Below are 47,763 nucleotides of genomic sequence, written 5' to 3' on the forward strand. Positions count from 1 at the left end.
ACAGGCTCAATTAACTCCGCCCCCTGGTTTCTGATATTGCCCACCGCACGGGTGACCGGATGCCAGATAAATTCCTCGGCCGGTATCGCACCATCAGCGGCAATATCACTGGCTTCGCTACCACTAATATCCTGGCGCATCCACTCCCTGGCTGCGTCTGGCGTTAACACCAGCGGTCGACGATCATGAATATCCACCAGCCCTTTATCCGCCGCTGCGGTGACAATCAAAAAGCCTTCCGCTTCATCGCCGCGCTCAAAGGGCGTGCTGCCGATGGCGGCCATAAAGATTGGCTGACCATTAGCACGATGAATAAAATAAGGCTGTTTTTTATCGCCTTCTTTTTTCCATTCAAACCAGCCGTCCGCAAAGCAGATCGCCCGGCCATGCAGCCAGAGCGGTTTAAACATTCTGCTGGTGGCGGCGGTTTCGACACGGGCATTAATAAGCGGCGCTTTGCTCCACCAGCCGGGCGCGTACGACCACAGCACAGGATCGAGATAGAGCTTTTCGTCGCGCTCGCTCATCAGTAAAACCTTTGTTCCCGGCGCGACGTTATAACGACCTATAGGTTGTGGATCGAAGGCAATGTCGCGCTCCGTTTCCTCCACCAGAAAGGCGAGGTACTCTTCCCGGCTCTGTGCCTGGGCAAATCTTCCGCACATAAACATCTCCGGTGATAACAATATGCCCGGCGGCGCTGGCTTGCCGGGGCTGATTAAATACAAAACAAACACCCCGGCTCAGGGCCGGGGCGTTTATTTTTAAATATCAGTGTGCGCCTCAGAACCAGTGGTATTTTGACGAGAGCGTCATAACCAGTGCGGCAGCGGCAAGCAAATTAAGAAGAACGGCAGTTCTGCTGGAAATATTCATCTTCGCATCCTTCACGTGACAACGTGGATGTTGGTAATACAGTAAGGCCAAAACAACTTCCCTGAGTGTAGTGAGGACTGACGATTTTGCCTCGTCAAATAGTCTTATTTTTTGTCGGAAAAGAATTTTCGGACAAGTTTGATGACTATCAATCTTCAGAGGCGTCAGATTCGTCTTATCTGTTATCATCACCGGCGCCTGAAATTACATAAAACGGAGAACAGACGTGACCATTTTTGACACCCTGCTGGCGTACAGTCTTGCCGCCACTTTACTGACGCTGACCCCCGGTCTGGATACGGCGCTAATTCTGCGCACGGCCTCCGTCGAGGGAAAAAGAGCGGCGTTTAACGCGGCTATGGGTATTAACGTAGGTTGTTTTATCTGGGGAGCGATGGTGGCCTTTGGCCTCGGCGCCCTGATTGCGGTGTCGGAACTGGCGTACAACATCCTTAAGTATTGCGGCGCAGCCTATCTCTGCTGGCTGGGGATCTCTATGTTGCTGCGTCCGGGTAGCGGTTTACCCGTCAGCGAAAGTGGCAAAACCACGCAAAACTGGTTTGTGAAAGGGATGCTGGGGAATGTGCTGAATCCGAAGATGGGTGTGTTTTACGTCTCGTTCCTGCCGCAGTTTATTCCCCACGGACAGCCGCTGATTGCCTGGACCTTCGGGCTGGTGGCGATCCATGTAATGATCGGTATGAGCTGGTCAACAACGCTGATCCTGGCAACGCGTCCGCTGGCGAGCTTCCTGAAGCGCGAAAAGGTTTCCCGCTGGATGGATCGCAGCACAGGCACGCTGTTTATTCTGTTTGCCACTAAGCTGGCGCTGAGCAAACGCTAAGCAAAAACGGGCGCGCGATGCGCCCGTTCCTGCCATTATGCTGCGCTATCACGCAGCTTGAACACCTGCACCATCTCCAGCAGCCTGTGCGCCTGATCCTGCATGGCGTGCGCCGCGGCAGAAGACTCCTGCGACAGCGTGGCGTTCTGCTGCGTGGCGGTGTCCATATGCGTCATCGCGATATGTACCTGGTCGATCCCCACGCTCTGCTCATTGCTGGCAATTGAAATGGTGTCCACCAGTTGGCTAACGCGCTCGACGCTGCGCACGATCTCCTGCATTGCGCTACCGGCGTTATTCACCAGTTTATTGCCGTCGCTGATCCGGTTTACCGAGCGTTCGATCAGCTCACCGATCTCTCTGGCGGCAGTAGCAGAGCGCTGCGCCAGGGCGCGCACTTCGCTCGCCACCACCGCAAAACCCCGCCCCTGATTGCCAGCCCGCGCCGCTTCCACTGCCGCATTGAGCGCCAGAATGTTCGTCTGGAAGGCGATGCTGTCAATCACGCCGATAATGCTGCTGATCTCGCTGGCGAGCAGATTAATATCGCGCATGGTATCCACCACTTTCTCCACCACGTTACCGCCCTGGCCTGCGGTGACGCAGGCTTCGCGGGTCAGGGTGCTGGCGATGCGCGAGTTCTCGGTGTTGTTTTTCACCACCGAAGTCAGCTGTTCCATCGACGCCACGGTCTGCTCCAGCGCGCTGGCCTGCGCTTCATTGCGGGCCGACAGCTCCAGGCTACCGGTGGCGATCTGCTTCGAGGCGCTGGCGATAGTCTCGGTGCCATTGCGTACGCCGTTGACGATACCGGTCAGGTTATCGTTCATCTCCCGCAGGGCGCGCATCAGAAGGGCGGTTTCATCGCGTCCGCTGACGGCGATAGTGGTTTGCAAATCGCCGGCGGCCACGCGGCGCGCCACGGATACGGCCTGCGCCAGCGGACGGGTAATGCTGCGTACCAGCCACCAGGTGATCATCAGACCGGCTATCAGCGTCAGGGCCATCGCCAGCAACAACAGATATTTCGTTTGCTGATACAGCGCCATGTTGCGATCGTGCGTCTGCTGGCGGATGCGATCTGCCTGTTTGAGCGTGGCGGCTACCGTCTCGTCGATCATGCGCGTTGGTTCCCGATCAATGCCGGACACCAGCTTATCCACCCGCTGCGCACTGGAAGGATCCTGAATATCGTACTGGGTCAGCGCAGCGAGATAATGCGCCTCAAGCTCGCTATGCAGCTGGCGGGTTCGTTCCACCAGCCCGGTATCCAGCCCGATTTGCGGCAGCAGGGTAGCCAGTTCCGTCAGCAGCGCCTGGGTTTTCTGGCTCTGGGCAACAAATGCATTTTTATATTTATTGAAGCTGTCCTGTCCCTGGCCGCCGCGCAGCAGCGTATTTTTCCACTCCTGAACCTGAATTTTAAACTGTACCTGTGCATTTCGCGCCGTATCGATACTTTGCGTCACACGTTTTTCCGTCGCCATAATGTGCTGATTCTGCGTCAGCCCGTCGGCGTTAATCACTAATCCTCTGCTGCCGATAAACAGCGTCGCCAGCAGCAGTACCGCAGCCAGTAAACCGAGCCGCTGCCCGATAGTAAGGTGGTTAAGTTTCATTGTATCTGTAGTTCCTGAGGTCAAGGGTGCCATCGGGATGACGAGCACACAGGTATCGACCCGGCGGCGACGGGCTTTAATGGCGGGAGTGCGGTAAAAAGCAGCAAAGTGGCGTTAATTGATTGATGTGCAATAGCTATATAATTTTATGACATATTTATGACAGGCGGCAAAATAGCCAAAAGCCGCCTGTTTAACCCGTTACAGGGAGTTGCGCAGCGACGCCACGTCAAGAGGACTGGCTTCGGTGAGCCATGCGGGGATTGCCTCTGGCGGCACCGGGCGCGAGAAAAAGTAGCCCTGCGCTTCGTCGCAGCCATAGGACTGCAACAGCATGGCGGTCTCTTTATCTTCCACACCCTCAGCCAGCACCAGATAATTCAGATCCTTGAGCATCATAATCACGTGACGGGCGATAATGCGGCTGCCGGGATCGGTGGTCAGCTGGCTAATCAGCGAACGGTCGAGCTTGATAATATCAATGGGAATACGGCGTAAATAACTGATATTACTGTAGCCTGCGCCAAAGTCGTCGAGCAGGATCTTAAAGCCCTTCATTTTCAGCCGATCCAGTTCACAGAGCGCCTGCTCGCTCTCCAGCACTTTTTCTGTTTCCAGGCATTCAATGCGAATATCCTGCGCCACGAGGCCTGCCTCAAGGATCTGCTGCTCCAGCGTATCGGCAAAACCGGGGCAGGAAAAATCGCTGACCGTTACGTTGATGGATACCGGAAGCAGAATGCCCGCCTCCCGCCAGCGACTGAGCTGGGCGATCACGGTGCGGATCACCCAATGGGTAATATCGTTCATCAGCGTGGTTTTCTCCGCCAGCGCCACAATGGTGGCAGGGGAAATATTGCCCAGCACAGGATGCTGCCAGCGCAGCAGCGCCTCGCATCCTTCGGTGAAACCGGTGTGCAGGGATATTTTCGGCTGATAAACCAGATAAAACTGATCCGGCGCTTTGATGGCCTCGCTCAAATCGTAAAGCAATTTAAAATCGCTGTTGCGCTTCTCATCGAACGCGCGGTCAAAGGGCAGGACAGGAATATGCTGGCGAATCGCTTCATGCAGTGCGCTGATCGCCTGGCGCAATATCTCTTTCGGATCCTCAATGCCGGGCCGGAAATTCACGTAGCCGGTGAAGATTTTCAGGCGAATGTCGATGTCGCCGCGAATTTTCGCCTCAATGTCCGGCAGGTTTTCCGCTTTTTTGATCAATGTTTTTGCGTATTCGCTGTCTATTAACAGCGCAAAGCGTCCCGGCGCGAAAGCATATAACGGCGTGGTGGCCGGTAATTTTAAACGCAGGCGTAACAGTGGCCCGAAGCCGCGCAGCATTTTCTCCACCGCGCTCAGCCCAAGATAGCGTGAAAGCTCGTAGGCCTGTGGCATATCAATGCAGTCAAACAGGATCAGCGTAGAGGGACGATGGGCGGTTTCCAGCCCAATACGCTCCATCTCTTTCAGTAAAAACTGCCGGTTGGGCAGGCCGGTTAACGCATCCACACGCCCTAAAGAGTACCAGGCTTCCAGATAGGTGCAGGCCAGCGAAGCGATGCGCAGGAAATTTTCCGTTTGCTGCGCATCAGGTTCAAGCGGCGTCGGATGGCTGACGCACAGCGTGCCCAGCACAAAACCCTCTTTGGTCTGTAATGGCGCGGCGGCATAAAAAATAACGTGACCGTTCAGCGAAAGTTCATGATCGCGAAAGCGTTCGTCAAGACGCGTATCGTTACAGATGATGGCATTGCAACTTTTCACTGAATGCTGGCACATGGAATCAACAATCGGCATTTTCAGCGGAATAGCCGGATTGTTTTTCACAAATTTAATGTACTGATGCTGATCATCAAAAATAGTAACAAAACAGCCATCAACGCCCATGATTTCACTGGCGAGACAGGCAAATTCGCCCAGCGCAGCATCACGGGCGCTGTCCTGTTCCTTAAGTAACGCCAGGGCCGCCAGTCGTTTGGTTTCATTTTTATTCAGGCCGGTGAACATAAGGCGCTCCTGCTCAGAACGGTGCTGAGTCTGGGGAAGAATTTTTACAGGAAAGAGTTATTTTTAGCGTACGGCTGGGATCACCACCAGCCGAACTGGGATCCGGCAACGGCGGCAATAGCAATAATCAGCATAATAATGGTGGTTTTTCTCACGTGATTCTCCCGAAAGGCGCTGCTGGCCGGACAATAAACAGAATGGCAATCAGTATTTTCTTATACGATAACGGATTACTGCGGCGCGTTAAATGAGACTTTCATTATCAGCGTGAAAAACCCGGCCCGGTGGCATCCTAAGGGGAGGGTGACAGAACGGCCTTCGCCAGGGTAAACTTCGTTTTAGGATTTATCTTAAACATCTTTAACGAAGCACGAGAGCAGCATGTACTTGTTAAAACCGGGCAGCCAGGCCTTAATCATTGGCGCGCAGACCCCCGTCGGTCGTCGTAATATTGGTAAATCGGTAGAGCTGTTTGGCCTCTGCCAGCCGGGTGAGCGTTTTCTCAACCCCGTGAACGGGGTGATGACGCAGATGCCAGATAACGCGCCGCGCGCGCTGTGGCTGGTGATCGGCGATGTCTTTACCTTTGATGGCCAGCATGGTTTCGCCTTTGTCCGCGCCGAACACCTGATGCCGCTGCTGCCGGATGCCATGCCTCAGGAAGCCGACGCCCGGGTTATGTATTAAGCACATAGCACCTCTCACTTTTAAGGTGTTGTGATAGCGATAAAAGATCATTATTCTGATGTTCCTTATGTTACCCATAAATTGCACAACATAGGGAACCCCCATGGACCACCTGCCTGTCAAAGAAACGCTGCGTATCGCTCTCGTCGGTGATTACAATCAGGACGTTATCGCCCACCGGGCTATTCCACTGGCGATTGATGATGCCGCCGCCGTACAAAACATCACTGCTGATTATGACTGGCTGGCCACGACCGACATCACCAGCGCCGAGGACTTGGTTGGCTACGATGCCATCTGGGTGGTGCCTGCCAGCCCCTATAAAAATCCTGAAGGCGCATTTATCGCCATTCGCTACGCCCGCGAAAACAGCATCCCGTTCCTCGGCACCTGCGGCGGTTTTCAGCATGCGATGATCGAGTACGCGCGTAATGTGCTGGGCTGGGAAGATGCCGCGCACGCGGAAACCGACACCGAGGGCCGGATGGTGATATCCGCCTTACAGTGTTCGCTGGTGGAGGAAACCGGAGTGATTGAACTGCGTCCGCACACGCTGATCGGCAAAGCCTATGGCCGCGACAGTATTGAGGAAGGCTATCATTGCCGCTTCGGGATCTCACCCGAATTTGCCGATGCCCTCAGCAGCAGCGATTTTCGCGTCACCGGCTGGGACGAAGAGGGCGAGATCCGCGCGGTAGAGCTGACCAGCCATCCGTTCTTCGTTGCCACCCTGTTCCAGCATGAACGCGGCGCGCTGGCCGGACGCCCGGTGCCGCTGGTGCACGCCATGCTGCGCGCGGCCAGCAACTAACTTTCCTGATAGTCGCGGGGTCAGCCAGCGTTGATCTCGCGATCCTGTCCGGCAAAAGCGCCGAATACCGCCATCGCCACCGCTAGCAGCGCACAGGCGAGCAGCGGAATATGCCAGTCGCCGCTGGCATCATGAATTTTCCCCATCAGCGGCGGCCCGCAGGCGGCCAGCAGATAACCTACCGATTGCGCCATACCGGATAAAGCCGCAGCCTGATGCGCCGAGCTGGCGCGCAGACCGATAAACGTCAGGCCGAGGATCATGGTTGCGCCGGATCCGAAACCAAAGATCACCGTCCACAGCACCGCTTGCGCCGGGAACAGCCACAGCCCGACGGCGCTGAAGGCGCACAGCAGCGAGACGATAGCGGCGATGCCGCGTTGATCGCGCAGACGATGCAGCACCAGCGGGATCAGAATACCCGGCGCGGCGGTCGCCAGTTGCAACAGACCATGCAGGGATCCCGCCTGCGCCTCGCTGTAGCCGTGGCTGATCAAAATCGCGGGCAGCCAGCCAATAATCACATAATAAATCAGCGAGTTAATGCCGAGGAACAACGTGACCTGCCAGGCAAGGCGCGAGCGCCAGATACCGCGATCGTGCAGGCCGGGCGTGCTGCTGAGTGTGGCTGGCGCGGTGGCGCGCAACTGCGGCAACCACAGAGCAAGGGCGAGCAGCGGAAACGCCATCAGCGCCAGCAGTGCGCCGCGCCAGCCGAAACCATGCAGTGCAATGGGTACCACCAGCGCCGAGCCGAGCGCCGCCGCCGCGCCCATGGTCAGGGAATAGGCGCCGGTCATTTTCGCCACCTGACCGGCGAAATCACGTTTGATGATCCCCGGCAGCAGCACGTTACCCAGCGCAATGCCGCAGCCGATCACCGCCGTGCCGGTAAACAGCAGCGCCGCTGAGGGCAGGGAGCGCACGGCGATACCGGCGCAAATCAATACCATCGCCACCAGCAGACTGCGCTCCATGCCCAGACGGCGCGCGATGCCCGCCGCCAGCGGGGACACCAGCGCAAAGGCCAGCAGCGGCAGCGTCGTGAGCATGCCGGTCTGCGCGGTGGTGAGGCCGTAGTCGTCACGAATAGCCCCCAGCAACGGGGCCGCGCCGGTGAAAGTGACGCGTAACGTGGTGGCAATCAACAGGATCCCGGTAAACAGCAGCAATCCCTGCCTTGTGCGAAGTGAAATAGCGGTAGTCATTATATTCTCTGTTTTCTGGCTTATTGAGCCGCGTCAGTCTAATCCCAGAACGTCCACCCGCCAAATCTGGCAGCGCATCATGCCGATGATTTTCTGCTTGTCAGACCATTCTTAAGGTGTGGTTATTCCGGGTTTATGCTGCCGGAAAGGAAATTATAAGAGGATCCTTTCGTGCAGGCGTTTTTCATAACTTTTTTCGATATGTAATGCACTTTTTGATATTTGTCTGTGCGGGGAGAGCTGTGTGAATTTAGCAGCAATTTCAATAACAACGGATCACCATTAGCATGGCAATTTTCGCACAGACCAAAAAAACCGTCGCGCTGACCACGCTGGCGCTGCTGACCACGTTCTCCTTTGCGGCGCATGCCGATAAACTGGCCGACATCAAAGCCGCGGGCGTTGTAAAAGTCGCCACTTTTGATGCTAACCCGCCGTTTGGCGCTATCGATGCAAAAACCCACGACATCGTGGGCTACGATGTGGATTTCGCCAAAGCGCTTGCTAAAAGCCTCGGCGTGAAGCTGGAACTGGTGGCCACCAACCCCGCCAACCGTATTCCGCTGTTGCAGTCCGGGAAAGTCGATCTGATTGTCGCTGACATCACCATCACGCCGGAGCGCGCGCAGGTGATCGATTTCTCCACGCCCTATTTTGTGACCGGACAGCAATTCCTCGTCCCCGCTGACGGCAAAGATTCGCTGGATGCCTACAGCAAAGCCCGTATCGGCGCGGTCAAGGGAACCACCGGCGAGCAGGCGCTGCACCAGCGTTTCCCGCAATCCCGCGTGCTGGCCTATGACGATATCCCGCTGGCGCTGACCGCACTGCGTAACGGCAATGTGCAGGCGATCACCCAGGACAGCACCATTCTTGCCGGTCTGCTGGCGGAAGCGCCGGACAAAGCGAAGTTTAAAATCCTGCCGGATCTGCTGTCGAAAGAAGAAATCGGCGTTGGCGTCAGCAAGGGCGAAACCGCGCTGCTGAAGGCGGTGAATGACGAGCTGGTGAAGCTTGAGCAGAACGGTGAGGCCGCGAAAATCTACGACGCCTGGTTTGGCCCGCAAACCAAAACCCCGCAGCCGCGCAGCTTTAAAATAGAAGCGAAGTAATTATGTTTGCAGGTTTATTTTCCACCTCCGTGGCGTCGGCTACGGAGGCGTTTGCCGTGCAAAAAGGCACGGTCGAATTCCGTCAGGTGAGCAAGCGTTACGGCGATCATCAGGTGCTTAAGAATATTGATTTGCAGGTGCGCGCCGGGGAAGTGCTTGCCGTCTGCGGGCCATCCGGTTCGGGAAAATCAACGCTCATTCGCCTGATCAACCAGCTGGAAACCCTGACAAGCGGCGAGATCCTTATCGACGGCAACCCCACCAGCGGGCTGAAAGGCCGCGCCCTGCGGCAGATCCGCCGCCAGGTGGGATTCGTGTTCCAGCAATTCAATCTTTACGCCCATCTCAGCGCGCTGGATAACATCACCCTGGCGCTGACCCGCGTGCATGGTAAATCGGCAGTGGATGCGCAGCAGATCGCCCTCAGCCTGCTGGAGCGCGTCGGTCTGCTGGATAAAGCCCATCATTTCCCGGCGCAGCTCTCCGGCGGGCAGCAACAGCGGGTGGCGATCGCCCGCACGCTGGCGGCCAGCCCGCACATTATTTTGTTTGATGAGCCCACCTCGGCGCTGGATCCGGAGATGATCGGCGAAGTATTACAGGTAATGAAATCGCTGGCGCACAGCGGCATCACGCTGATCGTCGTCACCCATGAAATGCAGTTTGCCCGCGAAATCGCCGACCGGGTGATCTTTATTGATGACGGTGAAATCCTTGAGCAGGCGGCCCCGGCGCAGTTTTTCACCGCGCCGCAGCATCCCCGCGCGCAGCGGTTTCTGCAAAAGGTGCTCAACCCGTTACATGCTGAAAACAGGGACGGCTGATGAACTTTCATCCTGACTGGGCCGGCGTGCTGACCGGCCAGCCGGCGCAGTGGATCCTCTCCGGTTTTCTGACCACGGTGTGGGTAACGCTGGCGGGTATGCTGCTCGCGACCTTATTGACCGTGCTGTTGCTGGCGTTGCGTCTGACCGGCGGGCGCGTGGGGCGGGGCGTGGTGGCGGTGTGGGTGTCACTGTTCCGCAATACGCCGCTGCTGGTGCAACTGCTGTTCTGGTATTTCGCTGCCTGGAATCTGCTGCCGCAGGCGTTTCGTCAGTATGTGAATGACGAGCACGTCTTCTCGGTGCTGCCGGGGGACGTCTGGTGGTTTACGCCGGAGTTTCTCAGCTCAGCCTGGGCGCTGGGGCTGTTTACCGCCGCCTTTCTGGTGGAGGAGATCCAGTCCGGGCTGCATGCCGTGCCGCGCGGCCAGGTGGAAGCGGCCACCGCCCAGGGTTTTAGTCCGCTGGCGCTGTTCCGCTGGATCCTGCTGCCGCAGGGGCTGAAAAATGCCTGGCAGCCGGTGGTCGGCCAGTATCTCAATCTGATGAAACTCTCCTCGCTGGCGACCGGTATTGGCTTTGCGGAACTGACCTATCAGACGCGGCAGATCGAAAGCTACAACGCCCATGCGCTGGAGGCGTTCGCCATCGGCAGCGCGCTCTATTTGCTGCTTGGCCTGGTGATGAGTCTGCTGCTTAATGCACCTGTCTGGTGGCGGGCGCGTAAGGAGAAAACACAATGATCGCCAGTATTACGGTCATTACCGACAATCTCGATTATCTGCTGCTCGGACGTACCGCGCAGGGCGAGCCGGGCGGCGTGCTGCTGTCGGTGCTGATGACGCTGGGGGCGGCGGCGCTGGCCTTTCCCGGCGGCATACTGCTTGCCTGTTGCGCCTGGCGTTTTAAAGGCTGGCCGCGCAGGGCGCTCTTTGTCTGGGCTGAGCTGATCCGCGGCATTCCGCTGATCTTCGTCATTTTCTGGCTGTGGTTTTTACTGCCCGCGTTGACCGGTGCTGATCTGCCGGGGGCGGTGACCGTCACGCTGGCGCTGGCATGGTTCACCTCGGCCTCGGTGATGTATTCGACCCTCGCCGCCCTGGGCGCGCTGCCGAAAGGGCAATATGAGGCGGCTGTCGCCGGGGGATTCAGCAGTCTGCAACTGTTGCGCTGGGTACTGCTGCCGCAGGCACTGCGCAATGCGCTGCCGTCTTATGTCGGCCTGCTCATCGCCCTGCTGAAAGATACCTCGCTGGCGTTTATCGTCAATGTACCGGAACTGACCACCGTCGCAGGCCAGGTAAACAGCCGCGTACAGGTCTATCCGGCGGCGCTCTTTATCTTTACCGGCCTGGTTTATTACCTGATGTGCAGCCTGCTGGAGCAGTCGGTGAAACGCTGGCAGCGGCGACGATTACTGCCGTCCAATTAACAGCGACACCAGGCCTGCGGCGATCAGCGGGCCGACGGGCACCCCACGGAACAGCGCCACGCCGAGCACCGTACCGACCAGTAATCCGGCCACCAGCGACGGCTGCGAGCTCATCAGCGTGACGCCACGCCCGCCAAGCCAGGAGACAAAAACGCCAACCGCAATAGCGATCAGGGATTTCCAGTTGGCGAAGGAGTGCAACAGGGTGGAAGGCGGCAGGCTGCCGCTGGCAATGGGGGCCATCACGCCGATGGTCAGGATGATGATGCCGATGGTCAGCCCCTGTTTTTCGATCCACGGAAAAAAGGCGTTGAGCGGCGTCACCCGCACGATAATCAGCACCAGAATGGAGATCGCCACGGTGGTGTTGTGGCTGGCAAACCCCAGCGCGGCGAGGGCGAGTAAGATAAACAGCGTGGTATCGAACATGGCGGCATCCTGACCAGAAAAGTTAGCCTGCTTACTTTACGCGCATCCGCGTGAAGAAACAGGCGTTTTTTGGTTCAGATGATTTTCAACCTTGTACCAGCAAATCCACCAGCGGGCTGTTTTCCCGTACGAATACCGGAATGGTTTCAAGGGCCGCATCCACGGTGATCTGCTGCTGCCCCTGATAACGCTCGCCGTTAAGCGCCACCCAGCCGTGGACGCCCGGCAACCAGACATCACGCTGGCGCTGACCGGCATGCATCACCGGCGCCACCAGCAGATCCTCGCCAAACAGATACTGATCTTCCACCTGCCAGCTTTGCGGTTCATCAGGATAATGCCAGAACAGCGGGCGCATCAGCGGATCGCCATGCTGGTGGGCGTTGTCAAACAGCGCATCGACATACGGACGCAGCGTTTCACGCACCGACAGCCAGTGCTGCATAATGGTGAAATTCTCCTCGCCGTAGCTCCACAGCTCGTTCGGCGAGCCGCTGTTACACTGCGGGATGCCGTTGCGGTAGCTTTCCGGCGGCTGGATCTGCGGCTCGCGATAGCCGTGCATACGCAGTACCGGACAGAAGACTGCCCACTGGAACCAGCGGATCAGCAGTTCATGGAACGCCGGATCGTTCACGTTGCCGCCCTGGAAACCGCCGATGTCGGTGGTCCACCAGGGAATACCCGCCAGCCCCATATTCAGCCCGGCGGCCAGCTGATTGCGGAAGGCGTGGAAGGACGAGTGTACATCACCGGACCAGGCCAGCACGCCAAAACGCTGGCTGCCCGCCCAGGAACAGCGCACCAGATTTACAATCTCCGTTTCGCCGTTAGCTACCAGCCCATCATAAAAGCCCTGCGCAAAATCGCGCGGATACTGGTTGCCGAATTCCAGCACCGGCCCGGCGTGGTAGCGGTAGTTATCGAAGTCATAGGCGCGGTATTCCGGCTCGGCTTCGTCCAGCCAGAACAGCTTGATCCCCAGATCGTAGTAATTTTTCTTCACCGTCTCCCAGACAAATTCCCGCGCCTGTGGGTGGGTGGCATCAAAGAAGGTGGTGTTGCCCATAAAATCGAGATTCACCTGTACACCGCGATCGCTGGTCACCAGCCAGCCTTTGGCTTTCATCACCGGGAACAGGGGGCTGCGCGCTTCCACCGTCGGCCAGACCGACACCATCAGTTCGATGCCCAGCGATTTCAGTTCCGCGGCCATCGCCGCCGGATCGGGCCAGTCCACAGGATCGAAGCACCAGGTACCCTGATTTGGCCAGTGGAAAAAGTCGATAACCATCACCGACAGCGGCAGATGGCGACGACGATATTCACGGGCTACCTCCAGCACTTCCTGCTGGGTGCGGTAGCGCAGTTTGCACTGCCACAGGCCGCTGGTGAACGCCGGGGCGGGCGGCGGGGTGCCGGTGGCTTTCGCGTACTGGCGGGTCAGTTGTACGGTGTTGTCGGCGGCGGTGATCCAGTAATCCATCTCCTGCGTGACCCGCGCCTGCCATTCGGTGTGGTTTTTCGCAAAGCTCGCCTCGCCGATGGCCGGATTATTCCACAGCAGGCCGTAGCCGAGGCTCGACTGCATGAACGGCACGCTGGCCTGGGAGTTACGCTGAGCCAGCTCCAGCACGCAGCCTTTCAGATCCAGCCACGGCTGTTGGTACTGGCCCATGCCGTAGATTTTTTCGTCATTGCGCGATTCAAAGCGCACGGTGAGCTGATATTTGCCGCCGGGCAGCGGTTTGAATTCCCGACCGTCCAGCTTCAGGGCGCTGACGTATTTATCCTGGCTTTTCTCGCTGGCGCCAATGCCGACGGTGGAGCGCTGCCGCCACATCTCTTCCAGCAGCAGCTCGCCGCGCTGGTTGTAAAAGGCCAGCTGACCCTTCAGGTTCAGCACCGCGATGATATTACCGTTGCGCAGCGTCAGGGTTTCCGCGCTGGCGGTGATCTCACTTTCACCAGCGTCGTTTCGTGGCAGCAGGGCATGCAGATTATCGGTGAACGCCGGGGCGCAGGTGGCGCGCACGCGCAGGCTGTGTTCACCCCAGGGTTCCACGCGCAGGATTTGTCGTTCAAAGCGCCATTCGATGCTGTCAGGATGTTGGATCAGTTCGCTCATAAATAATGCGTCCTTTTATGCAGCCGTTTGCTTAGCTAAATGGATGGATTTCATGGTGTTGTCGTCGAGCTTGTACCAGCGCAGCATGGCGAAGGCGCACAGGGAGAGAACGCCCGGCACCACGGTAAAGAGCGCGACGATGCAGTACATGGCGGTGCTGTTCTGCGTCGGGGCATTGGCGACATAACCGCTGAAGCCCAGCGTCCAGCCAACGATAGCGCCGCTGATCGCCATGCCAAGTTTCAGTACCGCGAGGAAGGTGGAGAAGATCACGCCATCCATGCGTTTGCCCTGCAACCATTCGCCGTAGTCAGCGACGTCCGCCATCATCACCCACATCAGGGTGGTGGTGGCCTGGTAGAGGGTGGAGACGATAAAGGTCAGCGGTACCAGCACCAGTACGGATTTAGGTGCGAAGAACAGCGCGATACTCAGCACGCCCGCCAGCACCGCGCAGTAACCAAACATCTGCACTTTGCTGAAATTACGCGTCAGCCGTTTCGCCAGCGCGCTGCCCGCCGCTTTGCCGAGAATATGCGCCCCCAGCATCCACATAAAATAGCTGGCGCTGCCAAGATAATAAGTGACGAAATACATCATCGCGCCAAGACGTACCACCCCAAATCCAATATTGGTCAGCACCAGCACGGCGACAATGCGCCACTGATCGTTTTTTAATAAATCGCGTAATTCCGCGAGATAATTATTATGCGTGGCGGGCGCATTGATACGTTCACGGGTATTGGTAAAACAGATCCAGAACATGATCACCGCCGCCGCGGCCATAATCGCCATCGCCGCACGGTAGCCGAGTAATTTGTCATCGCCACCAATATATTCTGCCAGCGGCATCATAAAGAAGGTCGACATCGCGCCGCCGAGGGTGGCTAAAAAGAAACGGTAAGACTGGAGTGAAATACGCTCTTCGTTATTAGGGGTGATCACCGCGCCCATCGAACAGTAGGGAATATTAATGGCGGTGTACATCAGCATCATGAAGGTATAGGTCACGGAGGCAAAGATCATTTTCCCCGTCAGGGTGAGGGATTCCGGCACCGCGTAGGTCAGCAGACAGCTCGCGCCAAAGGGCAGGGCCAGCCACAGCATCCACGGGCGGAACTTGCCCCAGCGCGTACGGGTGCGGTCCGCAAGATAACCCATCGCCGGATCGATAATCGCATCGGCGGTACGCGCCAGCAAAAACATCGTGCCGACAAAGGCCGCCGGTAAGCCAACCACATCGGTGTAATAAAAGGTGAGAAATATAATGACATTATCCAGCCCGACATGGCTGGCCATATCGCCCAGACCATAACTTATTTTTTCTTTACGGGTGATCTTTTCCTGCATCTTATTCACCTGTCTCTGTAAGGGTATTTTATCGATAGTTCAGAGACTATTGTTGATGCATGTCGTCAGGCTTAACAATTGCGAGATTTACTAATGGGGTTATGGAAACGCATTTTCGTGATACCGGTAACAATAATGGCGGTAATTTCCATATTTTAAGTGCTTTTAGTCCATATCCTAAAAGCAGGAAATAACGCAGCGCAGGAATCGTTTCAGCGGAATAATATTCATATTAATACAGGAAAAACGTCATAAATTTGTCATGCGCGCTGGCTGATAATGGCGCATCGTCCGTAAAAGCGACAGGTGTGACAATGAACGATCCCATGCTAATGGAAACGCTGATTATCACCTCCACTTTTTTAGCCATTATCATGGTGCTGGTGGCATCAGTGCTGATTCTGGAACGTTCCGGCTGAAGCTGACTGGCGGGAAAAGAAAAAGCCGCCACGGGGGCGGCAAAAAGGTAACGTGTTTCTTATTTATTGTTTCTGTAATAGGTAGCTGTTTTCGTAGCCCGGCACGACGCCAATGACGTCAAAGCCCCGGAAGTAACCGCCGGCACGCAGCAGATCCACCGCAGGACCCACTTCCGGCGAATACTGATGATCGCGATAGTCATCAAACACAATGTAGCCGCCGCTGATCACCGTTGGCGAATAGAGCAGGAAATCCATCAGCACATGGCGTCCCAGGTGACCGCCGTCGATATGCAGCAGCAAGGTTTTCGGGTTGAATGCCAGAACGCGCTCAATGCTGTGCTCTGAATAACCGCGTACCAGATTCACTTCCGGGAACAGGCGCTCGTGATAGAAGCCCAGTTCATTAGCCTGACTCGGCAACTCCATCGGATCGACGCTGATGATTTTGCGTTTACGTTTACACATTTCGTTCATGAAAGCGCTGGATTTACCCTTCCACACGCCAATTTCAATGATGTCGCCTTCGGCTTTAGAATTTTCCAGCAGCCAGCAGAGATAGCCGAGGAATTTCACATGCGTGTGGAAAGAAAGCTCTTTGCGCGGCATCGCCAGTTCCGGCGGCAGCGCGGCCTGCGCTTCAACCATGGCTGCGCCAACCGAATCCCAGACGTCATCAATGACCCGTTGTAATTCAGGATCTTCTAAAAATAATTTCAGGTCTGAAATTTCGAGCATCAGGGCGGTTTCCTTCGTGTAGTGAGTTGGTGGTATTTACCTGACGTTAAATTTGCCACAGAAGGCGCGGGTACAAGGCGGGAAATAGCTGGCATTTTGCGGGGCATTTAGGCGGATAGCGGAAATGAAAAAGCCGGTGGACTGACGTTCACCGGCTTTTTTGCAAAAAACATTAATTATGGGCGTCGCTGGCCTGTTTGTGGAACAGCTCGCGGAACACCGGGTAAATATCATCCTGATCGCGAATATGCTGGATAGCGAAGTTATCGAAGCTGGCCTGTAAATGCTCATATTCACGCCACAGCGTCTGATGGGCGCGGCGGGTGATCTCGATATAACTGTAGTAACGCACCACCGGCAGGATCTTCTTCGCCAGGATCTCATGACACAGCGGTGAGTCATCGGCCCAGTTATCGCCATCTGATGCCTGTGCGGCGTAGATGTTCCACTGCGCCGGATCGTAACGCTCCTTCACCACCTCATCCATCAGCTTCAGGGCGCTGGAAACGATGGTGCCGCCGGTTTCCTGCGAGTAGAAGAATTCATGCTCATCCACTTCTTTGGCCTGGGTGTGATGGCGAATATACACCACTTCCACGTTCTTATACGTTCTGGAAAGGAACAGATAAAGCAGGATATAAAAACGCTTCGCCATGTCTTTGGTGGCCTGATCCATCGAGCCTGACACGTCCATCAGACAGAACATCACCGCCTGGCTGGACGGCTCCGGGCGTTTCTCATAGTTCCTGTACCTTAAATCAAAGGTGTCGATAAAGGGTACACGTTCGATTTTCGCCCGCAGTTCGGCGATCTCCCGGCGCAGCTGTTCCTCTTCCAGTAATTGCGCCGGTTCGCTGTTCGCCACCTGTTCCAGGTTTTCTTCCAGCTCGCGCAGCTGACGGCGCTTGCCCGCGGTCATCGCCGTACGGCGCGCCAGCGAGTTTTGCAGTGAACGCACTACGCTGATATTTGCCGGTACACCGTTCGCGGTATAGCCAGCACGATGGGTTTTGTATTCGTTAAGCTGGCGATGCTGATTCTTTTTCAGGTTCGGCAACGCCAGATCTTCAAACAGCAGATCGAGGTATTCATCTTTGGAGATCTGAAAGACGAATTCGTCCTGGCCTTCACCGTCCTGGCTGGCCTGACCCTGACCGCTGCCGCCGCCACCGCCGCCCCCCTGCGGACGTTCAATGCGGTCGTTCTGCACAAAGTGATCGTTGCCGGGATGAACGCGGTTGCGCAGGCCGCCGCGCCCCTGATGAAACATAGGTTCGTTAATGTCTTCAGACGGGATGGAAACGGACTCGCCGCTGTCCACGTCGGTGACCGAGCGCTTGTTGATGGCCCCGGAAATCGACTGCTTGATTTGCGATTTATAACGGCGCAAGAAGCGCTGGCGGTTCACCGTGCTCTTGTTTTTGCCGTTAAGACGCCGGTCTATAAACCAGGTCATACGCCCTCCGTACTGCCAACTGTTCGCAGGATCTGTAGGTGCCGGGCTGCGCGGACGCAACCCCGGCCTACGGAGTATTATTGTTGGCCCGGCGTGCGCCGGGCGGCTGTCAGGACGATTTACGCACGCGCAGATACCATTCGCACAGCAGACGAACCTGCTTGCGGGTATAGCCTTTTTCCATCATGCGATCGACAAAATCGTCGTGTTTCTTCTGCTCGTCGGTTGAGGTTTTGGCGTTAAAGGAGATCACCGGTAACAGCTCTTCGGTATTGGAGAACATTTTCTTCTCGATTACCGTGCGCAGTTTTTCATAGCTCGTCCAGTTCGGGTTACGGCCGCTGAAATTCGCCCTGGCGCGCAGTACAAAATTGACGATTTCGTTACGGAAGTCTTTCGGGTTGCTGATCCCGGCGGGCTTCTCGATTTTCTCCAGTTCGGCGTTCAACGATTCACGATCGAACAGCTGACCGGTATCCGGATCGCGGTACTCCTGATCCTGGATCCAGAAATCGGCGTAGGTGACATAACGGTCAAAAATGTTCTGTCCGTATTCCGAGTAGGATTCCAGATACGCGGTCTGGATCTCCTTGCCGATAAATTCGGCGTATTTCGGGATCAGATAGCCTTTGAGGAACTCCAGATAACGCTCCGCCTGTTCCTGCGGGAACTGCTCGCGCTCGATCTGCTGCTCCAGCACGTAGAACAGGTGCACCGGGTTAGCCGCCACTTCGGTATGATCGAAGTTAAATACGCGGGACAAAATTTTGAACGCAAATCGGGTCGACAGACCGTTCATGCCTTCGTCCACGCCCGCGTAATCGCGATACTCCTGATAGGATTTCGCCTTCGGATCGGTATCTTTCAGGCTTTCGCCATCATAAACGCGCATTTTGGAATAGATGCTGGAGTTTTCCGGCTCTTTCAGGCGCGAGAGGATCGAGAAGCGTGACAGTGTTTCCAGCGTCCCCGGCGCGCAGGGCGCATGGGCCAGCTCACTGTGATTAAGCAGTTTCTCGTAGATCTTCATCTCTTCCGAGATGCGCAGGCAGTACGGCACCTTGACGATATAGACACGGTCAAGGAAGGCTTCATTATTCTTGTTATTACGGAACGTCACCCATTCGGATTCGTTCGAGTGCGCAAGAATAATGCCGTAAAACGGCAGGGCGGAAATCCCCTCAGTACCGTTATAGTTACCTTCCTGCGTCGCCGTCAGCAGGGGATGCAGCACCTTGATCGGCGCTTTAAACATCTCGACGAATTCCATCACGCCCTGGTTGGCGCGGCACAGCGCGCCGGAATAGCCGTAGGCGTCCGGATCGTTCTGCGCGTGGTTTTCCAGTTTACGAATATCCACTTTCCCGACCAGCGCCGAAATATCCTGGTTGTTTTCATCCCCGGGCTCAGTTTTGGCAATGGCGATCTGCTCAAGAATCGACGGCCAGACTTTCACGACGCGGAATTTGGTGATGTCGCCGCCAAACTCATGCAGCCGCTTCGCTGCCCATGGCGACATAATGGTGCCGAGATAACGCCGCGGTACGTTGTACTCTTTTTCCAGAATTTGCGCGTCTTCCTGCGGATTGAACAGGCACAGCGGGTGATCGTTGACCGGGCTGCGCTCGCCGTTAGCGCTCAGCACGTAAATGGGGACGCGCTGCATTAAGGATTTCAGGCGCTCGGCCAGCGACGATTTACCGCCACCTACCGGGCCGAGCAAATAGAGGATCTGTTTCTTCTCTTCCAGCCCTTGCGCGGCGTGTTTGAGATAAGAAACGATTTGTTCAATGGCTTCTTCCATGCCATAGAACTCTTCAAAGGCGGGGTAGCGTCCAATTACCCTGTTCGAAAAAAGACGGGAAAGCCGTGGCTCCAGAGCAGTATCCACCATCACTGGCTCACCAATGGCCATCAACAGGCGTTCTGCCGCATTGGCATAAGCACTGCGATCCTGCCGACATATGGAAAGAAACTCCTGCAGTGTGAACTCTTCGTCCTTGGCAGCTTCATAGCGCTGGCGATAGTGATCGAATATATTCATGGCATGCCGTCCTTTCGTTTTTTAGCACAGGTTAAGAGCCGTTCATATGAATTGTGGAGGCTCCCGGAAGAGGTAGGTTGAACGTTGCTGATGAGTACCAACAACCCGCGCGCCAGGTGACAGGACGCCCGGCGCTCGCGTGCTCGCGATACACCTTCTTAAAATTAAGCGTAGATGGCATTTGCAAAACTTGCATGCCACCGCAAACCAATTTCAATGACATATCAATAACTCATCTGATGTTTTTCTGTTTCGTGATATAGGCCGCGCCAGCGCTTCATCGCAGCGTCATATCATTGCAAACGCGCTGTCATTATCAGACCGCAAGATGATGTGTTGAGTTTTGTAATATTCGGGTAAAAAAATTTGGGAAGCACGGCGCGGACAGTTACACTTCACTGGCCCCATTATTTGACGATAGGAAAGAAAGGATTGTGACCAAATTCAAAGTTCTGGCGCTGGGCGTTCTGACCGCCATCACAGCCACTTCAGCTCTGGCTGACAATAATTTCTCGGTAGGTGCCGGTGTTGGTGTCCTTGAAACGCCGTATAAGGACTACGATCGCGATGTGGTTCCGGTACCGGTTATCACCTATGAAGGGGATGACTTCTGGTTCCGCGGTCTGGGCGGCGGCTATTACCTGTGGAACGATGAGAGCGACAAACTCTCCATCACCGCCTATTACTCTCCGTTTGAATTCAAACCTAAAGACAGCGACAACTGGCAGCTGCGTCGCCTTGATAAACGTAAAGCGACGCTGATGGCTGGCTTGTCCTACGTGCACAACACCCAGTACGGCTTCCTGCGCACCAGTCTGGCGGGCGATACTCTGGATAACAGCAACGGTATCTCCTGGGATCTGGCCTGGCTTTATCGCTATACCAACGGCGGCCTGACGTTAACGCCGGGTATCGGTCTTGAGTGGAGCAGCGAAAACATGAACGAATACTACTACGGCGTTTCCGGTAAGGAATCCCGCCGCAGTGGTCTCGATCGCTACGATCCGGACAGCGACTGGAGCCCGTATCTGGAGCTGAGCGCGAGCTATAAACTGACTGATGCCTGGAGCGTTTACGGCGTTGGCCGCTACACGCATCTGTCCAGCGAAGTCAAAGACAGCCCGATGGTGGATAAATCCTGGGCGGGCGCACTGTCCGCAGGGGTTACCTACAGCTTCTGATTGTGCAATGACATTGTGCATTCAGTGAATAACAGGGCGCTTTTGCGCCCTGTTTGCATTGGGGTGGAACAACACTCACAGGAGACGAGCATGAGCGATAAAACCGTGATGTTTGAGCGCGAACTGGCCCTGCCAGCCATCGGGCAGGGCACCTGGTATATGGGGGAGGACGCCAGCCAGCGGCAAAAAGAGATCGCCGCATTGCGTGCAGGCATTGACGCTGGCCTGACGCTTATCGACACCGCCGAAATGTATGCCGATGGCGGCGCGGAGGAGGTGGTCGGCGAGGCGCTTCAGGGCTTGCGGGAGCAGGTATTTCTGGTCTCGAAAGTCTATCCCTGGAACGCCGGAGGGCAAAAAGCCATTGCCGCCTGCGAAGCCAGCCTGCGCCGTCTGCAAACCGATTATCTCGATCTCTATCTGCTGCACTGGCGCGGCAATTATTCCTTTGCGGAAACGGTCGAGGCGATGGAAAGGCTGATCCGCGAGGGCAAAATTCGTCGCTGGGGCGTTTCAAATCTCGATTATGACGATATGCAGGAACTGTGGAGCGTGACGGGCGGTCAGGCCTGCGCCACTAATCAGGTGCTCTATCACCTGGGATCGCGCGGCATTGAATTTGACCTGCTGCCCTGGTGTCGGCAACAGCAGATGCCGGTGATGGCCTATTGTCCGCTGGCCCAGGCCGGGCGGCTGCGTGATGACCTGTTCAACAGTCGCGCCGTACAGGAGGTTGCCCATGCGTATCAGGCCACGCCCGCACAGGTTTTACTGGCGTGGGCGATCCGCGAGCAGGGGGTGATGGCCATACCGAAAGCCTCCAGCGTGGACCATGTGAAAGAGAATGCCGCTGCGCTGGCGCTGAACTTATCCGCCGAAGCCATTGCCCTGCTGGACAAGGCATTTCCGGCACCGGGGCGCAAAACGCCGCTCGACGTGGTGTAATTTTTCCCCTCTCGCAGGGAGAGGGGAGATGTCTTAGCGTTTAACCACGCGAATGGTCTGCGCCAGGCGGGACGGTTTTTCTTCCGTGGCTTTCTGGGCTTTAGTGGCGCAGGCAGTTTCCACGCATACAAAAGTCTTATAGCCGTCGTCCGGCATATCGCCCATGCTGGCTGAGAGCGCCGGGCCAGGGTTCCAGCCAACCACGTTACAGTGATGATGGTGGATCACTTCAATGGTGCGGTTCAGCGCGCCGTCGTTGATGATGCTGCACGCTTCCGGATTCAGGTAGACGCGATCGGTACGGTCCGGGAAGGTTTGCACGCCGTCAGTCAGCACGTCTTCTTTCGCGCCGTTCACTTTATCAATAAAGCGATCGCCGAGGCCGCTGACTTTCACCGCGCTGATGTCGCCAACGTTGAAATAGGTATGCAGGGCAGAGAAGGTTTCGAATTCGCCGTGGGCTTCCAGCTCGATTTCACAGATTTTGCCGAGCTTAAAGCGGGCATAGAGGGTGAAGTCATGCGGCCAGTACTGACGGGTGGCATCGCTGCTTTGCAGTTCAAAAGTCAGCACCACGCCGTTATCGTCTTCGTTATGGGCTTTCAGCGTCCACGGCAGGTTACGGGCGAAACCGTGTGCCGGCAGGCCTTCCTGCGCCGCCGGGCCAAACCACGGCCAGCAGATGGGTACGCCGCCGCGCAGCGCCACGCCATTTTTAAACGGCGTAGTATCGCTCAGCCACAGTACTTCTTCAGCGCCAGCGGGTTTCCAGGAGAGCAGATGCGCGCCCTGCAGGGCAAAGGAGGCTTTCACCTGCGGGTGATCGACAACAATGAGGTCCAGATCGTCCAGCACGCGGCGGGAAAGGGCGGTGGTGAACTGGTCAACGACCGGAAGAGCAAAAATTTTAGTAATCATCATGATATTCCTCAATCCTCTGTCTTCAATGCAAAAAAAAGAGCGACCGAAGTCGCTCTTTTGGATCAGATTCTCATCACAACTTATTTGGAGATGTGAGCGATCAGGTCCAGAACTTTGTTGGAGTAGCCAGTTTCGTTGTCGTACCAGGAAACCAGTTTCACGAAGTTGTCGTTCAGTGCGATACCTGCTTTAGCATCGAACACGGAAGTGCATACTTCGCCGTTGAAGTCGGTAGAAACAACGTCGTCTTCGGTGTAACCCAGAACGCCTTTCATTTCGCCTTCAGAAGCGGCTTTGATGGCTTTCTTGATTTCTTCGTAAGAGGCTGCTTTTTCCAGACGAACGGTCAGGTCAACAACAGATACGTTCGGAGTCGGAACGCGGAACGCCATACCAGTCAGTTTGCCGTTCAGTTCCGGCAGTACTTTACCTACAGCTTTAGCTGCGCCGGTAGAGGACGGGATGATGTTCTGTGCTGCGCCGCGGCCGCCGCGCCAGTCTTTGTGAGACGGGCCGTCAACGGTTTTCTGAGTAGCGGTGGTCGCGTGAACGGTGGTCATCAGACCTTCAACGATACCGAAGTTGTCGTTGATAACTTTTGCCAGCGGAGCCAGGCAGTTGGTGGTGCAGGATGCGTTAGAAACGATGTCCTGGCCTTCGTATTTGTCAAAGTTAGCACCACGAACGAACATCGGGGTGTTGTCTTTGGAAGGACCAGTCAGAACCACTTTTTTCGCGCCAGCGGTGATGTGCTTACGAGCAGTTTCGTCGGTCAGGAAGATACCGGTAGCTTCAGCAACAACGTCAACGCCGATTTCGCCCCATTTCAGGTTAGCCGGGTCTTTTTCAGCGGTAACACGGATGGTTTTGCCGTTAACAACCAGGTGGCCGTCTTTGACTTCAACGGTGCCGTTGAAACGACCGTGAGTTGAGTCATATTTCAGCATGTACGCCATGTACTCAGCGTCCAGGAGATCGTTGATGCCAACGATTTCGATGTCAGAACGTTCCTGCGCAGCACGGAAAACAATGCGACCGATACGGCCAAAACCGTTGATACCTACTTTGATAGTCATATATTCCACCAGCTATTTGTTAGTGAATAAAAGGTTGGCTGTAAAATTACAAAAACCTTACGCAGCGTCAAGCGGAATCGTGTCAATCATTGCGACAAATCAATCCTGTGCACAACCTTTGCGCGACTGAGTCGCCTCACTTTTCCAATGGGCTGCTACCCACATGGGGCCGCCGGCTGGAATTTTAAAGGCCATGCAAGATAAATATGTGAATCAGATCACAATTACCTGGCTGCGATTTCGCAACGTCTAAGTTTAGAACAAAAGTCGACGCCTGCCTGTTAATGTTTTGTTAGAATCAAAGAAAAGATGTGAATGTACTCAACGCGAGAAGTAAGCATATGGCTAATGAACCCTCTCAGGACGACCTGAAAAAAAACCTCACTGAAATGCAGTTCTATGTCACGCAAAACCATGGCACAGAACCGCCTTTCACCGGTCGTCTGCTGCACAACAAACGCGATGGCGTATACCACTGTTTAATCTGCGATGCGCCGCTATTTAACGCCCAGAGCAAATACGATTCCGGCTGCGGCTGGCCGAGCTTTTATGAACCGGTCAGCGATGAGGCCATCAAATACCTGAATGACTACTCCCACGGTATGCAGCGCACCGAGATCCGCTGTGGCAATTGCGATGCGCATCTGGGACATGTTTTCCCGGACGGCCCGCAGCCAACCGGCGAGCGTTTTTGCGTGAATTCAGCCTCCCTGAGCTTCACCGATGACGACAGCGGCGAGCAGATCAAGGGTTAAAGAATCGATTCAGCAAATTATTCCATGCGGAGACAAGAAATCGTGAATGTGGATGAGCTTGTTAACAGTTTAACGCCGGAAGTGTACCAGCGTCTGGTCACGGCGGTTGAGCTGGGCAAATGGCCCGACGGCGTGGCGCTGACCCCGGAGCAAAAAGAGAACAGCCTGCAACTGGTGATGCTCTGGCAGGCGCGCCATAACACCGACGCCCAGCATATGACCATCGATACCAATGGTCAGATGGTGATGAAAAGTAAGCAGCAGCTGAAAGAAGAGTTTGGCATTACGCCGAAGTCCATTGCCACCCTGAAAGTGAATTAACAACTCTTTGTAACAGGCCGGGAAGCGCGCTTACCCGGCCTTTCGATGTTTTATGGTTTACTGGCCAGTGATTCAGCCAGCTGTTTCGCTAACTGGTTCTTATCATCCGCGCCATATTCCCAGAACATTGCCCCGGCCAGTCCTTTTTTCTTTATGTAATCCGCCTTGATCGCCACTGAGCGCGGATTTTCATAACTCAGCGCAAAGAGCGCTTTCCCCTCTGCGGATTTCACCGAAAGCCAGGGCACTTTCGCCTCCTCATCCCAGTGTTCCGTAAAACGCTTCTGCGGATCGTTGAGCAGCATTTTTACAATATCGTTGTATTTTACGTAGGTATCTTTTTTAAGATTGAATCCCAGGGCGTTGAAAAGCGCCACTTCCCGTTCGCCAAAGTAAGGCTGTGTAACGGGATTTTTCTGCGCGTCAGGTTTGCTCCAGTCGATGCCAGGCTCAACGGCGCGCTTCGGCACGCGTCCATAAAATCCAATGCCCAGATTCATTTGCCGCGCCTTCACGCCTGCCGCCAGATAGTTATTGACCACAAAATCAACGCTGTATTTATCCGCGGCGGCAACGGTCGGCCAGGCCGTGGAGTCATACAGATTGGCATTAAAATACTGGGTGCCGTAGGCCATGTCATAGGTCATCAGATTGATGTAATCCAGCAACGGCGCAACGGTTTTCATATCCACCCAGCTTTTCGGGCTTTCGGCGTTTGCGCCCACCGCAATAGTAACCAGTTTTTTATCGCCAAAAGCCTCCCGGAGTTCTTTGAGTAAGGTGGTGAAATTATCCCGATCGGCAGGCTGGCTGGCGACCAGTCCCCAGGCGCCGTTGACCGGATACTCCCAGTCGAGATCGATACCATCCAGACCATAACGGGCGACGATATCCTGCGCTGAACGGATGAATACCGCGCGGGATTGCGGCGTAGCGGCGACAGCGGAAAAGCCGCGCGCTCCCCAGCCGCCGACAGATAACAGCACTTTCAGCTCAGGGTTTTGCTTGCGCAGGGTAGGAATCAACGCCAGATCGGCGGCGACTTTCGGGGAAAGCCAAATCTGGTGCAGCTTAGTGGCATCCTTCAGCGCGTCGTTGGTTTCCCCGGTTTCATCGTTATAGATCAGACCGAACGAGTAATTAAGATGCGTGATCTGGCGAACATCCAGGGTGTTGATATCCCCGCCAGGCCCGGCGGTAACATCTCCACCGCCGTTAAAATAACCGACCGACATTAGAGAACTGGCGGAGGCGAGCGGGGCGCAGAGCAGGGGGAAGGCTGCCAGCAAAGGCAATAGTTTCATGGTGGTTCCTCTTTGACAAAAAAATAAAGCCAGGCAAAAGCATGGCGAAAAAACAACCCGCATAGCCTGGCATAGTCGTTGCGCTGATACTGCGAAGAACTTCACTTTATGTCGTTGAAGGGGAACAAAAAGAACGGGTATTGATGATCAATACCCGCGTGGATCGTTAAGCGTGGGTTTCCACCCAGTCTGCCAGCGTATAGAGCGTCGCGCCCGCCGCTGCCATCTCCATAAACGCATGCGCGCTGTCCTGGGCATGGAGATTCACGCCGCGGCAGCCATCGGTAATGACATCCACGCCGTAGCCCAGCGTCAGCGCGTCCAGCACGGTGAACTTCACGCAGTAATCCGTTGCCAGACCCAGCACGATCAGCTCGTTAACGTCATGATGACGCAGCCATTCATCAAGCTGCGTTTTCTGTCGGTGGCCGTTGTCAAAGAAAGCGCTGTAGCTGTCAATCGCCGGATTTTCGCCTTTATGAAACAGCGCATCGATGGCCTTCGCATTTAACAGCGGATGCAGCGCCGCCCCTTCGGTGTTCTGGACGCAGTGATCCGGCCAGAAGGTCTGCGGCAGCCCGTCCAGTAATCCTTCAGAATACGGCTCGACATGCTGCTGGCTGGCAAAACTGCCGTGATCCGCAGGGTGCCAGTCCTGGCTTGCCACCACCGCGTCGCCGCGCGCTTTGCACCAGTCGATCATGGCGTTCGCAATATCTACCGTACTGTCGCCTTCGGCGACCGCCAGCGCGCCACCGGCGCAAAAATCGTTCTGAATATCCACTAACAGTAATGCCCGGGCCATAGTCTGCTCCTTATTCGTCCGGCGTCAGCTCGCCGCGCAAATTGACGGCCATCGCTTTGCGGATGGCCTGCACATCCAGATCCTGACTTAACAGATAGTGCAGTTTAGTCAGCGTTGCTTCCACCGTCATATCTGCACCGCCAATCACGCCCGCGTGCGCCAGCGCATTACCCGTAGCGTAACCGCCCATATTCACTTTGCCGGACATGCACTGGGTCAGGTTGATCACCACAATGCCGCGCTCGCTGGCTGCCTGTAACTCTTTCAGAAACTCGCCGTTTTGCGGCGCGTTGCCCACGCCGTAAGAGCGCAGGATCAAGGCCTTCACTGGCTGGCGCAAGAAGTTACGCACCACGTCGGCAGAAATGCCCGGATAGATAGTGACCACGCCAATTGGCTGCGGGGTGATAGGATGCACAATCAGCTCGCCATCGCCGTGCGGCGCAGGGGGCGTGCCGAGACGGCGAATGTGGATCCCGGCTTCCAGCAGCGGTTGCAGATTAGGGGAAGCGAAGGCATCGAAGCCATCCGCATGCGCCTTGGTGGTGCGGTTGCCGCGGAACAGACGATTGTTGAAGAACAGCGTCACCTCGTTAATCGGGTAGTTCGCCGCAATGTACAGGGAATTGAGCAGGTTGATCTGCCCGTCCGAGCGCAACTCCGCCAGCGGAATTTGTGACCCTGTCACAATCACCGGCTTGCCGAGGTTTTCCAGCATAAACGACAGCGCCGAGGCGGTGAACGCCATGGTGTCGGTGCCGTGCAGAATGACAAAACCATCGTAGCGATCGTAATTCGATTTAATATCTTCCGCGATATGCTGCCAGTCCTGCGGCGTCATGTCGGAAGAGTCCATCAGCGGATGGTATTCATGAATGGTGAAGTCGGGCATCTCCTGGCGGTGAAACTCCGGCATCAGCGCCAGCTGGCGTTGCAGGTGCCCGGAAACCGGAATGTAGCCCTGCTCGGAGCGCTGCATGCCGATAGTACCGCCGGTATAGGCGACGTAAATCGATTTCTTTTGCATGGTGTTCTGTTTCATAGCCATAAAAAAATCCCCTCATGGCTGAGGGGATGGATTATCAGCGAACGTTAGCGCAGGTCAGGCAAAACGCATAGCGGTTTTGCGGATCGTTAAAGGCCGCCAGCTTATCGCTTTCCGCTTTCACTGCACCGGCGACCGGAGCCAGCGGCGCGGGCAGATAAGCCTGTAACGCCGACGGCATCGCCGCGCGGACGCTGGCGGACATGCTGGTGATCACCTGATCAAAGAAGGTCGGCTCATCCTGATAATAATCAATGTGCCACTGCTTGAGCTTCGCCAGTTCAGCCGCTTTCGCCACCGCATCATCGAAATCGCCCAGCGCGTCCACCAGCCCGTTTGCTTTCGCGTCCTGACCGGTCCAGACATGGCCCTGAGCAATCTGGTCGATCTGCTCCGGCGTCTTGTTACGCGACTGGGAAACAATCGACAGGAAGCGCTTATAGCCGCTCTCAATGCTCAGCTGGATCATCTGCTGCACTTCCGGCGGCAGGGCTTTGGTCGCCGCCACGTCCGCCAGCGGCGAGGTCGCCACGCCATCGGTGTGCACGCCCACGTAATCGAGGCTGTTTTCAAAGGTGTTGATCACCCCGAAGATGCCAATCGAGCCGGTGAGGGTGCTCGGGTTCGCCACAATGTAGTTAGCTGGCGTTGAGATCCAGTAACCGCCGGACGCCGCCATGCCGCCCATGGAGACCACCACCGGCTTACCGGCGGCTTTCGCGGCGGCAAGTTCAGCACGGATCACCTCGGAGGCGCTGACGCTTCCGCCAGGGCTGTTCACACGCAGCACGATAGCTTTCACTTTCGGATCGAGACGCGCATCGCGGATCTGCGACGCGGTGGTGTCGCCGCCGACGTTACCCGGGGTTTCTTCCCCGTCCATGATCGCGCCGTTAGCAAAGATCACCGCCACGCTGTCGCCGTTTTCGCTCGGTTTTTTCAGGGCGTAGTCGTAGTAGCTGATGGCGCTGTAGTTTTTATCAGCGTCGCTCCAGCCAAACTGTTTGCTGAGCGCTTTTTCAACTTCCGCGCTGGACGCCAGCTGATCCACCAGTTTGTTATCCAGCGCGTACTTCGCCGTATCGCCACCCACTTTGGTCAGCCCTTCCAGCATCGCCTGGGCGCCAGGGAAAATCTGCTGCGCCGGTACCTGACGGTTGGCGGCGATGGTGTTCAGGTAGTTCTGCCACAGCTCGCCGACCCAGCGGCTGTCCGCCTCGCGCGCGGCCGGGGACATATCGTCGCGGATAAACGGCTCGACGGCGGATTTATAGGTGCCGACGCGGAAAACGTGCGTGGAGACCTTCAGCTTTTCCAGCAGCGATTTGTAGTACAGCCCGTTAGTGGCAAAGCCATGCAGATCCACCACGCCCTGCGGCGACAGGAAAATCTTGTTGGCGAAGCTGGCCAGATAATACTGACCCTGGCTGAAGTTATCGCCCACGGCATAGACAGGTTTACCGCTGTCGCGGAATTCGCGCAGCGCTTTACCGATATACTGCATCGACGGCTGATCGGCACCGGCGAAGTTTTTCAGATCCATCACGATACCGGTGATATTGCGATCCTCTTTCGCCTGGCGAATGGTCTCGACAATATCAAACAGCGAGTTTTCCTGTAAGCGATCGGAGCTGGCGCCAAACAGCTGACGACCCAGCACGCCCAGCTTACTGCTGCTGGACGGCTTATCCACCACCACACCGGCGATATCCAGCAACAGCGCGCCACGGTTGCTGTGCTCGGCATTGCTGCTCTTTACCTGCATCCAGATGCCCACGCACACAACCACTAAAAAGATAAAGAAAAGGTTGAGCACCAGTTCACGGACGAAATTGAGCAATCGCCATGTCCATTTAAAAAAACCAGCAATGAAACGCCAAAGGGTTCGCATGTATTCTTCCTGTCCTGATTAACAACCCCCGCTACCCTGAGCGGAATGTGCGGTTATCCTAATTACCCGGCGGCAACTTGTCAGCAAGATCCGCCGCCGTCGCTGTAACAAAATCTCCTGTCGTGTTAATTTTATGCATAAATTTGATGACAGGAGTTAACTAATGGATGCACTTGAACTGCTCGTTAACCGTCGTAGCGCCTCCCGCCTCACCGAACCGGCCCCGGCGGGCGATCAGCTGAAAAGTATTTTACAGGCAGGTATGCGCGCCCCGGATCATGGCACGCTGCAGCCGTGGCGCTTCTTTGTCATTGAGGGAGAAGGGCGCGAGCGCTTCAGCCAGTTGCTGGAGAAAGGCGCCATTGCCGCGGGGCTGGATGAAAAGGGCATTGAAAAAGCCCGCTCCGGGCCGTTCCGCGCGCCGATGATTATTGCCGTGGTCGCCAAATGCGAAGTTCATCCTAAAGTGCCCCACTGGGAACAGCTGGTTTCCGCTGGCTGTGCGGTGATGGCGATGCAGATGGCGGCGCTGGCGCAGGGCTTTAACGGTATCTGGCGCAGCGGTCCGATGACCGACAGCCCGGTGGTGCGTGAAGCGCTGGAATGCCGTGAACAGGATCATATCGTCGGTTTTCTCTACCTCGGCACGCCGCAACTGAAGGCCTCCACCACCATCAGCCTGCCTGATACCACGCCTTTCGTGCGTTATTTCTGAACCTCGCCCGGGCGCTTCTGATCTTTGCAGAAGCGCCTGGCTAGAGAGAATAGTGCCCGCCTAACGCCTTTTTTAAGGCGTTAATAATTTGTCGCTTCCAGGGCGTCGTTGACGTGCGGTACTGAAAAAACACGTTTCCTTCCGCCTGAAACCCGTTGAGCGGCAAGGTATAAATGCCTTCACGGTCGACCAGGGCGGCAACCCAGGGAGCGGGCACCACGGCCAGCAAAGGCGCACGGCGTAACGCAGGGGCAAGCTGGCTGTAATCCTGACAGACAAATGACAGGTGACGGGATAAACCTGCCCGGGCAAGCTGTCTGTCCAGCTCATTGGCTGCCTGCGGCCAGGGGTGGCAATAGAAGTGCTCAAACTGGTCCAGCTCGCTGAACTCAACGCTGGTTTTTTCCCTGAACTGTTGCCGCAGCGGCGCGCCATAGGCGACCACCAGCCGTGCGCTGCCGATCCGTTCGTAATGCAGGGCACTGGAGCCTTTTTGATGATCGCCCACGGCAATCAGCAAATCGATTTTCTTCGCAATTAACTCCTCACGCCACTCACGGCGCTCAAAAGCATGGCACTCAATAACGGCTTTCGCCTGATGCCCCCGGTGCGCCAGTTCTGGGGTAAGCAGCACATTTAACGCTGGCGGCAACACCAGGCTAAACCGACGATCTTCACCGGTTTCACTGCCGAACAGTTCTTCATTTAGCGAAACGAAAAGCGGCGCGAGCCTGTCCTGAATATTTCTGGCAAAGGGCGTGGGAACCTGCTGATTGCCTTCACGGCGAAACAGCGGATCCTGTAGCGCTTCCCGCAGCCTGGTGAGGGCATGGCTGACCGCAGACGCGCTGATCCCCAGCTTTTGCGCCGTCAGGCTGGTGGAGCCTGTCATCAGCATGACATGCAGAATTTTAAGAAGATTAAGATCGAATTGAAGGATATTCATTAAGTGGCAGCGCGATTGCACAAAACTAAAAAGGCGCTCAGTATACTCCGCCTCCTTTGCTAAAGGAGAAAATATGAATCGCTCTGCCATGCTTTTAACCTGCCTGATGACCATAAGCACCCCCGCGGTATTCGCCGCGCTGGATCCCATTCCCCCGGGCAGTCAATACCGCGACATGGCGGAGAAAGGCGATAAATACGCGCAGTATTTTCTTGCGGATACCTGGTTTAGCGCAGGGGATATGAAGCAGGCGCAGCGCTGGGCGGAAAAAGCCGCCGCCGCCGGGCTGCCGGATGCCTGGGCGCTGCTGGCAAACATCAGCTTACAGCATTCCGGTAAGGCGCTTTTACAGGCGAAACGATACGCCGAAAAAGCCGCCCTCGCGGGCAGTGAAGCGGGAAAAGTGATCCTTGCGCGGATTTTACTTCACCGTTCTGCGGAGCAAAAAGCGTGCGCGCGGGCGCTGAGTCTGCTGGAGCAGGCTGCCGGCAATATGCACGATGACGCGGCGGTGGATGCGCAAATGTGGCTGGGTTTACTTTATGCGGGCGGAATATGCGTTAAAGAAGATCATGCAACGGCAGCGTACTGGTTAAAACGCAGTTCGGCATTGTCCCGTACCGGCTACGCCGAATACTGGACGGGCATGCTGTTTGCGCAAGGGGAAAGCGGCATTGTGAAAAAAGATCCCGCGCGGGCATCCTACTGGTTCGCCAGCAGTTGTCGCGAGGGATTTGACAGCGGATGTGAAAAAGTGCCTGCGATAAGACCCTGAATAGTCTTAAAAATAAGTGTGCTCGCCGCCGGAATAACAGTCTGACGCAGGGTGCCGGTGTTTATGTCATAACAGAAGGCGGATGCACAGTAGCGGCTTGCCCGATTGAGCGCTACCATAGCCGGATTGCAATGACAGGAGATGTCCATGAGCGAGCAAGCTATTCGTTTAACGCAGTACAGTCACGGCGCGGGATGCGGCTGTAAGATTTCCCCGAAGGTGCTGGAAACCATCCTGCACAGCGATCGGGCGAAGTTTATCGATCCGAATCTGCTGGTCGGCAACGAAACCCGTGATGACGCCGCGGTTTACGATCTGGGCAACGGCACCAGCGTGATCAGCACTACCGACTTCTTTATGCCGATTGTCGACAACCCGTTCGACTTTGGACGCATCGCCGCGACCAACGCCATCAGCGACATTTTCGCCATGGGCGGCAAGCCGATTATGGCCATCGCCATTTTAGGCTGGCCGATAAACACCCTGGCCCCGGAGATCGCCCGTGATGTAATTGAGGGCGGGCGTTTTGCCTGCCAGCAGGCGGGCATTGCCCTGGCGGGCGGTCACTCCATCGACGCGCCGGAGCCGATTTTCGGCCTCGCCGTCACCGGCATCGTGCCAACGGAGCGCGTCAAGAAAAACAGCACCGCGAAGGCGGGCTGCAAACTCTATCTCACCAAGCCGCTGGGCATTGGCGTGCTGGCCACCGCCGAGAAAAAATCCCTGCTTAAACCAGAGCATGTCGGGCTGGCGACGGAAGTGATGTGCCGCATGAACCTCGCTGGCGCCGGATTTGCCAGTATTGACGGCGTCAAAGCCATGACCGATGTCACCGGCTTCGGGCTGCTCGGCCACCTGAGCGAAATGTGCCAGGGCGCAGGCGTGCAGGCGCAGATTCGCTATCAGGATGTGCCGAAGCTGCCGGGTGTGGAAGAGTATATTGCCCGGGGCGCGGTGCCGGGCGGTACCGGGCGTAATTTCGCCAGCTACGGGCATCTGATGGGCGACATGCCGCAGGCCTGGCGCGATCTGTTGTGCGATCCGCAAACCTCCGGCGGTTTACTGCTGGCGGTCACCCCGGACGCTGAAAGCCAGGTACAGGCGACCGCCGCCGAATACGGCATCACCCTGACCGCCATCGGCGAGCTGGTTGAAGCCCGCGCGGGCCGTCCTATGATTGAGATCCGTTAAGTCAATGCGGTTGTTTATTGCCGAAAAACCCAGTCTGGGCCGCGCCATTGCGGATGTGCTGCCAAAGCCGCACCGCAAGGGCGACGGCTACATTGAGTGCGGAAATGATCAGGTGGTGACCTGGTGTATCGGTCACCTGCTGGAGCAGGCGCAGCCGGATGCCTATGACAGCCGTTATGCCCGCTGGAATCTCTCTGACTTGCCGATAGTGCCGGAAAAGTGGCAGTTGCAACCACGCGCCTCGGTGACAAAACAAATCAATGTCATCAAGCGGTTGCTGGCACAGGCCAGCGAAGTGATCCACGCCGGTGACCCGGATCGCGAAGGGCAACTGCTGGTGGATGAGGTGCTCAACTATCTGGATCTGCCTGCGGAAAAGCGCCGCAACGTGCAGCGCTGCCTGATCAACGATCTTAACCCGCAGGCGGTGGAACGGGCCATTAACCGGCTGCGTGCCAACAGCGAATTTATCCCCTTAAGCTCGTCGGCGCTGGCCCGCTCCCGCGCCGACTGGCTGTACGGCATCAACATGACCCGCGCCTACACGCTGCTGGGGCAGAGCGCCGGTTATCAGGGGGTGCTGTCGGTGGGACGTGTACAGACGCCGGTGCTCGGGCTGGTGGTGCGCCGTGACGAAGAGATCGAAAACTTCGTGGCGAAAGACTTTTTCGAGGTGAAGGCGCATATCGTCACGCCTAAGGAAGAGCGTTTTACCGCTACCTGGCAGCCAAGCGAAGCCTGCGAGCCGTACCAGGATGAAGAAGGGCGGCTGCTGCACCGCAGCCTGGCCGATCATGTCGTAAAACGTATTACCGGCCAGCCCGCGCTGGTCACCAGCTATAACGACAAACGGGAGTCCGAGCCTGCGCCGCTGCCGTTCTCGCTCTCCACCCTGCAGATTGAAGCGGCGAAGCGCTTTGGCCTCAGCGCGCAGAACGTGCTGGATATCTGCCAGAAGCTGTATGAAACCCATAAACTGATCACCTATCCGCGCTCTGACAGCCGCTACCTGCCGGAAGAGCATTTTGCCGGGCGTCAGGCGGTGATCAACGCCATCAGCGTACACAGCCCGTCGCTGCTGCCGCAACCGGCGGTCAATACCGATATCCGTAACCGCTGCTGGGATGATAAAAAAGTCGATGCACACCACGCCATTATCCCGACGGCGCGCAGCAGTAAGGTGAACCTCACGGATAACGAAGAGAAGATCTACAGCCTGGTGGCGCGTCAGTACCTGATGCAGTTCTGCCCGGACGCGGTCTTCCGCAAATGCACCATCGAACTCGACATCGCCAACGGTAAATTTATCGCCAAAGCGCGTTTTCTGGCGGAAGCGGGCTGGCGCGCCTTGCTGGGCAATAAAGAGCGCGACGAAGAGAATGACGGCACCCCGCTGCCGGTGGTCGCTAAAGACGATGAACTGCTGTGCGAGAAGGGCGAAGTGGTGGAGCGGCAGACTCAGCCGCCACGGCATTTCACCGACGCCACGTTGCTGTCGGCGATGACCGGTATTGCGCGCTTTGTGCAGGATAAAGATCTGAAGAAGATCCTGCGCGCCACTGACGGGCTGGGCACCGAAGCCACCCGCGCGGGGATCATCGAGCTGCTGTTCAAGCGCGGTTTCCTGGTGAAAAAAGGGCGTTATATCCACTCCAGCGACGCCGGGCGGGCGCTGATCCACTCGCTGCCGGAAATGGCGGCGCGGCCGGATATGACCGCCCACTGGGAATCGGTGCTGACGCAAATCAGCGAAAAGCAGTGCCGCTATCAGGATTTTATGCAGCCGCTGGTGGGGACGCTGTATCAGCTGATTGACCAGGCCCGCAGCACGCCGGTGCGCCAGTTCAGAGGGCTGGCGGCGCCGGGCGGGGATAAGAAGAAAAGTTTTAAAGGGCGGGGGAAGAAAAAGCCGCCCGCAAGTCCGGCTCCGGCGGCGTAGCGCCGGTCGCCCGGTAGGTTGAAATGTGCCGGGTGGCGGCTACGCCTTACCCGGCCTACATGGTAACCCCAGGCCCGGCAAGCGCAGCGCCGCCGGGCATCCGGATTCAGTCAGCATGTAAGCCCGGCAAGCGCAGCGCCGCCGGGCATCACAACCGCAAATCAGACCACGCCCTGCGCCAGCATGGCGTCGGCGATCTTCACAAATCCGGCGATATTCGCGCCGCGCACGTAGTTGGTCTGCTTGCCATCTCCGCCGTACTCCACGCAGGCGTGATGAATATCCAGCATAATATGGCGCAGACGCGCATCCACTTTTTCCGCCTTCCAGCTCAGGCGCGCGGCGTTCTGCGCCATCTCCAGCCCGGACGTCGCCACACCGCCCGCATTCGCCGCTTTACCCGGCGCGAACAGCACCCCCGCTTCGAGGAACAGATCGGTGGCTTCGATGGTGGTCGGCATATTCGCACCTTCCGCCACCGCTTTTACGCCGTTGGCGATAAGCGTGCGGGCGGCGTCGGCATCCAGCTCATTCTGGGTGGCGCACGGCAGGGCAATATCCGCCGGCACTGACCATGGCTGTTTGCCTTCCAGATATACCAGCCCGAACTCGCGGGCATAATCCGCCACGCGGCCGTCGCGGCTGGCTTTGATTTCACACAGGCGCGCCAGTTTTTCTGCGTTAAAGCCCGCTTCGTCCACGACCGTGCCGCCGGAATCAGAGGCGGTGATCACCCGCCCGCCCAGTTCCATGACTTTTTCAATGGTGTACTGCGCCACGTTGCCGGAGCCGGAGACCGCCACGCGCTGCCCTTCGAAGGCCAGACCGTGACGTTTAAGCATCGCCTCAGTGAAATAGACCAGTCCGTAGCCGGTGGCTTCCGGGCGGATCAAACTGCCGCCGAACGACAGCCCTTTGCCGGTAAATACGCAGGCGCTGTTATTGGAGAGCTTTTTCATCATACCGGCCATAAAGCCCACTTCACGACCGCCGACGCCAATATCACCGGCAGGCACATCGGTATCCGGCCCCAGGTGGCGGTACAGTTCGGTCATCAGCGACTGGCAAAAACGCATCACTTCGCCTTCGCTTTTGCCTTTCGGATCGAAATCGCTGCCGCCTTTACCGCCGCCCATCGGCAGGGTGGTAAGGGCATTTTTGAACGACTGCTCAAAGCCGAGGAATTTCAGGATCGATAAGTTCACCGACGGGTGAAAACGCATCCCGCCCTTATAAGGGCCGATGGCGGAGTTAAACTGCACGCGCCATGCACGGTTGACCTGCACCTGGTTACGATCGTCGACCCATACCACGCGGAACTGGATCACGCGTTCCGGCTCGACCAGACGTTCCAGTAACGACATCTGCCGGTAACGCGGGTTCTCTTCAATAAAGGGCCACAGCGTGGTCATGACTTCGCGAACCGCCTGGGCGAATTCTGTCTGATGGGGATCGCGTTGTTGAATACGGGTAAGGAAGGTTTCCAGAGAGCAAGACTGATCCATCGATATAACATCCTCTTATGACAGTGGGCCTGAATTTTATTGTTGGTTGTTAACGCATTGTTTGCGTTTTCGACTATAACACCGGAAAAGCGGCATCAGGCAAGCGATTAAGAAATATGCAGGGAAATTAATAATGGGCAGGAGGTCATAATAAAAAACGATGACCGTGCACGTTAAAGGTTCGGCGATCTTTTACCGTTATAGTTATTACCACCACCTAATCAGGAAAAAAAACGATGATCCGACACGCTTTATTAACCGCCAGCCTGCTGGCGCTGCTGACCGCGACGGCACAGGCAGAGGTGCGGTACAGTACCGGCGGCGTTGATGTGAACGTGCCGCCGGAAGTCTTCTCCTCCGGCGGGCAACGTCCGCAGCCCTGTAATCAGTGCTGCGTTTATCAGGATGAAAACTACTCGGAAGGGGCGGTGGTCAAAGCTGACGGCATTTTATTGCAGTGCCAGCGTGACGAACGCACGCTGAGCACCAATCCGCTGGTATGGCGTCGTGTGAAGCCCTGAGGCTTACAGATCGAAGGTCGCCCACACCGGCGCATGGTCGGACGGTTTTTCCATACCGCGGATCTCGTAATCGATCCCGGTGTCGGTGCAGCGGGTTGCCAGCGCACTGCTTGCCAGCACCAGATCGATACGCAGCCCGCGGTTATCGTCAAAGCCTTTTGAGCGGTAATCAAACCAGGAAAAACGATCCTGTGTGTCCGGATTGGCGGCGCGGAAGGTATCCACCAGCCCCCAGCCCTGCAAACGGGCCATCCACTCGCGCTCTTCCGGCAGGAACGAGCATTTACCCGCGCGCAGCCAGCGTTTGCGGCTGTCTTCGCCGATACCGATGTCCAGATCCGTCGGGCTGATGTTGACATCGCCCATCACCAGCACCGGGCTGTCTTTGCTGATTTCGTTTTCCAGATAATCCTGCAGATCCTGATAAAACTTCGCTTTCGCCGGGAATTTGGTCGGATGGTCGCGGCTTTCCCCCTGCGGGAAATAGCCGTTGATCACCGTAATATTGCCGAGGGGAGACGCTAATTCCGCCATGATAATGCGACGCTGCGCTTCTTCGTCATCGCCCGGAAAACCGCGGCGCACGGACACCGGTGTATCGCGGGTTAACAGCGCCACCCCGTAGTGACCTTTCTGACCGTGATAAAACACGTTGTAGCCCAGTTTCGCCACCTCTTCGAGAGGGAACATATCGTCATGGACCTTTGTCTCCTGTAAGCCAATCACATCAGGCTGATGCTTATCAATGATCGCTTGCAGTTGATGAGGACGGGCGCGCAGGCCGTTGATATTAAAAGAGACAAATTTCATAGTCGCTGCCACTTAGCAATAAAGAGTGCAGCGATGGTAGCAGAAAATGGCCGGCGTTACGCCCCGGCGCTGCGCTTTTCTGCGCATGGCTGCAACAGGCGTCGCCAATGGTGCTTACCATGCCCCGCTGCGGTGCATCCCGCCCTGAAAAGGGGCGCGGGGCGCGATCACCTTCCGCGTAAGATCACAATTCCAGAATTATATTTTAGCAATGCATAAAATTTCCTGCCGATCCGCCCGGCTTCGCTAATAGCGCAAAAATTATTCACTTTTTATGCAATAAAAGTGAATAGTGACAGATTGTAAGTTACTGATATTTAAAATCCTCCCCGGCGTTATGCAGTTTTATCGCTGGCTGGCACGAAGCGTGCAATCTACATTAGCAGCGCAAACACTCATAATTATTAACATATCAACAACCTTTCATTTACCGGATGAGGTCGCTATGTCCCACTCTATTACGCGTGAAAACTTTGATCACTGGATGCTGCCGGTTTATGCCCCGGCGTCTTTTATTCCGGTTCGCGGCGAGGGATCCCGGCTGTGGGATCAGGAAGGGAAAGAGTATATCGATTTTGCCGGGGGCATTGCGGTGAATGCCCTTGGTCATGCCAACCCGGCGCTGTGCCGTGCGCTCAGCGAACAGGCGGCGAAGTTCTGGCACACCGGCAATGGCTACACCAACGAACCGGCGCTGCGGCTGGCGAAGCGTCTTATCGACGCCACCTTTGCTGACCGCGTGTTCTTCTGTAACTCCGGGGCGGAAGCCAACGAAGCGGCGCTGAAGCTGGCGCGTAAATACGCCCACGACCATGCAGGCCCACAGAAAAGCGGCATCGTGGCGTTCAAAAACGCCTTCCATGGCCGCACGCTCTTTACCGTCAGCGCGGGCGGGCAGCCGGCCTATTCAAAAGATTTTGCGCCGCTACCGCCGGAAATCCGCCATGCGGAGTTTAACAATCTGGAATCGGCCCGCGAATTGATTAATGACGATACCTGCGCGGTGATCGTCGAGCCGATGCAGGGCGAGGGCGGCGTGGTACCTGCGGAAGCAGATTTCCTGAAAGGCCTGCGCGAGTTGTGCGATCGCCACCAGGCGCTGCTGATTTTTGATGAAGTGCAGACCGGCGTGGGACGTACCGGCGAGCTTTATGCCTATATGCATTACGGGGTGGAACCGGACGTGCTCACCACCGCCAAAGCGCTGGGCGGCGGCTTCCCCATCGGCGCGATGCTGACCCGCGACGCTTTTGCGGCTGTGATGGTGGTCGGCACCCACGGCACCACTTACGGCGGCAACCCGCTGGCGACGGCAGTGGCGGGTGAGGTGCTGGAAATTGTTAACACCCCGGCGACGCTGGACGGCGTGAAACAGCGCCATGAATGGTTTGTCGAACAGTTGCAGGCGATCAACACCCGCCATGCGCTGTTTCGGGAGATCCGCGGCCTCGGCCTGTTGATTGGCTGCGAGCTGACGGCGGAACATGCCGGGAAAGCCAAACTCATCTCTCAACTGGCGGCGGCAGAAGGCGTGATGGTACTGATTGCCGGTGCTAACGTGCTGCGTTTTGCGCCTGCGCTGAACATCAGCGAAGAGGAAGTGCGTCACGGCCTGGAACGCCTGGCGCGCGCCTGTGAACGTTATCTGGCAGGAGAAAGCCTATGATGGTGATCCGCCCGATTGAGCGCAGCGATCTCCCGGCCCTGATGCAGCTGGCCGGTAAAACCGGCGGCGGGCTGACGTCGCTGCCGGCGGACGAAGCCACGCTCTCCGCGCGCATTGAGCGCGCACGCAAAACCTGGCAGGACGAGTTGCCGCCGGGTGAACAGGGTTACGTGTTCGTGCTGGAAGACACCCGGAGCGGTACCGTCGCCGGGATCTGCGCGATAGAAGTAGCGGTGGGGCTAAACGATCCCTGGTACAACTACCGCGTCGGCACCCAGGTGCACGCCTCCAAAGAGCTGAACGTCTACAACGCGTTGCCGACGCTGTTTCTCAGTAACGATCACACCGGCAGCAGCGAACTCTGCACGCTGTTCCTCGACGCCGACTGGCGTAAAGAGGGCAACGGCTATCTGCTGTCGAAATCGCGCTTTCTGTTTATGGCCGCTTTCCGCGATCGCTTTAACGAAAAAGTGGTGGCGGAGATGCGCGGGGTGATCGACGAAACGGGCTACTCGCCGTTCTGGGAAAGCCTCGGCAAACGCTTTTTCTCCATGCCATTCAGCCGCGCCGATCACCTGTGCGGCACCGGACAGAAAGCCTTTATCGCCGAGCTGATGCCCAAGCATCCTATCTATACCCATTTCCTGTCTGAAGAAGCCCAGGCGGTGATCGGCGAAGTGCATCCTCACACCGCCCCCGCCCGCGCGGTACTGGAAAAAGAGGGCTTCCGCTACCGTCACTATATCGACATCTTTGACGGCGGCCCGACGCTGGAATGCGACATCGATCGGGTGCGGGCAATCCGTAAAAGCCGTCTGGTGGAGGTGGCCGAAGGGCAGCCCGCGCCGGGCGAGTGGCCCGCCTGTCTGGTGGCTAACGAAAAGTACCAGCAATTCCGCGCCATGCTGGTGAATGCCGATCCCGATACCGAACGTCTGCTGCTGAGCGCCGCCCAGATGGACGCCCTGAAATGTCGCGCCGGGGAAAAGGTTCGCCTGGTCCGCCTGTGCGCAGAGGAGAAAACACAATGAATCTTTGGATAAATGGCGACTGGATCAGCGGTCAGGGCGAACAACGGGAAAAAACCGATCCGCTCACCCGTGAGACACTCTGGCAGGGGCGTGACGCCGACGCCGCGCAGGTGGCCGAGGCCGCACGCGCCGCACGCGCCGCGTTTCCGGCGTGGGCGCGTCAGTCCTTCAGCGCACGACAGGAGATTGTCGAGAGATTCGCCGCGCTGCTGGATGCGAACAAAGCCAGCCTGACGACGGTGATCGCCCGGGAAACCGGCAAACCGCGCTGGGAAGCCGCCACCGAAATTACCGCCATGATCAACAAAATCGGCATCTCGGTGAAGGCGTATCACACCCGCACTGGCGAGCAGCACACCGCCATGCCGGACGGCGCCGCCACGCTGCGCCACCGTCCTCACGGCGTGCTGGCAGTATTCGGCCCCTACAACTTCCCCGGCCATCTGCCGAACGGGCATATCGTTCCGGCGTTGCTGGCCGGGAATACGGTGATCTTCAAACCCAGCGAGCTGACGCCCTGGAGCGGCGAAGCGGTGGTGAAACTGTGGCAGGAGGCGGGGCTGCCGCCGGGCGTGCTGAACCTGGTGCAGGGCGGGCGCGACACCGGCCAGGCGTTGAGCCAGCTTGCCGATCTGGACGGTCTGCTGTTTACCGGCAGCGCCAGCACCGGTTTTCATCTGCATCGTCAGCTTGGCGGCCAGCCGGAGAAGATCCTTGCGCTGGAGATGGGTGGCAATAATCCGCTGATTGTTGAAGATATTGATGATGTTGACGCCGCGGTACACCTCACCATTCAGTCGGCCTTTATCACCGCCGGGCAGCGCTGCACCTGTGCGCGCCGTCTGCTGGTAAAACGCGGCGCGCAGGGCGATGCCTTTCTCGCGCGGCTGGTGGAGGTTGCCGGACGCATTATGCCCGGCGCCTGGGATGCGGATCCACAGCCCTTTATCGGCGGGCTGATTTCCCCGCAGGCGGCAGAGGGCGTATATACCGCCTGGCAGGCGCAGGAAGCGCGGGGCGGCAAAACGCTGCTGGCGCCGCGGCTGATCAAACCCGGCACCTCACTGTTGACGCCGGGCATTATCGAGCTGACCGGCGTGGCTGACGTGCCGGATGAAGAGGTCTTCGGTCCGCTGCTGGGCGTGTGGCGCTATGACGAGTTTGACGAGGCCATTCAGCTTGCTAATGCCACCCGTTACGGGCTGGCCTGCGGGCTGGTCACCCCGTCACGGGAGAAATTCGACCGGCTGTTGCTGGAGGCGCGCGCCGGGATCGTCAACTGGAATAAACCGCTGACCGGTGCCGCCAGCACCGCGCCTTTTGGTGGCGTGGGCGCGTCCGGCAACCATCGCCCGAGCGCCTGGTATGCGGCAGACTACTGCGCCTGGCCGATGGCCAGCCTTGAATCTCCGGCGCTGTCGCTGCCGGAGAGCCTCAGCCCGGGGCTGGATTTTGGTCGGGAGGAGACGCGATGAAAGCGCGCGAAGTCAATTTTGACGGCCTGGTGGGGCTGACGCACCATTACGCCGGATTATCCTTTGGTAACGAGGCCTCCACTGCGCACCGTTTCCGCACTTCTGACCCGAAACTGGCGGCGAAGCAGGGGCTGCTGAAGATGAAAGCGCTGGCGGATCTGGGCTTTCCGCAGGCGGTGATCCCGCCCCACGAACGCCCGAATATTCCGGTGTTACGCCAGCTGGGGTTTACCGGCAGCGACGAGCAGGTGATCGCCAGAGCCGCCGCGCAAACCCCGGAGTTGCTGTCGGCGGCCAGTTCCGCGTCGCCAATGTGGGTGGCCAACGCCGCCACCGTCTGCCCGTCGGCAGATGCCCTTGATGGCAAAGTGCATCTGACGGTGGCGAACCTGAACAATAAATTCCACCGCAGTACCGAAGCGCCCACCACCGAAGCGCTGCTGCGCGCCATCTTCCGGGATGAAGGACGTTTCATGGTGCACGGCGCGCTGCCGCAGGTGGCGCGTTTCGGCGACGAAGGGGCGGCGAACCATAACCGCTTCAGCCAGGCGTACGGCGAGCCGGGCGTGCAGCTTTTTGTTTATGGCCGGGAAGAAAACGGCCACGCCGCGCCTGAGCGTTATCCGGCGCGGCAAACGCTGGAAGCCAGCCAGGCGGTGGCGCGTCTCAATCAGGTGGATCCGGCGCGCGTCATCTTCGCCCAGCAAAACCCGACGGTGATCGATGAAGGGGTATTCCATAATGATGTCATCGCCGTGTCGAACGGTACGCTGCTGTTCTGCCATGAGCGCGCCTTTGTGCAGCAGCGCGGGCTGATGACCCGCCTGGCGGAACAGGTGCCGGGCTTTCAGGTTATCGAAGTGCCGCAGGCGCAGGTGTCGGTCAAAGAGGCGGTCAGCAGTTATCTGTTTAACAGCCAGTTACTGAGCCGCGACGACGGCAGTATGTTGCTGGTGGTGCCGCAGGAGTGTCGCGAGCAGGCGAACGTCTGGCGTTATCTGAATGACATGCTGGCGCAGGATAATCCGGTGAACGAACTGCGGGTATTCGATCTGCGCGAAAGCATGTCCAACGGCGGCGGCCCGGCCTGTCTGCGTTTGCGGGTGGTATTAAATGAGGCCGAACAGCAGGCGGTAAATCCGGCGGTTATGATGAATGACCGGCTGTTTGCCGCGCTGAACGACTGGGTGGACCGCTATTATCGTGACCGTCTCACCCAGGCCGATCTTGCCGATCCGCAGCTGCTGCGCGAAGGCCGCGAGGCGCTGGACCGGCTGACACAGTTACTGGATCTGGGTTCGGTCTATCCCTTCCAGCAATAAGGATCGACGATGGAGAATTTTCTTGCTCTGACACTGAGCGGCCGTGCGCCGGAAAACCCGTGGGGGCAAAACGACCAGCTCCGCTGGCACTGGCGGGCAGAGGGGATCCTTGAACTGGTCCCCCATCAGCCTACGGATAAATCGCTGGTGCTGTCGGCGGGCATTCACGGCAACGAAACCGCGCCGGTGGAGATGCTGGACAAACTGCTGACGGGGCTGATGCAGGGCGCTACGCCGCTGCGCTGGCGGATGCTGGTGATCCTCGGCAACCCGCCCGCGCTGCGGGCCGGAAAACGCTATCTGCACAGCGATCTGAACCGCATGTTCGGCGGGCGCTGGCAGCAGTTTGCCCACAGTGTGGAAACCGTGCGGGCGCTACAGCTGGAGCAGGCGATCAGCCGCTTTTATGCCGCGCAGCCCGGCGACCTGCGCTGGCATCTGGATCTGCACACGGCTATTCGCGGCTCGCACCATCTGCGCTTTGGCGTACTGCCGCAGCGCGACACGCCATGGGACGAGGATTTTCTGCGCTGGCTGGGTCATGCCGGGCTGGAAGCGCTGGTGTTTCACCAGTCGCCGGGCGGCACCTTTACCCACTACAGCTGCGAACGCTTTGGCGCGCTGGCCTGTACGCTGGAACTGGGCAAGGCGCTGCCCTTTGGCGAAAACGATCTGCGGCAGTTCGCCGTCACGCTTGACGCCATCGCAGCGTTATCAGCGGATAAACCGGCTGCGGGCAGTGATGTCGCGCCGCTGCGCTATCGGGTCGTTCAGCAACTCACCCGCCACAGCGCTGCTTTCCGGCTGCATATGTCCGGCGAGACGCTTAACTTCACGCCTTTTGCTGCCGGGACGTTGCTGGCGGAAGACGGCGAAACGCGTTATGTGGCGCAGGCCGCGACGGAATACGTGCTGTTTCCCAATCCACAGGTAGCCCTGGGGCTACGCGCCGGGCTGATGCTGGAGCGGCTGCCCTGATGCGCTGGCGATTATTTTTATCGGGATTAACGCTTTCCTGAAAAATATAAAAACCGATGATGTCAGGCGATACGGAATTATCTGACATCATTGCTTTATTATTATACGGCGCTCAGGTATCATTCTTCATAATCTCTTTCAAATCAGCATCCTGTATAATTTCTGTTGCAACTCTCCACGCTTTATCCTTATTTTCTTCATAATTGGCGATAATTTGTTTTTTACGCTTTCAATGCTTTACTGTTGCTCTGATTATTTGACGAAAAAGACCGTAAAGTGAATCTCGTCAACACGGCAATACGCCGCAAGAATAACTGAAAGAAGGAATACATTATGCGTAAATTGACCGCTCTGTTTGTTGCCTCTACCCTGGCGATGGGTGCTGCTAACCTGGCCCACGCCGCTGATACCACCGCTGCGCCGGCAGACAGCAAGCCGATGATGCACCATAAAGGCAAGCCGGGTATGCATCATGACATGATGTTTAAAGATCTGAACCTGACCGACGCGCAGAAACAGCAGGTGCGTGACATCATGAAAAGCCAGCGCGACCAGATGAAGCGTCCGACCGTGGAAGAACGCCGCGCCACGCACGACATCATCGCCAGCGATACCTTCGATAAAGCCAAAGCCGAAGCGCAGATTGCGAAGATGGAAGAGCAGCACAAAGCCCGTATGCTGGCGCACATGGAAACCCAGAATAAGATTTACAATATCTTAACCCCGGAACAGAAAAAGCAGTTTAATGCCAATTTTGAGAAGCGTCTGACAGAACGTCCGGCGCCGGAAGGTAAAATGCCTGAATCCGCTGAATAACATAGCGCCCCTTATTAAGACCGCCGGACTTGTCCATAAACGCCTTCAGGCTGTGGGCAAGCCCGGCGGTTTTTTCTTTTCTTCCCTCTTTGACCCCCGCCTGCGACAGGGTATGCTCTGATACCTTATTACGCGAAACTACCTTTTTATCAGGCTGTTAAAAAAATTCTTCCAGGATGCAGCGTCATTGCTAAGGCATTACCTGTCCGCTGCCGATAACTTGGTGGCAAGGTAAACAGATTATAACAATGTGGTGCGGCTTTCCGGCTGCGCAGGCGCGCGTGATGCGCCCTTCAGGAGTGGTGATGGAATATTTTGATATCCGCAAAATGGCGGTGAATCTGTGGCGCAACGGGGCGGGCGAAACACGAGAGATTTGTTGTTTTCCGGAAGCCACGCGGGATTTCCACTGGCGCGCCAGCATTGCGTCTCTTGCCGCTAACGGCGAGTTTCCGCAGTTTCAGGGGGTGGATCGCGTGATCACGCTGATCGAAGGCGGGGAAGTGACCCTCGACGGGGGAAATGCCTTTTGCCACACCCTGAAACGGCTGCAACCTTTCTCTTTTTCAGGTGAGCAGCCGATCAAGGTACAGCTGAACGACGGGCAGATGTCGATGGATTTCAATATCATGACCCGCCGCGATCGCTGCCAGGCGAAAGTGCGCATCGCCGATCGCACCTTCACCACCTTCGGCTCGCGCGGCGGGGTGGTATTCGTACTCAGCGGCGCGTGGCAACTGGGGGATAAGCTGCTGACCGCGGATCAGGGGGCCAGCTGGCAGGAAGGTAGCCATACCCTGCGCTTACTGAAAGCGGAAGGGCAGCTGCTGTTCAGCGAAATCACCTGGCTGCCGGGGCATTAAACCTGCGTACCGGCAGACGCCTGCCGGTTCAGGGGGCGGTAAAGGGCAGCTCGTGAATATCCATGATCCCCGCCATTAGCGGCTTGCAGAGAATTTTATAGCCATCCTGATCGAAACCGGCAGGCGTTTTCAGCAGTGACGACGCCTCGTCCAGGGAATTGACCGAGCCCAGCCAGAACCAGTTGTGAATAATATGATACTGGGTCATTTCACCGCTGCTTTCCCGCAGCGCCACCGGGCCACGCCACGGCCAGCACACCAGCTGCATGCGGGTCATGGCGTCACGCAGACGCTGATGATGCGCTTCAACGCTCTCTTTCCCGCAACAGGCGCCCGCGCAGCGATTCAGCGCCGAACGGAAACAGGCGCGACCGCGACTGAGGGACTCCAGCCCGAGCAGGCCGTAGCAGAGTTTGTGCTCATCGGCGATGGATTGCAGCATTTGCAGCGCGGCGTGTCGATTGGCAAACAGCCCGTACAGCCCCTGCTGCGAAGAAAAATCCACCTCTTTGGCGTAGATCACTTCTGGCTTGTCGCTGTCAAAGCGCAGGGAACAGAGCTGACGGTTGCGGCGCAGGCGTTTATTAAACAGCGGCTGCTGTTCTTTAATCAGCCTGGCTTCCAGTAATAACGCGCCTATCTCCCCGGCGGTGAGGATCCAGGTGATACGCCGCGACTGGCGCAGCATGGAGGCTTCGTCCGGGGTGCGCAAATGCGACAATACGCGGCTGCGAATATTGATGCTCTTGCCGATATACAGCGGCATGGTGTCGCTGTCGCCATGAAAGAAATAGACGCCGGGATGCTTAGGCAATGCCTCCAGCCACGGGCGCAGATGTTCGGGATATTCATAAATGGCCGCCGCTTCAAAATGCAGGCGCGGGGCTGATTGACGCCTTACCACACATAGACTCCTGATACTGTTTACTTATCCAGTGTAGCAGGCAAATCGTGGCGAAAAAAGAGGCGGCTTGCGCCGCCT

Annotated in this window: 45 protein-coding genes; 24 read left to right on the plus strand and 21 right to left on the minus strand. The window is 57.1% G+C overall.

The genetic code is table 11. The features are described from left to right. Together QRD42_RS13195 and yncL are read right to left on the minus strand one after the other, a co-directional pair. A partial coding sequence (locus QRD42_RS13195) for an SOS response-associated peptidase (protein ID WP_321987312.1) occupies positions 1–665 on the minus strand: 665 nt, incomplete at its 3' end. A 118-nt stretch (positions 666–783) separates the two neighbouring features. Further along, positions 784–1,065, minus strand: coding sequence for a stress response membrane protein YncL (gene yncL, locus QRD42_RS19610; RefSeq protein ID WP_072568206.1), 282 nt, complete (start codon positions 1,063–1,065; stop codon positions 784–786). Positions 1,066–1,102: 37 nt separating this feature from the next. On the opposite strand from yncL, the gene QRD42_RS13200 reads away from it, so the two are divergent. After that, a complete protein-coding gene (locus QRD42_RS13200; protein WP_321987313.1) occupies positions 1,103–1,720 on the plus strand; it encodes a LysE family translocator in 618 nt (205 codons plus the stop codon). A gap of 35 nt (positions 1,721–1,755) precedes the next feature. On the opposite strand, the gene QRD42_RS13205 is transcribed toward QRD42_RS13200, so the two are convergent. Both QRD42_RS13205 and QRD42_RS13210 read right to left on the minus strand, forming a co-directional pair. Then, positions 1,756–3,339, minus strand: coding sequence for a methyl-accepting chemotaxis protein (locus QRD42_RS13205; RefSeq protein ID WP_321987314.1), 1,584 nt, complete (start codon positions 3,337–3,339; stop codon positions 1,756–1,758). Positions 3,340–3,540: 201 nt separating this feature from the next. Continuing rightward, on the minus strand, positions 3,541–5,346 hold the full coding sequence (locus QRD42_RS13210; protein WP_321987315.1) for a sensor domain-containing phosphodiesterase: 1,806 nt from the start codon (positions 5,344–5,346) through the stop codon (positions 3,541–3,543). 381 nt (positions 5,347–5,727) lie between these two features. Here QRD42_RS13210 and QRD42_RS13215 point away from each other — a divergent pair, with 381 nt between their 5' ends. Then, positions 5,728–6,033 carry a hypothetical protein gene (locus QRD42_RS13215; protein WP_318374013.1) on the plus strand — a complete coding sequence of 102 codons (306 nt, stop codon included), beginning with the start codon at positions 5,728–5,730 and terminating at the stop codon, positions 6,031–6,033. A 103-nt stretch (positions 6,034–6,136) separates the two neighbouring features. Then, positions 6,137–6,844 carry a CTP synthase gene (locus tag QRD42_RS13220; protein ID WP_321987316.1) on the plus strand — a complete coding sequence of 236 codons (708 nt, stop codon included), beginning with the start codon at positions 6,137–6,139 and terminating at the stop codon, positions 6,842–6,844. Positions 6,845–6,864: 20 nt separating this feature from the next. Here the strand turns inward: QRD42_RS13220 and QRD42_RS13225 are convergent, their stop codons facing one another. Next, a complete protein-coding gene (locus QRD42_RS13225) occupies positions 6,865–8,052 on the minus strand; it encodes a CynX/NimT family MFS transporter (RefSeq protein WP_321987317.1) in 1,188 nt (395 codons plus the stop codon). 287 nt (positions 8,053–8,339) lie between these two features. Here QRD42_RS13225 and QRD42_RS13230 point away from each other — a divergent pair, with 287 nt between their 5' ends. From QRD42_RS13230 to QRD42_RS13245, 4 genes are read left to right on the plus strand one after another with little or no spacing between them, the layout of a single operon-like run. Then, complete coding sequence (locus QRD42_RS13230) at positions 8,340–9,164, plus strand: ABC transporter substrate-binding protein (RefSeq protein ID WP_321987318.1); 825 nt, start codon at positions 8,340–8,342, stop codon at positions 9,162–9,164. Between the two features lie 2 nt (positions 9,165–9,166). Next, entirely contained in the window at positions 9,167–9,988 is an 822-nt protein-coding gene (locus QRD42_RS13235) for an amino acid ABC transporter ATP-binding protein (protein WP_318376817.1), read from the plus strand. Next, complete coding sequence (locus QRD42_RS13240; RefSeq protein WP_318364652.1) at positions 9,988–10,731, plus strand: amino acid ABC transporter permease; 744 nt, start codon at positions 9,988–9,990, stop codon at positions 10,729–10,731. The genes QRD42_RS13235 and QRD42_RS13240 overlap by 1 nt, the downstream gene beginning before the upstream one ends. Next, positions 10,728–11,420: an amino acid ABC transporter permease gene (locus tag QRD42_RS13245; protein WP_318364653.1), complete on the plus strand. Its 693-nt coding sequence runs from the start codon at positions 10,728–10,730 to the stop codon at positions 11,418–11,420. Before QRD42_RS13240 ends, QRD42_RS13245 begins: the two co-directional genes overlap by 4 nt. On the opposite strand, the gene QRD42_RS13250 is transcribed toward QRD42_RS13245, so the two are convergent. From QRD42_RS13250 to QRD42_RS13260, 3 genes are all read right to left on the minus strand, one after another. Next, positions 11,403–11,849: a DUF441 domain-containing protein gene (locus QRD42_RS13250; RefSeq protein WP_072568217.1), complete on the minus strand. Its 447-nt coding sequence runs from the start codon at positions 11,847–11,849 to the stop codon at positions 11,403–11,405. The two genes, QRD42_RS13245 and QRD42_RS13250, sit on opposite strands and share 18 nt — an antisense overlap. 85 nt (positions 11,850–11,934) lie before the next feature. After that, positions 11,935–13,977: a TIM-barrel domain-containing protein gene (locus tag QRD42_RS13255; RefSeq protein ID WP_321987319.1), complete on the minus strand. Its 2,043-nt coding sequence runs from the start codon at positions 13,975–13,977 to the stop codon at positions 11,935–11,937. 15 nt (positions 13,978–13,992) lie between these two features. Then, positions 13,993–15,327 (minus strand): glycoside-pentoside-hexuronide (GPH):cation symporter, encoded by a 1,335-nt coding sequence (locus tag QRD42_RS13260; protein ID WP_072568219.1) that lies wholly within the window; start codon positions 15,325–15,327, stop codon positions 13,993–13,995. Positions 15,328–15,641: 314 nt separating this feature from the next. Here QRD42_RS13260 and yoaI point away from each other — a divergent pair, with 314 nt between their 5' ends. Further along, complete coding sequence (gene yoaI, locus QRD42_RS13265) at positions 15,642–15,746, plus strand: small membrane protein YoaI (RefSeq protein WP_099458762.1); 105 nt, start codon at positions 15,642–15,644, stop codon at positions 15,744–15,746. 63 nt (positions 15,747–15,809) lie between these two features. Here the strand turns inward: yoaI and QRD42_RS13270 are convergent, their stop codons facing one another. The 3 genes from QRD42_RS13270 to yeaG all read right to left on the minus strand — a co-directional run bounded on the left by QRD42_RS13270 (position 15,810) and on the right by yeaG (position 19,984). Further along, the gene (locus QRD42_RS13270; protein WP_321987320.1) at positions 15,810–16,484 is read right to left on the minus strand and encodes a class I SAM-dependent methyltransferase; all 675 of its coding nucleotides are present in this window, start codon (positions 16,482–16,484) and stop codon (positions 15,810–15,812) included. 172 nt (positions 16,485–16,656) lie between these two features. Beyond that, on the minus strand, positions 16,657–17,940 hold the full coding sequence (locus tag QRD42_RS13275) for a YeaH/YhbH family protein (protein ID WP_072568221.1): 1,284 nt from the start codon (positions 17,938–17,940) through the stop codon (positions 16,657–16,659). 109 nt (positions 17,941–18,049) lie between these two features. Then, entirely contained in the window at positions 18,050–19,984 is a 1,935-nt protein-coding gene (gene yeaG / locus QRD42_RS13280) for a protein kinase YeaG (RefSeq protein WP_321987321.1), read from the minus strand. 434 nt (positions 19,985–20,418) lie between these two features. Here yeaG and QRD42_RS13285 point away from each other — a divergent pair, with 434 nt between their 5' ends. Together QRD42_RS13285 and QRD42_RS13290 are read left to right on the plus strand one after the other, a co-directional pair. Continuing rightward, positions 20,419–21,165 (plus strand): MipA/OmpV family protein, encoded by a 747-nt coding sequence (locus QRD42_RS13285; protein ID WP_072568223.1) that lies wholly within the window; start codon positions 20,419–20,421, stop codon positions 21,163–21,165. Between the two features lie 90 nt (positions 21,166–21,255). Beyond that, positions 21,256–22,110: an aldo/keto reductase gene (locus tag QRD42_RS13290; protein WP_321987322.1), complete on the plus strand. Its 855-nt coding sequence runs from the start codon at positions 21,256–21,258 to the stop codon at positions 22,108–22,110. A gap of 33 nt (positions 22,111–22,143) precedes the next feature. Here QRD42_RS13290 and QRD42_RS13295 read toward each other — a convergent pair whose 3' ends face one another. Continuing rightward, positions 22,144–23,028, minus strand: coding sequence for a D-hexose-6-phosphate mutarotase (locus tag QRD42_RS13295; RefSeq protein WP_321988764.1), 885 nt, complete (start codon positions 23,026–23,028; stop codon positions 22,144–22,146). Between the two features lie 83 nt (positions 23,029–23,111). Then, positions 23,112–24,107: a glyceraldehyde-3-phosphate dehydrogenase gene (gapA, locus tag QRD42_RS13300; protein WP_072568225.1), complete on the minus strand. Its 996-nt coding sequence runs from the start codon at positions 24,105–24,107 to the stop codon at positions 23,112–23,114. Positions 24,108–24,448: 341 nt separating this feature from the next. Here gapA and msrB point away from each other — a divergent pair, with 341 nt between their 5' ends. Both msrB and QRD42_RS13310 read left to right on the plus strand, forming a co-directional pair. Continuing rightward, positions 24,449–24,862: a peptide-methionine (R)-S-oxide reductase MsrB gene (gene msrB, locus QRD42_RS13305; protein ID WP_318364656.1), complete on the plus strand. Its 414-nt coding sequence runs from the start codon at positions 24,449–24,451 to the stop codon at positions 24,860–24,862. A 42-nt stretch (positions 24,863–24,904) separates the two neighbouring features. Then, positions 24,905–25,183, plus strand: coding sequence for a YeaC family protein (locus QRD42_RS13310; RefSeq protein WP_072569434.1), 279 nt, complete (start codon positions 24,905–24,907; stop codon positions 25,181–25,183). A gap of 50 nt (positions 25,184–25,233) precedes the next feature. Here the strand turns inward: QRD42_RS13310 and QRD42_RS13315 are convergent, their stop codons facing one another. From QRD42_RS13315 to sppA, 4 genes are all read right to left on the minus strand, one after another. Next, positions 25,234–26,487 carry a glycoside hydrolase family 18 protein gene (locus tag QRD42_RS13315; RefSeq protein WP_321987323.1) on the minus strand — a complete coding sequence of 418 codons (1,254 nt, stop codon included), beginning with the start codon at positions 26,485–26,487 and terminating at the stop codon, positions 25,234–25,236. Positions 26,488–26,653: 166 nt separating this feature from the next. After that, positions 26,654–27,292, minus strand: coding sequence for a bifunctional nicotinamidase/pyrazinamidase (pncA, locus tag QRD42_RS13320; protein ID WP_321987324.1), 639 nt, complete (start codon positions 27,290–27,292; stop codon positions 26,654–26,656). 10 nt (positions 27,293–27,302) lie between these two features. After that, positions 27,303–28,319 carry an asparaginase gene (gene ansA, locus QRD42_RS13325; RefSeq protein ID WP_318364682.1) on the minus strand — a complete coding sequence of 339 codons (1,017 nt, stop codon included), beginning with the start codon at positions 28,317–28,319 and terminating at the stop codon, positions 27,303–27,305. Positions 28,320–28,374: 55 nt separating this feature from the next. Next, positions 28,375–30,228 carry a signal peptide peptidase SppA gene (gene sppA, locus QRD42_RS13330; RefSeq protein ID WP_318376680.1) on the minus strand — a complete coding sequence of 618 codons (1,854 nt, stop codon included), beginning with the start codon at positions 30,226–30,228 and terminating at the stop codon, positions 28,375–28,377. Between the two features lie 163 nt (positions 30,229–30,391). Here sppA and QRD42_RS13335 point away from each other — a divergent pair, with 163 nt between their 5' ends. Beyond that, positions 30,392–30,943 (plus strand): NAD(P)H nitroreductase, encoded by a 552-nt coding sequence (locus QRD42_RS13335; RefSeq protein ID WP_321987325.1) that lies wholly within the window; start codon positions 30,392–30,394, stop codon positions 30,941–30,943. A 40-nt stretch (positions 30,944–30,983) separates the two neighbouring features. Here QRD42_RS13335 and QRD42_RS13340 read toward each other — a convergent pair whose 3' ends face one another. Beyond that, entirely contained in the window at positions 30,984–31,889 is a 906-nt protein-coding gene (locus QRD42_RS13340; RefSeq protein WP_321987326.1) for a LysR family transcriptional regulator, read from the minus strand. A 106-nt stretch (positions 31,890–31,995) separates the two neighbouring features. Here QRD42_RS13340 and QRD42_RS13345 point away from each other — a divergent pair, with 106 nt between their 5' ends. The 3 genes from QRD42_RS13345 (at position 31,996) to QRD42_RS13355 (ending at position 35,794) form a co-directional block, all read left to right on the plus strand. Further along, on the plus strand, positions 31,996–32,664 hold the full coding sequence (locus tag QRD42_RS13345; RefSeq protein ID WP_321988765.1) for a tetratricopeptide repeat protein: 669 nt from the start codon (positions 31,996–31,998) through the stop codon (positions 32,662–32,664). Between the two features lie 147 nt (positions 32,665–32,811). Then, a complete protein-coding gene (gene selD / locus QRD42_RS13350) occupies positions 32,812–33,855 on the plus strand; it encodes a selenide, water dikinase SelD (protein ID WP_321987327.1) in 1,044 nt (347 codons plus the stop codon). A 4-nt stretch (positions 33,856–33,859) separates the two neighbouring features. Continuing rightward, positions 33,860–35,794: a DNA topoisomerase III gene (locus QRD42_RS13355; RefSeq protein ID WP_321987328.1), complete on the plus strand. Its 1,935-nt coding sequence runs from the start codon at positions 33,860–33,862 to the stop codon at positions 35,792–35,794. A gap of 161 nt (positions 35,795–35,955) precedes the next feature. Here QRD42_RS13355 and gdhA read toward each other — a convergent pair whose 3' ends face one another. Next, complete coding sequence (gdhA, locus tag QRD42_RS13360; protein ID WP_072568234.1) at positions 35,956–37,299, minus strand: NADP-specific glutamate dehydrogenase; 1,344 nt, start codon at positions 37,297–37,299, stop codon at positions 35,956–35,958. A 236-nt stretch (positions 37,300–37,535) separates the two neighbouring features. Between gdhA and QRD42_RS13365 the strand changes: the two genes are divergently transcribed. Then, on the plus strand, positions 37,536–37,820 hold the full coding sequence (locus QRD42_RS13365) for a DUF1496 domain-containing protein (RefSeq protein ID WP_072568235.1): 285 nt from the start codon (positions 37,536–37,538) through the stop codon (positions 37,818–37,820). A 3-nt stretch (positions 37,821–37,823) separates the two neighbouring features. On the opposite strand, the gene xthA is transcribed toward QRD42_RS13365, so the two are convergent. Beyond that, a complete protein-coding gene (xthA, locus tag QRD42_RS13370) occupies positions 37,824–38,630 on the minus strand; it encodes an exodeoxyribonuclease III (RefSeq protein ID WP_321987329.1) in 807 nt (268 codons plus the stop codon). A gap of 445 nt (positions 38,631–39,075) precedes the next feature. Between xthA and QRD42_RS13375 the strand changes: the two genes are divergently transcribed. The 7 genes from QRD42_RS13375 (at position 39,076) to ves (ending at position 46,781) form a co-directional block, all read left to right on the plus strand. After that, positions 39,076–40,296, plus strand: coding sequence for an aspartate aminotransferase family protein (locus tag QRD42_RS13375; protein ID WP_318374347.1), 1,221 nt, complete (start codon positions 39,076–39,078; stop codon positions 40,294–40,296). Then, positions 40,293–41,327, plus strand: a complete 1,035-nt coding sequence (gene astA / locus QRD42_RS13380) for an arginine N-succinyltransferase (RefSeq protein ID WP_318376688.1) — start codon at positions 40,293–40,295, stop codon at positions 41,325–41,327. The genes QRD42_RS13375 and astA overlap by 4 nt, the downstream gene beginning before the upstream one ends. Continuing rightward, the gene (gene astD, locus QRD42_RS13385) at positions 41,324–42,802 is read left to right on the plus strand and encodes a succinylglutamate-semialdehyde dehydrogenase (RefSeq protein ID WP_321987331.1); all 1,479 of its coding nucleotides are present in this window, start codon (positions 41,324–41,326) and stop codon (positions 42,800–42,802) included. Before astA ends, astD begins: the two co-directional genes overlap by 4 nt. Then, positions 42,799–44,124 carry an N-succinylarginine dihydrolase gene (gene astB, locus QRD42_RS13390; RefSeq protein ID WP_321987332.1) on the plus strand — a complete coding sequence of 442 codons (1,326 nt, stop codon included), beginning with the start codon at positions 42,799–42,801 and terminating at the stop codon, positions 44,122–44,124. The genes astD and astB overlap by 4 nt, the downstream gene beginning before the upstream one ends. Positions 44,125–44,133: 9 nt before the next feature. Then, positions 44,134–45,102: a succinylglutamate desuccinylase gene (astE, locus tag QRD42_RS13395; RefSeq protein WP_321987333.1), complete on the plus strand. Its 969-nt coding sequence runs from the start codon at positions 44,134–44,136 to the stop codon at positions 45,100–45,102. Positions 45,103–45,435: 333 nt separating this feature from the next. Continuing rightward, positions 45,436–45,918 (plus strand): ATP-independent periplasmic protein-refolding chaperone Spy, encoded by a 483-nt coding sequence (spy, locus tag QRD42_RS13400; RefSeq protein ID WP_072568242.1) that lies wholly within the window; start codon positions 45,436–45,438, stop codon positions 45,916–45,918. 305 nt (positions 45,919–46,223) lie between these two features. Next, complete coding sequence (gene ves / locus QRD42_RS13405) at positions 46,224–46,781, plus strand: environmental stress-induced protein Ves (RefSeq protein ID WP_072568243.1); 558 nt, start codon at positions 46,224–46,226, stop codon at positions 46,779–46,781. Between the two features lie 28 nt (positions 46,782–46,809). Here ves and cho read toward each other — a convergent pair whose 3' ends face one another. Next, the gene (gene cho / locus QRD42_RS13410) at positions 46,810–47,685 is read right to left on the minus strand and encodes an excinuclease Cho (RefSeq protein WP_321987334.1); all 876 of its coding nucleotides are present in this window, start codon (positions 47,683–47,685) and stop codon (positions 46,810–46,812) included. Between the last annotated feature and the right edge of the window lie 78 nt (positions 47,686–47,763).

The sequence above is a fragment of the Enterobacter sp. PGRG2 genome, from assembly GCF_030291195.1.
In the GTDB taxonomy this organism is placed as follows: Bacteria; Pseudomonadota; Gammaproteobacteria; order Enterobacterales; family Enterobacteriaceae; genus Enterobacter_D.

Coding starts and splice junctions, on each gene's coding strand:
- QRD42_RS13205 (WP_321987314.1), bottom strand. CDS start 3,339: ATGAAACTTAACCACCTTACTATCGGGCAGCGGCTCGGTTTACTGGCT.
- QRD42_RS13230 (WP_321987318.1), top strand. CDS start 8,340: ATGGCAATTTTCGCACAGACCAAAAAAACCGTCGCGCTGACCACGCTG.
- yncL (WP_072568206.1), bottom strand. CDS start 1,065: ATGATAACAGATAAGACGAATCTGACGCCTCTGAAGATTGATAGTCAT.
- msrB (WP_318364656.1), top strand. CDS start 24,449: ATGGCTAATGAACCCTCTCAGGACGACCTGAAAAAAAACCTCACTGAA.
- QRD42_RS13365 (WP_072568235.1), top strand. CDS start 37,536: ATGATCCGACACGCTTTATTAACCGCCAGCCTGCTGGCGCTGCTGACC.
- QRD42_RS13275 (WP_072568221.1), bottom strand. CDS start 17,940: ATGACCTGGTTTATAGACCGGCGTCTTAACGGCAAAAACAAGAGCACG.
- gapA (WP_072568225.1), bottom strand. CDS start 24,107: ATGACTATCAAAGTAGGTATCAACGGTTTTGGCCGTATCGGTCGCATT.
- QRD42_RS13215 (WP_318374013.1), top strand. CDS start 5,728: ATGTACTTGTTAAAACCGGGCAGCCAGGCCTTAATCATTGGCGCGCAG.
- QRD42_RS13220 (WP_321987316.1), top strand. CDS start 6,137: ATGGACCACCTGCCTGTCAAAGAAACGCTGCGTATCGCTCTCGTCGGT.
- QRD42_RS13375 (WP_318374347.1), top strand. CDS start 39,076: ATGTCCCACTCTATTACGCGTGAAAACTTTGATCACTGGATGCTGCCG.
- yeaG (WP_321987321.1), bottom strand. CDS start 19,984: ATGAATATATTCGATCACTATCGCCAGCGCTATGAAGCTGCCAAGGAC.
- ansA (WP_318364682.1), bottom strand. CDS start 28,319: ATGCAAAAGAAATCGATTTACGTCGCCTATACCGGCGGTACTATCGGC.
- QRD42_RS13250 (WP_072568217.1), bottom strand. CDS start 11,849: ATGTTCGATACCACGCTGTTTATCTTACTCGCCCTCGCCGCGCTGGGG.
- QRD42_RS13345 (WP_321988765.1), top strand. CDS start 31,996: ATGACCATAAGCACCCCCGCGGTATTCGCCGCGCTGGATCCCATTCCC.
- yoaI (WP_099458762.1), top strand. CDS start 15,642: ATGAACGATCCCATGCTAATGGAAACGCTGATTATCACCTCCACTTTT.
- astB (WP_321987332.1), top strand. CDS start 42,799: ATGAAAGCGCGCGAAGTCAATTTTGACGGCCTGGTGGGGCTGACGCAC.
- pncA (WP_321987324.1), bottom strand. CDS start 27,292: ATGGCCCGGGCATTACTGTTAGTGGATATTCAGAACGATTTTTGCGCC.
- QRD42_RS13340 (WP_321987326.1), bottom strand. CDS start 31,889: ATGAATATCCTTCAATTCGATCTTAATCTTCTTAAAATTCTGCATGTC.
- sppA (WP_318376680.1), bottom strand. CDS start 30,228: ATGCGAACCCTTTGGCGTTTCATTGCTGGTTTTTTTAAATGGACATGG.
- QRD42_RS13225 (WP_321987317.1), bottom strand. CDS start 8,052: ATGACTACCGCTATTTCACTTCGCACAAGGCAGGGATTGCTGCTGTTT.
- QRD42_RS13315 (WP_321987323.1), bottom strand. CDS start 26,487: ATGAAACTATTGCCTTTGCTGGCAGCCTTCCCCCTGCTCTGCGCCCCG.
- spy (WP_072568242.1), top strand. CDS start 45,436: ATGCGTAAATTGACCGCTCTGTTTGTTGCCTCTACCCTGGCGATGGGT.
- QRD42_RS13255 (WP_321987319.1), bottom strand. CDS start 13,977: ATGAGCGAACTGATCCAACATCCTGACAGCATCGAATGGCGCTTTGAA.
- QRD42_RS13240 (WP_318364652.1), top strand. CDS start 9,988: ATGAACTTTCATCCTGACTGGGCCGGCGTGCTGACCGGCCAGCCGGCG.
- QRD42_RS13210 (WP_321987315.1), bottom strand. CDS start 5,346: ATGTTCACCGGCCTGAATAAAAATGAAACCAAACGACTGGCGGCCCTG.
- xthA (WP_321987329.1), bottom strand. CDS start 38,630: ATGAAATTTGTCTCTTTTAATATCAACGGCCTGCGCGCCCGTCCTCAT.
- QRD42_RS13270 (WP_321987320.1), bottom strand. CDS start 16,484: ATGCTCGAAATTTCAGACCTGAAATTATTTTTAGAAGATCCTGAATTA.
- astE (WP_321987333.1), top strand. CDS start 44,134: ATGGAGAATTTTCTTGCTCTGACACTGAGCGGCCGTGCGCCGGAAAAC.
- QRD42_RS13335 (WP_321987325.1), top strand. CDS start 30,392: ATGGATGCACTTGAACTGCTCGTTAACCGTCGTAGCGCCTCCCGCCTC.
- QRD42_RS13355 (WP_321987328.1), top strand. CDS start 33,860: ATGCGGTTGTTTATTGCCGAAAAACCCAGTCTGGGCCGCGCCATTGCG.
- QRD42_RS13295 (WP_321988764.1), bottom strand. CDS start 23,028: ATGATTACTAAAATTTTTGCTCTTCCGGTCGTTGACCAGTTCACCACC.
- QRD42_RS13290 (WP_321987322.1), top strand. CDS start 21,256: ATGAGCGATAAAACCGTGATGTTTGAGCGCGAACTGGCCCTGCCAGCC.
- gdhA (WP_072568234.1), bottom strand. CDS start 37,299: ATGGATCAGTCTTGCTCTCTGGAAACCTTCCTTACCCGTATTCAACAA.
- QRD42_RS13235 (WP_318376817.1), top strand. CDS start 9,167: ATGTTTGCAGGTTTATTTTCCACCTCCGTGGCGTCGGCTACGGAGGCG.
- ves (WP_072568243.1), top strand. CDS start 46,224: ATGGAATATTTTGATATCCGCAAAATGGCGGTGAATCTGTGGCGCAAC.
- astD (WP_321987331.1), top strand. CDS start 41,324: ATGAATCTTTGGATAAATGGCGACTGGATCAGCGGTCAGGGCGAACAA.
- QRD42_RS13260 (WP_072568219.1), bottom strand. CDS start 15,327: ATGCAGGAAAAGATCACCCGTAAAGAAAAAATAAGTTATGGTCTGGGC.
- selD (WP_321987327.1), top strand. CDS start 32,812: ATGAGCGAGCAAGCTATTCGTTTAACGCAGTACAGTCACGGCGCGGGA.
- astA (WP_318376688.1), top strand. CDS start 40,293: ATGATGGTGATCCGCCCGATTGAGCGCAGCGATCTCCCGGCCCTGATG.
- QRD42_RS13245 (WP_318364653.1), top strand. CDS start 10,728: ATGATCGCCAGTATTACGGTCATTACCGACAATCTCGATTATCTGCTG.